This window comes from Ruegeria sp. BB7 (assembly GCF_056539365.1).
In genome coordinates this window covers 54920-110558 of sequence record NZ_JBQFUV010000011.1, presented here as the reverse complement: position 1 = coordinate 110558, position 55639 = coordinate 54920, and the positions used below count along the sequence as shown (strand labels likewise).

Below are 55639 nucleotides of genomic sequence, written 5' to 3'. Positions count from 1 at the left end.
GCTGGCTGACGCGAGCCAAATCGCCAGTGGCATCCTTGACGCCAATGATGCGAGGCAATTGCGCCAGTTCACCCATAGTTTCAGGAGTCATGTCGACAACCGAACGACCAGGAATATTGTAGATGACAATCGGGATATCCGCGCAGTCATGAAGCGCGCGAAAATGCGTGATCAAACCTTTTTGAGTTGGCTTGTTGTAGTAAGGCGTCACCACCAGCGCCGCGTCCGCGCCAATTCGTTCTGCGAATCGCACAAAGCGGATCGCCTCAACCGTGTTGTTCGAACCTGCCCCCGCAATTACCGGAACACGGCCGGCAGCAGCTTTGACCACCTCTTCCACGACAGTTTCATGCTCTTCATGGCTGAGCGTCGGGCTTTCGCCGGTGGTACCGACGGGAACCAGCCCGGTCGAGCCTTCCTGAATCTGCCATTCCACCAAGTGTTTGAGCGTCTTCAGGTCCAACTCGCCGTTGCTGAACGGGGTGACGAGGGCTGGCATTGAGCCTTTGAACATGACACGCTCCTTAGAGTGCAGTTTGTGTTTTTTGTGCCCAAGGATCGTCACAATCATGGCGTTGTGAGTTGATACCGTGGGCGCAAGGTTTATCCTAAATGGATCTATCCTTGGTTGGTTGGGAAATGCAAGGCATGACACGCGTTCTGACGCTTTTGATAGCAATGATTCTTGGGTCAATCGGGCAGGCACGGGCCGACTCGGTCGGTGATCTGCGCGCCGGGATGAACGAGATGCGCAAGGGTGACTGGAATGCAGCCCTGCAGGTGTCGGGCGCACGCGGATCAGTATCCCGCGATATCATCGTCTGGCACTGGTTGCGCGAGGGCTTTGGCAGCTCGGGCGATGTGCTGGTGTTTCTGGATCGCCGCCCGGATTGGCCAGGACTGGCCTGGCTGCGGCGCAAGAGTGAGCCAGCCTTTACCGGGGCCGATCCTGACCGGGTGCTGAAATTCTATGCCGACAACCCGCCGCAAACAGCGGAAGGCGCTCTGAACTATGCCGTTGCGTTAAAGGCAAAAGGTCGTCAGGGCGATGCCGAGGCCGATATTGTAGCCGCTTGGCGCACCATGCCGATGGGGAAGGGCCTGCAAAAGGATTACCTAGAAAATTTCGGCAAGTTGCTGAAGCCGCACCACGCGGCAAGACTGGACCGGATGCTGTGGGACAACCATCTGGTCAGCGCCGGGCAGATGCTGTCACTGGTCAGTGCAGATCAGCGCAAGCTGGCCGAGGCGCGGATCGCCTTGCAAAAACGGCAACCTGGTGTGGATAGTAAAGTCGCTGCGGTTCCGAAATCGGTAGCCGACTCACCGGGGCTGGCCTTTGACCGATTTGTCTGGCGCGACAAGAAAGAACTGGACGACAGCGCAATTGACCTGATGCTGGCGCGCTCGACCGGTCCTGACGCCTTGGGTGAACCTGACAAATGGGCCGAGGGCCGCCGTCGACTGGCGCGTCTTGAGATGCGCAATGGTAGTGCAAACCGGGCTTATAAGATCGCGGCGAACCACTACATGACCCCCGAAATGGGTTATGCCTACGCGGATCTTGAGTGGCTGGCCGGATTTCTCGCCTTACGGAAACTGAATGACCCGACAACGGCGGTTCGGCATTTCCAGAATTTCTCGGACGCAGTGCAATCACCGATCTCGAAAGGTCGCGCAGGATATTGGCTGGGTCGAGCCTACGCGGCGCAGGGGGACGCTGACAAAGCCTATGCGGCTTACGCGATGGGTGCTGATCATCAGACCTCGTTCTATGGTTTGCTGGCGGCCGAACGAATCGGGAGGCCCTTTGACAATGAACTGGCCAACCCCCGTCGAGCGCCGCATTGGAAGCAGGCTGAATTTGCGGATTCCAGCGTGTTGGAGGCCGGTTTGTTGCTGCTGCGCGCAGGAGAAGACAACCTGTCAGAACGCTTTCTGACCCATCTGGTTGAAGAGTTGGATCAGGTTCAGGCCACACAACTGGGCGACTTGGTGATCGAACTGAAAGAGCCGCATCTGGCCGTGATGATCGCCAAACGGGCCGCCAAAACCGGCATCGTTCTGCCCGCTGCCTATTACCCGGTGCATCCAGTGGCCGATATCGGCCTTCCGATGGCGAAGGAAATGACGCTGGCCATCGCCCGTCGCGAAAGTGAGTTTGACCCGGTGGTCATCAGCGGCGCAGGCGCGCGCGGGTTGATGCAGGTAATGCCTGCCACCGCGCAACTGGTGGCGAAAGAGCTTGGCATTCTCAGTGGGCACAAGACAGTCAATCTGACGTCGGATTGGAAGTACAACGCCAAGCTGGGCGCGAATTACCTGTCTGGGCTTTCTGCTGATTTCAACGGCAATGTGGTGATGATGGCAGCGGGCTACAACGCCGGGCCGCGCCGTCCAATCTCATGGATGGAACGCTATGGTGACCCGCGCGCCGGTGAGATCGACGTGGTCGACTGGATCGAGATGATCCCGTTTAGCGAGACCCGCAACTATGTAATGCGGGTCGCTGAAAGCCTGCCAGTCTATCGCGCACGCCTAGGTCAGCCAGCGCTGCCTATCTCATTCTCGCAAGAGCTTGTCGGTTCAACCCTGGCGTCTTTCGCGCCATAGGGTGAACAGCCCGGCAGCCACGACCAAAGCTGCGCCCGAAACGACCTCGGGTCGCAGTGACTCGCCAAAGATCGTGATGCCGAGGATGGCGGCCCAGACCAAGTGGAAATAAGCAAACGGCTGCACAGCACTTGCTTCGGCCATTTCATAGCATTTGATCAGCAGCCAATGGCCGCTCACACCACTGACGCACAGCAGTGCCATCCACAGCCAATCGCCTTGCGCCATAGGTTCCCAAAACCACATACCCACCACCGTCATCGCCACCGCACCGGCGATCCCGGTCCAGAAGAAGCTGGTAGCGGCGCTATCCTCGCGTGCCACATACCGGGTCAGCAACCCGTAGACCGCGAACATCAGCGCAGAAATCAGTGGGATGACCGCCCACGGATTAAACACGCCCACACCCGGTTGCAGGATAATCAGAACCCCGATACAGCCAACGCCAATCGCTGCCCAACGCCGCCACCCGACCTTTTCACCCAGCACTGGCCCGCTGAGCGCAGCGACCAACAAAGGATAGCAGATGAAGACGGCCATACTGTCGATTAGGCCGAGAACCGTAAAGCCGAATACAGCGACACATATCTCACCTGCCAGTAGGACGCCGCGAAACACCTGCAATCCCAGCTGGCTTGTGTGTGTTGCAGCCTTTAATCCACCCGGCGCGCGGGCAGCCAAGGCGATGACAAAGGCCGCAAAGAACCAATAGCGGATCATCACGACCATGTAGGTGTTATAAGTTCCGGCCAGATGGCGCGAAATACCGTCCTGCAAGGCAAACACAACCGTCGCCGCAATCATCAGCGCGATGCCCGCGCGTGAATTGTTCTGCTGCGTCATTTCCGGACCGCCCGGGTCATATGACGCTTGCGACCGTAGCCGGGGGTGCGCGTCACCGTAAAGCCCGCGTCTTCCAGCCCGCGGCGTACGAACCCAGCAGCCGTATAAGTCGCCGCGCTGCCACCGTGGGCCGTATGGTCGGCCACCTGCTGCATCAGATCCGCACCCCACAGCTCGGGGTTCTTGGCGGGAGAAAACCCGTCCAGAAACCACGCATCAGCCTCAGCCTTCCACACAGGCAAAGTCTGGCGTGCATCGCCCTCGACCACCTCAAGATGCAAGGTGCCCAGATCGCAGCGGCCACCCTGCCACTGGTCAAGGAAACGATGACTCCAAGCCGCAAGCTCAGGGAAGGCTGCAAGCGCGCGGGCCATCTCGTCGGGTTCCATCGGGAAAGCCTCGAAACTGGTAAAGGTCAACGGCGTGGTCTGGCCTGCCTTTTCCCATTCGGACCAGGCGGTCAGCATGTTCAGACCGGTGCCAAAGCCCAGTTCGGCGATGCGAAACCCCGGCGCGAATCGTGCGGGCAGATCATTGCCCGCAAGAAATACGTGGCACGTTTCCTCCAACCCGTTTTGCAACGAGTAATAGGGATCGTCGAAACGGTCCGAGACCGGGATCTGATCCTCAGTCCATGTCAATTCGGCGCGCTGGTCTGCCATCGGGGAATCCTGTAGCTAAGCGACGCGACACTGAACAATGCAAAGGGGAATGGCAATGGTCGATGTAACGGTGCGCGGCGCGGGTATCTTTGGCCTGTCCATCGCATGGACCTGCGCCCGTCGCGGCGCAAAAGTGCAGGTCATTGACCCATTTGGCCCCGGCGCCGGGTCCAGCGGAGGGCTGGTCGGGGCGCTGGCCCCGCACGTCCCCGAGAACTGGAACGCAAAGAAGGCCTTTCAGTTTGACAGCCTGATCATGGCCGAGCCGTTCTGGGCACAGGTCGAAGCCACTGGCGGCGTGTCCCCCGGATATGCCCGGTTGGGCCGGTTGCAACCTGTCGCCGATGCCCGCACGCTAGAGCTTGCCCATGCCCGCGCGATCACTGCAGCCGAGCTGTGGCAGGGCCGCGCCGAATGGCGGGTGGTCGAGACTGACGCAATTGGTTCGTGGTGCCCCCCCAGCCCGACCGGCTTCGTGATCCATGATACGCTGAGCGCGCGCATGCATCCCCGTCGCGCCTGCGCCGCGTTGGTCTCGGCCCTTGCGGTGATGGGCGTCGAAGTGGTTTCGGAGGCACCCGACCAAGGGCTGGTCATCCACGCCACGGGGCTTGCAGGTTTACAGGAATTGAGCGCGGCTTTTGGAAAAACAGTGGGCAATGGCGTCAAGGGTCAGGCGGCGCTGCTGCGGTTCGACGCGGGCGAGGTTCCACAGTTGTTTGCCGATGCGATCCATATCGTACCCCATGAGGACGGTACGCTGGCGGTCGGGTCCACTTCGGAACGCGACTATGACGATTCAACCAGCACCGACGCTGCGCTGGACGATGTGCTGGACCGCGCCACAAAGGCGGTACCGCTGCTGCATGGGGCCGAGGTTATCGAGCGTTGGGCCGGTGTACGCCCCCGCAGCAAGAGCCGCGCCCCGATGCTGGGGGGCCATCCTTTGCACAAAGGGCAGTTCATCGCCAACGGAGGCTTCAAGATCGGTTTTGGTATGGCCCCCAAAGTGGCCGAGGTCATGGCTGATCTGGTTCTGGAGGGGCGCGACGCAATCCCCGACGATTTCCGACCCGAAGCGTCACTCTGATCGCAAGACCGCATCTGCCATCATACGCGGCTGTTCCAGCACAGAATGGCCGTTTCGAAATACATCAGAGGCGCGCGGACCCTTTTCATCGGTCTGAATTGCTTCTGCCATGGTGGGCACGACAGCCAGTCCTATAGGAACAAGCGCTAGAAGCCTGCCTCGGATCGCAGTTTCTGCATCAGGGTCCGCAAGCTGCTTTCATAGCGGTCGCTGGTCAGTTTTCCCTGCTCGTCGAACTCATTCGAACTGTTGGCCAAGTGAATTTCCGGCCCCTGCAGAATGCGCGGCTGGAACGGCACCATATAGCTACGCAATACCATCTGCGCGCGTTCTCCCCCCGCACGGCCTGCTGCCGCTGACATCACGGCCACAGGTTTGTCAGCCCATGGGCGCCCTTCAGTCCGGCTGACCCAATCCAGAGCGTTCTTCAAAACACCAGACGGGCCTTTGTTGTATTCGGGCGTCGAGATGATCACCGCATGAGCCTGCGCGATCTGATCGGACAAGGTTTGCACTGATACGGGGATGCCCTCACCATTCTCCAGATCACCATCGTAGAGCGGCAGATTCAGATCGGCTTCAATATGGGTGCCGGGGTCGAACAGCCGCGCTGCCTCTCGCAACAATTTGCGGTTGGTCGCGCTTTGGCGAAGAGAGCCTGAAAGGCTCAGCAGGATCGGTTCGGACATCGGGTAACTCCGCTAAGGTGTTTCCCAATAGCTAGCCCAAGCGGCAGGCTTGCCAAAGGCCAAGTGACGCGCAGTCACTGTGCGAAAAAGGGGCACCTGAAGGCGCCCCCGATAAACTATGTGCGACTGTTGGGGATAACCTCGATATCGACCCGGCGGTTCCGGGCCTTGCCCTCTGGCGTAAGGTTCGAGGCGGCTGGTCGGTTTTCACCCAGACCAATCGTCGACATTCGGGCACCATTTACACCGTTAGCCTGCAGAATATCCGCAACAGACCGGGCACGGCGCTCGGAAAGGGCCTGATTATAAGACGCCTCACCATCGCTATCGGTATGACCAATGACCTGAACGCTAGAGTTGGGGTACCGAGTCAGGTTTTGACCCACGCGCACCAGATCTGCCCGCAGTGCCGGGCGCACGGTCGCGCTGTCGGTGTTAAAAGAGATATCGTTTGGCACAGTAACGATCAGACGATCGCCAGCATTGGTGACGGTAATACCATCATTGGCCAACTGCTGACGCAGCTCTGCCGCCTGCTGGTCCAGCTGGTTGCCAATCAAGCCACCCCCGGCCGCACCGATGGCACCACCGGCCAACGCACCCAGAAGCGGGTCGGAATCATTTGCAATTGCCCCCACACCGGCACCGACCAAACCGCCCAAAAGTGCGCCCTGTTTGGTGTTTTGATTGGGGTCCGCAGGCAGGTTCAGTGTACCCGGATCCGTACAAGCGGCCAGAAGCAGCCCCGAGCACAACCCCGTAGACAAAACAAATTTGGAAATCGTCATGATATTACCTTCTGCTCCGGCACCCGTTCACCGGGCGCATATTGTTTGGTGCAGTATATCACTGCGCCCGCAGAGGGGCTCAAGCAACAATCCGGTGAAATAGGCGAATACCCGCCGCTTAGGAGACCCGCGTCGGCGCATCTAAACTGTTCTGTTCCTGCCAGATCGCGCGCAGCGCTTGCCCCTGCCCGCAAAAGTGATCTTCGGTCAGTTCACAAGCCCAAATACGGTCTGTACGGAAATGACGGAACCCGTTCCGTAATTCGCACCAGCCTGCCAGCATGGTGCATTCTATATGATAGATCAGGGCCACTGGGCGAACGATCCGATCCGTCCGCTCGCCGTTGGCATCCTCATAGGTGATGCGGATTTTGCGTTCGTTACGAATCGCCTCACGATAATTCACCACGGGCACGCACCCTTTTTCCGGATCGTCCAAGGGTGCACCCCAAGGGGCGACGTGCAGCCAGTCAGTTGGAACGCGCAATGCCTCAATCTTGCGACACACCCGCTCGGCTGCCTGTTGCAAAGTGCTGTCACCGGTCCGCGCCAGCATCGACAACCCAACCCACAACGCCTCGACCTCTTCGGCATCGAAATTCAATGGCGGCAGATCATAGCCGCGGCGCATCAGGTAACCGACTCCGGCCTCGCCTTCGATTGGGGTGCGCTGGGCCTGCAATGCGGCAATATCGCGATAGACAGTACGCGCGGACACTTCGAGTTGTTCGGCAAGCGCCTCGGCCGTCACGGGTGCTTTGGCCGCGCGCAGGATCTGAATGATTTCGAACAGGCGGGTTGATCGGCGCATGAAAGTCTCCGGTTGATCTGCTGACACCCTAGCACACCCCCCTGACAACGCGGTGTCAGGAGTGATGGGCGAAACATGGGATCAGACAAAAGGAGAAATCCCATGCCGAGCCTCGACAATCACGTGATGATGACCCTGAAACTGGATCGTTGGGCGCAGGATCACAGTCTGCGTGCCTTTGAGATTGAACGCGAGATCATGGCCGCCTGTCAGCCCTGCGCCCCGCGCAAGCGGACCAAACGGTTTTCTCTGGGCAATCTGAAAATGCTGTGGACCAGCACGGCCTAGAATCAGAAATCCGCCTTGGCGCGGAATTTCATGGAAACCCCACCTTCGGGGTTCTTCAGACGCAGTTCCTCAGAATGCAGCATCAGACGGGGGAACTCGCGCGCCGGACCTTCGGCATAGAAAGGGTCACCCAAAATCGGGTGGCCCAACGTCTGCATGTGCACCCGCAGCTGGTGCGACCGGCCGGTCTTGGGGAAAAGGCGCAGGCGTGTTGTCTCGCCCTCATGCTTGACCACACGCCAGTCGGTGACGGCTTGCTTACCTGTCTCATGACACACCATTTGGCGGGGACGGTTGGGCCAGTCCACGATCAGCGGCAGATCAACAGTGCCCGTCTTTTCCTTAACCCGCCCCCAGACTCGCGCCACATAGGTCTTTCGGGTCTGGCGGCTCTCGAACTGCATGCTCAGATGTCGCTGCGAATGAGCCGTATGGGCAAAGACCATGACACCGGACGTGTCCCGATCCAGCCGATGCACCAACAGCGCCTGCGGAAACGCCGCCTGCACCCGTGTCAGCAGGCAATCGGCCAAATGCTCGCCCCGCCCCGGCACTGATAATAGGCCCGAGGGTTTATTCACCACAATCAGCTGCGCATCTTCGTACAGCACGTCCAGAGGGGTCTTGGGGGGATCATAGGTCTCACTCATGCGCGCCTGCCTATCGCAGCGCGCGACCTCCCGCAACGTCGGGCTTGCCGGAACAGGCGGGTTCGGCAACTCTCACCACAGAAGCAAAGGGAGAGACGATGCACCCCACGATCAAACGCATGCAAGAGATCGTCGCGAAGGGCGATGAAAGCCTGATCCACGAGTTGCTGGCCGAAGATGTGCGGTTTTCCCCTCCGACCTACTACAGCACCTGGACTGGGCGCGCCCCAGTGGCGGCAGTGCTGGGCCATGTGGGTCAGGTATTTTCGGACTTTCGTTATCGCCGTGTAATGGGCGACGGCAAGGATTGGGCGCTGGAATTCCAATGCAAGGTCGGGGATCTGGACGCCGTGGGTGTCGACCTGATCACCTTGAACGACGACGGGCAGATCCAAGATTTCGAGGTTGTCATGCGCCCCCACAAAACCATTGGCGCGTTGCGCGAGGCAATGATGGCTCGCATAATGACCGACGCGCGGTTCCTTGAATTCAAGAAGGCGCTAAGCTGACCATGCCTGTTACCCCGGATCAACTGATACGCGTGCCGTTGCTGCCACTGCTGGCGGCCCAGGGCCTGTCGGTGCGACGCAAAGCCCAACTGCTGCCCGAGCCGATTGGCCCCCGCGAAGGGCGCGAAGGACGAGGACCCCGATTGCGTCTGCTGATTACCGGAGACAGCTCAGCCGCCGGGGTGGGCGCGGGAACACAGGCGCAGGCTCTGTCCGGGTATCTCGTGGCCGCGCTGGCCAAACACTATGCGGTGGAATGGCAGCTGGAAGCCGCGACCGGGTACACCACGCAGGATACGATCGAACGCCTGCAAGGGCTGAGCGGCCAATTCGACATGGCCGTCACAGCGTTGGGTGTAAATGATGTGACCCACGCAACCACCCGCAGGCGCTTTGTCGAACGACAGACCGAGCTTTTCCAATTTTTAACCGATACTTTGGGTGTGCGGCGACTGGTCGTTACAGCCGTACCACAAATGCACCGCTTCCCCGCCTTACCACAACCACTGGCCTGGGTGCTTGGCTGCCAGGCCGCACGACTGGATCAAGGCTTGCAACAGGTTGCAGCCAACTTTCCACAGGCTCGGCATCTGGCATTGGAATTACCCGACGACCCAGCCCTGGCAGCCCCAGACGGCTATCATCCCAGCCCGAAAGCCTATGCCATCTGGGCCGCAGAAGCCGCCCGCCTTCTGCGTCAGGCCTGAGCCCGCATTTGCCGGATTATCGGGATCGAATAGACGATCAATGCCGTCCAGATCAGCGGAAACGCAATCATACGTCCATGGTCAATCTGTTCGCCAAACACGGTGATGGCAGTGATGAAAATCATGGTCGGCGCAATATATTGAAGGATGCCCATCGTAGACAGCCGCACCAGCTTGGCCCCATTGGCATAGACCAGCAGAGGTACAGCCGTTACTACTCCCGCACTGGCAAGCAGAATGGTGTCTGTCACGCCCACGCCAAAATGTCCGGTGCCTTGCACACCTAGCCACGTAACATAGGCCAGCGCCGGGATCAGCAGGATCAGAACCTCAAGCAGAAAGCCCTGATTGGGTCCGATAGGAAGTGACCGCTTGAAAAAGGCATAAAATCCCCAGCTGACCATCAGTCCAAGCGCAGCCCAAGGCAAGCTGCCAGCCTCGACAATAAGAACCAGAACGCCCAGCGCTGCAATCGCCACCGCGACGAGCTGGATTTTCGTTAACGGTTCACGCAGTAAAACCGCACCCAGCGCGATGCTGAACAGCGGATTGATGTAATACCCCAGCGCCGCGTCCAACGCATTCCCGCTGGCAATTGCCCAGACATAGATTGCCCAGTTTACGGATATGAGCGCAGCAGTCAGGCATGCCATCGCCAACATTTTCGGGTTTGCCAGTGCCGCCTTCAGATCCCGCGTCCGCCCTAACATCACCAACAGCAACCCAGCTACGGGAACAGACCAGATGACGCGATGCGCAACAACCTCGAACGCACTCACATGAGCCACGGCCTTCATATACAGCGGCAGAAAACCCCACAGAACATAAGCTGTGACGGCCAGCGCCAGCCCTTTGGACGTATCCATGGTGTTTGGCGGTACGGGGGTGTCTGCCACGGCGGGGTCTCCGACTGATACCGTACTTCTCTACGGCAAATCAGACTTGGTTGGGAACTGTTAAAACTGTGAAGCAGGTCATCAGGAATTCTGATATGTCGCGCTTAGTGGCGCTTCGCGTTCCCGGGGGCATCTTAGGCCAGATGGACCAAGGATCCCCTGTTCATCTGGCTAAAAATATCTCGGGGGAGACGCCCGAACGGGCGGCGGGGGCAGAGCCCCCAACCTTTCGAACCAACTCAGGCTTTAACCCGTTCCGATTTCGGATCGTACATCGGTTTCAGCGACGCCTCTGCCTTGACCTTCACACCGCAAACGTCGATCTCGTAGGTCGAGGCCAGCACATCCGCCGCCTTTTCCCCCTCGCAAGGCACATAGCCCAGACCGATGGCACCACCCAGCGTGTGGCCATAGTTACCCGAGCTCAGATATCCGACATACTCACCGTCGCGAACGATTGGTTCATTGTGGAACAAGAGCGGCTCTGGATCGGTCAGTTTAAACTGCACCAGACGATTTTTCGGCCCACTTTCCCTGCGCGTTATCACTGCCTCGCGCCCGATAAAATCGCTACCCTTGTCGACCTTGACGGCAAAGCCCAGGCCCGCATCAACCACGTGATCTTCACAAGTGATATCGTGGCCGAAATGGCGGAACCCTTTTTCGATCCGACAGCTATCCATCATGTGCATGCCGCACAGTTTCAGACCCATGTCCTGCCCGGCCTCGTGCAAGGCCTCAAAGACATGCCCGGCCATGTCGGACGAGACATACACCTCCCAACCAAGCTCACCTACGTAAGTAACGCGGTGCACACGAGCCAGCCCCAAGCCAAGCTCGACCTCTTGCGCAGTACCAAACGGGTTGGTCGCATTCGAGAAATCAGCAGGCGAGACTTTTTCAAGCAGCACCCGCGCATTCGGGCCCATCACGGCCAGAACGCCTTCGCCAGCGGTCACATCGGTGATCACCACGTTGAAATTACCCGCATGGCGCATCATCCAGGTCTGGTCAGCTAGGCGAGTTGCGGCGGGCGTAACAACCAAATAGGCGGTTTCGGACAGGCGAGTGACAGTCACATCAGCCTCAATCCCGCCGGTGCGGTTGAGGAACTGAGTATAGACGATCTTGCCATTTGGCACCGAGTAATCGCCGCCGCCGACATAATTCATAAATTTCTCGGCATCGGGGCCTTCGACGCGGATTTTTCCGAAGGAGGACATGTCATACATGCCTACATTCTCGCGCACGGCGCGGTGTTCGGCAGCGGAATTTTCGAACCAGTTCTGGCGTTTCCAGCTGTACTGATACTCGCGCTCCTGCCCTTCATTGGCAAACCAGTTGGCGCGTTCCCAGCCGGCAAGCTCACCCATCACAGCGCCCTGTTCCAGCAGGTGGTGGTGGAACGGGGTTCGACGCACGCCGCGCGCCGTGGCCTTCTGTCGATAGGGGAAGTGATCCGCATAAAGCAGACCCAGCGTTTCCTTGGATCGCTCGAACAGGTATTTTTTATTACCCTGAAACGGCTGCATCCGGCTGATGTCGACATCGCCCAGATCAAACGGCTTCTCTCCGCTGTCCATCCATTCGGCCAGTGCCATGCCTGCACCACCGGCGGACTGAATACCGATCGAGTTAAAGCCTGCGGCAACCCAGACATTATCCATCTCGGGCGCCAGGCCCAGATGATAAGCGTCGTCCGGAGTGAAAGACTCCGGGCCGTTGAAGAAAGTATGAATTCCGGCTTCGGCCAGCAGAGGCACACGCTCGACTGCTTTTTCGAGGATCGGCTCGAAATGGTCGAAATCTTCCTGCAGCTGGTCAAACTCAAACGACTCGGGGATACCTTCCATCGCCCAAGGCTTTGATTCCGGCTCAAAGGCACCCAACAGAATCTTACCCGCGTCTTCCTTGTAATAGGCATATTCATCCGGCACACGAAGCACAGGCAGTTGGGTCATACCTTCGATGTTCTCGGTCACGATGTAGAAGTGTTCGCATGCGTGCAGCGGGACGTTCACGCCCGCCATCCGTCCAACTTCGTGGCCCCACATACCGGCGCAGTTTACCACCATGTCGCATTCGATATGACCCGAAGCGCTGCCATCATCGGCAACCCAGTCGACACCCGTGACCTTGCGGCCCTGTTTGACGATATCGGTGACCTTCACCCTCTCCTTGACGATTCCACCGCGTTGCCGCGCGCCCTTGGCAAGCGCAAGGGCGATATTCGCCGGATCGCCCTGCCCGTCCAGCGGCAGGTACACTGCGCCTTTGACACCCTCGAGATTGATATGCGGATACAGCTCCTGCACACGCTCGTTCGAGATCTCTTCAACCTCGACACCAAAAGCCCGAGCCATGGCCGCCTGGCGATAGATCTCTTCCTTGCGCTCTTCGGTCAGCGCCACGGTGATTGATCCGCAACGCTTGAACCCGGTGGCGACACCAGTTTCTTCTTCCAATGAGCCATAAAGCTCCTGACTGTATTTCGCCAGCTTGGTCATATTTGCGGTTGCCCGCAGTTGGGCAATCAGACCGGCAGCATGCCATGTTGTTCCGCTGGTCAGTTGCTTGCGTTCAAGCAGAACCACATCCTTCCAGCCTTTCTTGGTCAGATGATATGCGACCGAGCATCCGATGACGCCGCCGCCGATGATGACCACTCGGGCCTTGCTGGGAAGATCAACCATCCTGAAATCTCCGCTATGTCAGGTTTGGGTCAAATTGCCACGAAAGATCGACATTAAAAGCATGAAAACCGTCACAGCATCGCTGATTTTCACCTTTGTGATGCCGCCCGCTTTTCACGCCTTATGACAAATGGCGTAACGCCGAAGAAGCTCTTGTAAATCGAAGAAAATCCGTTTGGAAAACCGCAAGCCAGGCCGATTTCACGGACGCTCATCGTGGTGTTCAACAGCAGATTATTGGCCTTGGACAGCCGCATTTCACGGTAGAATCCGTTTGGCGTGGTGCCGAAGAACGTTTTGAACTTCCGCTCAAGTGATCGATTCGACAGGTGCAGGGATTCGACGATCTGGTGAATCGGCAGAGGATCCTCGATATTGGCCTGCATCAACTTGATGCACTGGTCCAGTTTGGCATCCCCTGTCGAGGTCAACTTTGCCCCGGAAAACGGCTGCATGGACGAGAAATCGCGGATATTTTCGTGCAGCATGATGTCGGCCACTGTCATTTTGGCCGGGCCAGAGATATGGCGACCAATCACGGCAAGCGCGATGTCAGTTGTCGCCTCCATCCCGGCACAGGTCACCACCGCGCCTTGTTCGGTTGCAATTGACAGTTTGGCCTCAAACCTAGCCCCGCGTTCACGCAGGAATGAGGCATTTTCCCAGTGGGTGGCCATGTCGTCGGTGCCGTGTTCGTCAATATAGCGACTTGCAGCTTCGGCCAGCAGGAACACCTTGGCACCGCGAAAGGTGTAGTCGGACACGGTACGCCCTAGCGACAGGGCAGGATGGTCCGGGTCAGAATTGCCGATTACGAACAGATAATCCGCATTGGGCTGCGCGGGAACTGGTTCGGTCTGAACCACCGCGTCACTGCTGCTGGATATCGGACCTCCTTTCAGAGACCGGTAGGAGTAGGTGAACGGGGGTGTCGGGCATACCCGGTTAGCCAGTCGAAGCACATCGACCAGAGACGCCAATTCCAGCAACACATAACCGGGTGCAACGAGAATATCGAAATGCTGTGGCCTTTGTGTTGAAGTGTCAGGTGGTTTTGGCATCGTTTGGACCTCAGACAATCTGGTGGCCGGCAGCGCGCAAGCGGTCGGCCAGCGTTGCGATATGATCCGGACCAACCTCGCAGCATCCGCCAACGATGGTCGCCCCTAGCCCAACCCACTCCATCGCGTGATCGGCATAGGCGTCAGGCCCCAGATCCTGCCGCTGTTCCAGTGCATCTACCGTGGGTGCGTCTTTCAGAAATCCTTCGGTTATCGCGGTGAAGCCATTGGCATAGGCCCCATAGGGCCGGTCCAATGTCGCAATGACCTTCAACGCGGCGGGAATGGCTTCGGGACGGGAACAGTTTATCAGCACAGCCTCGGGCGCAAAACGATCGACCATTGGAGCGATATCGGACAATGGCTCGCCCGAGCGCAACCGCGTGCCGTCCTCATCCATCACCGACAGCGCAAGCCAGACCGGCTTGCCCGCCTGCGCCGTACCCCGCAGGGCGCCCTCGGCCTCCTGCACCGAGCACACGGTTTCGATCAGGAACAGATCGACACGATCCGCCATTAGAGCACACAGCTCGGCGAACTTAGCCGCCGCATCGGTAGGGTCAGGGTTCAGGTCAGGCCGGTACGAGGCCAAAAGCGGCCCCAGCGCGCCGGCAATGCGCCCATCCGTGCCAGCTCTGGCGCGTTCGGCCTGTGACAACGCGACGTCGATTAAGGTAGGCACCTGTTCCTCCAATCCAACTCTGACAAGACGCGACCGATGCACTGCATAGGTATTCGTTGTGGCAATGGTTGCCCCGCACTGGAAATACGCGGCATGGACATCACCCACCAGATCCGGATGATCCATCATCACCTGCGTCGACCATAGCGGTGTCGCCCTGTCGCCGCTGCGCTTGACGAGTTCCTGCCCAATAGAGCCGTCCAGAAGAGTGATATCCGCCATATCTCAGCCTTTTCAGGGAATTAGAACCAGTTTGCCCGGAAACGCCTTGGATTGAAAATCCGCCTGCGCCTTTGCGATGTCCCTTAACGGGTAAGTCTTTGAGATCAATGGCCTAACCCGCCCGGCATTGATCAATTCGACCAGTCGACCAAAGACATCGAACGCCTGATGGGTGCAGCCGTGAATGGTGAGGTCGCGCAGATAGATATCACGCAGGTCGGCTTGTACGATTGGCCCTGCAATTGCGCCGGACACCGCATAATGCCCGCCCGGCTTCAGCGCCAGGATCAGACCCGCCCATGCCGGACCACCCACCACATCAATCACTACGTCGAACATATCGGCAGGCAGTTCTGCGCCTCGATCAAACGTGCCCACTGCGCCCTGGCTTTTGACCACCTCGGCCTTGGGCGCACTTGTCACGCCCCAAACCGTTGCCCCCCGTAACGCCGCCAGTTGCACGGTCGCCAGCCCCACCCCGCCGGAAGCGCCAGTAACCAACACCTTTTGCCCCGAAGTCACACGCGCACGGGTCAGCAGGTTCTCGGCGGTACCAAAAGCGCAGGGAATGGCAGCGATCTCTTCATCTGACAGTGGAGAAGCGCTGACATCATAGAGGTCTGCCGCCTCAACCAGACAGTATTGCGCAAAGGCCCCATCCATTTCCGAACCCAACGCGATAAACCCCGTCGGGTTGCCCGGTCGGGGACGGGGCAGGTTGATGGGGCACGTCACGCGCTGACCCGGCTGGAATGTCACCCCTGAACCCACCGCTTCGACGACACCGCACAGATCACCGCCCTGAATGCGCGGGAACTGCAGCGCACCACCCCAACCTCCGGCCTCGACGTCCTGATCTACGGCATCGGTTGCACCAGTCACATCCGAGGAATACCAGCCGGCCCTCGTGTTGATATCCGTGTTGTTGACCCCTGCGGCCAACACCCGAACAAGCACCTGCCCCGGACCCGTCTGAGGGACCTGTATGTCATCGCGCCATTCCAACGCCTCGGGTCCGCCGTGTTGGGTCAGGTAAACGCCGGACATGACTTGGGGTATTGCCATCAAATGCTACCTTTATGCCGGATCGTCGGGATGAGGTGGGACCGGCCCCAATGGAATGATGTCATAACGGGCGTTCAGCTCAGCCATCTTTGCCTCATCTGCGAAATCGGCTGCGGTCATTGTCGAAAGCTCCGCAAGGAACCCATCAAACCCCGCGGGCTGAAAAATCATCAGCATTCGCGCCGGCGCAGTGTCGGCCACGCGGCAGGCATGCGGCACCCCCGCCGGAACGTGCATCGTGGTACCCGCCCCGCACCGATGCCAGTCTCCATCGACGTAGAAATCCACCGCACCTTCCAGAAAATAGAAGGTCTCGGCATGGGTGTCGTGGCGATGAAGACCAAGCGCGAAGCTGGCCTTCAAGTTGTCTTCCATGAGCGTATAGGCGCCATCCGTATCTTGGGCCGAGACCTTTACGAACGTATGGTCATTTTCCCAGTCATAGTTGGGGCCCTCACCGGGCGCCAATTTGGAATATCGCTTGCTCATGGCTCCTCCGTCAGGGGTTAGGCACGCAGCCGTTCGTTCTGAGAATCCCAGAGCGGCTGATCCTCTTGTACCACGGCGCGGCGCTTCTCTCCGTAGATTTCCACCTCAAGCTCGGTGCCGGGATTGGCCAGTTCGGTCTTGATCATGCCCAGCGCAATGGACTTGCCGACACGGTATCCCCATGCGCCCGAGGTGGTTTCGCCCACGATCTGATCGCCATACCAGATACAGGACATGTAAGGCGCGTCACAATCGCCGGCATCCACAGTCAACGTTACAAAGGATTTCTTTACGCCCTGCTGTTTTTCATTCTGGATCGCGGCCTTGCCGGGGAAGTCCTGTGGCTTATCCAGCTTGACGAACCGTTCCAAACCGCCTTCCAGCAGCGAATAGTCGGTCGACAGGTCGCCTTTCCAAGCGCGATATCCCTTTTCAATCCGCAGCGAATTCAGGGCATACATCCCGAACGGCTTGGCCCCCGCATCAATGATCGCGTCATAGATTGCGGGCATGTGTTCGTTCAGAGCATGTACTTCCCAGCCCAACTCACCGGCAAAGGAAACGCGGATCAAATATGCGGGCTGACCTGCAACTGTGGCCGCCTGATGGGTCAGCCACCCTGTGGTCAGATCGGCATCTGTCAGACCTGACAGAATTTCCCGCGATTTCGGGCCTGTCACGATCAGGGTGTCACGTGTCGTCGTGACGTCCTCAATCGAAACGCTGGCAGGCATCGCGTTCATCAGGATGTCGCGGTCATGCCACTGCGCTGTTGCCGCGGTGATCATGACAAACTCATCCTCACCCAGGCGGATACAGGACATCTCTGTCAGAATGCGACCACGGTCATCGGAGATATAGATGAGGTTCATCCGGCCGACTTTGGGCAACCCGCCGGTTGCGAGGCCGCGCAGCGCCTCGGCGGCGCCCTCTCCCTTGACCATGAAGCGCGAGAAGCCTGGCAGATCTAGTACGCCACAGTGGTCTCGCACGGCCTCGCATTCTTCTTGGATCCGCTGTTCCCAAGGGCCCGAGCGGCCCCAAGTATGGGTGGCCTCGAGCGACGTGTCATCGCCTGGCTTTGCGAACCAGTTAGCCCGCTCCCATCCGTTATAGGCACCCATCACGCCGCCCAGCGCTTTGACCTTGTCATGCACCGGCGACAGTTTTTTATCACGTGCTGCTGGCCATTCATGATGAGGGAAGTGCATGGCGTATTCATTGCCATAAACCTCCATGCCCTTCTGGTTGCAGTAGTCCTGATCGGTGTAGTCGGTGTAACGGCGCGGATCGACGGCCCACATATCCCACTCGGTCGCGCCATCGACGATCCATTCGGCCAGCACCTTGCCAGCGCCGCCGCCCTGCGCGATGCCGAAGGTAAATGTGTGCGCCTCGAACGCGTTTTTGACGCCCGGCATCGGGCCGATCAGCGGCAGACCATCCGGCGCGTAAGGGATCGGGCCGTTGATCACGCGCCCCACGCCCGAAGTTGCCATCAGCGGCACCCGCTCCATCGCGTCGGTGACGATATCCTCGATCCGGTCCAGATCGTCATTCCACAGCTGGAACGAGAAATCCTCGGGCATCGGGTCATCCTCGGTCATCCAGTGGCCCTTGCAGTTGGGTTCATAGGGACCAAGGTTGAAGCCGTGCTTCTCCTGCCGCAGATAGTACGAGATATCCACGTCGCGCAGCAGCGGCAGTTTCTTGCCGCCGTTGTTCTTGGACCATTCTTCGACCTCAGGGATTTCGTCGGTCAGCAGGTATTGGTGGCTCATGACCATCGCAGGCACGGTGCGACCGCCAAATGGCTTAAACCACTCACCCACGCGCTGCGCGTAATACCCGGCTGCGTTGACCACATAATCGCAAGCGATATCGCCCTTATCAGTGTGTACGGTCCAGGTGCCGTCATCATGCTGTGTTACGCCGGTTGCCGGGCAGAAACGGATGATCTTTTGACCCATGTCGCGGGCACCCTTGGCCAGCGCCTGCGTCAGCTGCGCCGGGTCGATGTCGCCATCGGTCGGGTCATACAGAACACCCTCTAGATCGTGGGTTTCCAGGAACGGATAGCGTTCCTTGGCCTCTTCCGGGGTCCACATCTCCATCGGGATACCCTGATACAGGCCCATCGACATCGCGCGCTCGAACTCCTGCATCCGTTCTTTGCTGTGTGCCAAACGGATCGAGCCGGACTGATGGTAGTTCATCGGATAGTCGACTTCTTCGCCCAGACGCGCATACAGCTCGGTCGAGTAACGCTGCATGTTCATGATTGCCCATGAGGTCGAAAAGGTCGGCACGTTACCCGCGGCGTGCCAGGTCGAACCGGCGGTCAGCTCATTCTTTTCTAGCAGAACGCAATCGGTCCAGCCCTTCTTGGCCAGATGGTACAGCGAGGAAGCCCCCACCACACCGCCACCGATGATAACCACGCGGGCTTTTGTCGGAAAATCACTCATTGATCTTGATCCCTGTTACTGTGCCTCTTGAGGCAGATCGTCTGTGATGTCGTAGTAATCGCCCTTGTCGGCGACAAAGATATGCCGGGCGAGCTTTAGTCCCGTGGGTTCGCTAAGCGCCCCCATGGAAATTGAGATCGTGTCCTCTTGGTTGTGCTGCCAGAAGAGGAATGAGCCGCAAGCATTGCAGAACCCGCGTCGGGCAACTTCCGAGGCGCGGAACCAACTGAGAGTATCGCTTGCAGTGAAACTGAGATTGTTCTGATGAGTAGAAGTCGAGGCCCAGACATGCCCTGATTGCTTGCGGCACTGACCGCAATGGCAGGCCGACGGCGGCGACAGCTCTCCGTCAATTGTGAACGCGACCGCGCCGCACAGGCATGAACCAGTGTGCATGTACCTACCCCCTTGCTGCGGGCGTGGTGCTGGCCCCCAGCAACACGCCGTAAATGATGAAACAGGCTGCCATCACGCGGCGAACCCAAGTGTTGAACACAGCCCCCATCGCCGCCTTGCCCATCAGCGCACCCAGTAGGGTAAATCCAGTATAGCTGAGCGTGGTGATGACCAGAGCGGTGGGCATGATCACCCCCATCTGCTGCCAGATCGGAACATCGGGTTGGACGAACTGCGAAAAGGCAGCAAGGTATCCGGCCACGCTTTTGGGATTGATCGTCGCCACGGCCAGCGCATGCAGATAAATGTGCCGGGCGGGCCTTTCCGACGCAGGGGCGGGCCGCGTGGCGTTTATCCAGCCGCGAATACCAACCCAGATCAAGAAGCCCGCGCCCACCAGCTTGGCCACGAAAAACCCATTCGGAGACGCCGCGATCAATGCCGTAACACCCAGCGCTGACATGATCAGAAACAAGCTGGCCTGCGTCAGAATTGCCAACACCCCCAGCATCGCCTTGGGAAACGGCAAGCTCATCCCGTTTGAGATACAATTGACTGCATTCGGCCCTGGGGTCGTTACGAACACCACCCAAAACAGCGCGAATATGGTCCAGGCCTCAAAACTCATCAATACACCGGCGGAGCGATCACCCAGATGGCCACGGCGGGCTCATCATAGGGGTTTGCCCATTGATAGGGTTCATGCTTGATACGAAAACTGTCCCCCGGCCCGACCGAGAACTGCTGGGAACCAATAGTCAGGTCCAGGCGGCCCGAAATCATATAGCCGACCTCCTGCGTTGGCCGGTCCGCAGGTTTTTGCATCTTAGAGCGGGGCTCGAAGGTGGAATGCACCATCTCGAAATCATCGGTCAGATCGGGCGAGAGCAGTTCTTCGATCAACCCCTCTTCACCGGATCCCATTGGTCGACGCGTCCCTGCGCGCACGATATAGCCTTGCTCATCGACCGGCACCGAGGAATGGGCGAACAGCATGGACATGGGTACGTCCAAACATTCCGCGATCTGGCGCAAATCCGAAATCGAGGGGTCTGACATGTCTCGCTCGACTTGACTGAGCCACCCGACCGAACGGTTAAGACGCACAGAGATCTCGGTCAGCGTTAACCCGCGCGCCTTGCGCAGGGCGCGGATATCCGCACCGAGTGTCGCGCTGTGTGTGGCTTGCGTGTTCACCGATCAATCCTTGATGTTCGTGAAATTTCTCCCTGTAATTTCACGATGCCCCGATTCTATGAAAAAACCAAGATTTTTTTCACGAGCGCTTACAGGCTGTTAGATTGACCGACGATGAGCGGCGCTCAGACAAATAAAAGTACAAACGATGACGCGCGGCTCAATCGACGATCAATCAATCTTCGGCTGATCGAAATGAATACCCGAGCGATTGCTCCAGATCGGCATCAAGCTGTGAGTTTATGAAGTCCACGTCTTTCGAGCTAATCTGGCCGACCTTGCCCTGCCTCATATTAGGCGGCATGACACCCATCGGCTGATCTGGCCATTCAAACGGTATTAGACTGGTGCCAAAATTTTGGGCAACCACGCCTAGAAATGCGTCTGGGTTTTCCTTGAACGCCTCAAACCGCCAGACAACCAGATTGCACAGACCGTTGGCGAGACCTGTCCAGTGCCGCAATTTGGTGGTGCGCATCCTGATCAGGTTATCAAAGCGCAAGCCCGTCAATGGATCACGATCCTGAAGTATCGGAATATTCGAGTACTGATTGGGTGGCAGCTTGAAATAGCCTTTGGGTCGGTCGATTTCTGAATCCCATGGTGCCCGGATAAAGCCTGAGAACCCCAAATTCCTCATCGACGCGGCACAGTGCCAGGGTTTGTCATACATACTGGCGAGCCAATCATAGGGATCACGCACACAGACCACGACCAGAACGTCTTTGGAAATCCCCACCCCTTGGACAAATCCATGCTTCCATCCGAGTTCATTGCTGGGCTTCAAACCAAGAGCCCGCCTGATGATGAATTCGCTGATATTGGTCCCAGAGGACCTCTCACCAACCACGGCAAAACGCTGAATGGGGCGGTCGTATACCCGATTGACAAAAAGTCCGTCCGTATCCAGCAAAACCGTCCCTCAAGTGATCCAACCGCAGGTTAAGCTGCGGCTGGGTAATAAAAACTCACGCACGCGCAAAACAATCGTTCAAAATATTCTGCAAGGCCTCAGCATCCCGTTGGGTGAAGGCATCGGGTTGATTGCTGTCGATATCGAACACGGCAATTACTTCACCGGATGAGCCGCGCACCGGCAAAACCAACTCGGACCGTGTGGACGACGCACAAGCGATGTGGCCCGGAAAGGCATCCACGTCGGGCACCAACTGTACCTCACCCGTGCGCGCCGCAGCCCCGCAGACGCCCCTCTCGAAGGGGATGACCAGACAGCCATGACCACCTTGATAGGGACCGATCTTCATCAGCCCCGGCTCAGTCACGCGATAAAACCCGGTCCAGTCGAATCGATCATCCGCGTGGTGTACCTCGCAAGCGATTGTTGCCATCAGGGCGACCTGATCGGTTTCACCGTCTGTCAGGGCGGCAATGGTTTTGGCTAGCGTGTCATAGTCAGCAGTCATGGTCGTGCTCTTTGATGCAGGTATGCTCTGGAGTATTTGGAAAAAGATGAAGCGTCAAACGCGTTCGATGGCGATGGCCGTTCCTTCTCCGCCGCCGATACAGATGGCCGCGACGCCGCGTTTCAGGTTCCGCTTTTCCAGAGCGTTGAGCAAGGTGACCATGATCCGCGCACCCGATGCACCGATGGGGTGACCCAGCGCGCAGGCACCGCCATTCACGTTAACCACGTCGCGCGGCAGCCCCATCTCATGCATGAAAGCCATTGGAACGACAGCGAAGGCCTCGTTCACTTCCCACAAGTCCACGTCGTCTTTTGACCAGCCGATGTTTGACAGCAATTTTTGGGCTGCTGGAACCGGAGCCGTCGTGAACAGACCCGGCGCCTGCGCATGGCTGGCATGGCCGACGATCCGGGCACGTACTGTCAGACCCTGCGCCTCGGCCGCATCTTCGGACGCGAGCACCAACGCAGCGGCACCATCAGAGATGGACGAGGAATTGGCCGCCGTCACCGTCCCATCCTTGCGAAAGGCCGGTTTCAGCGTCGGGATTTTGTCGGGACGCGCCGATTTCGGCTGCTCGTCTTGGGTAAAGGTAACCTCACCCTTGCGGGTGCGGGTCACGACCGGCGTAATTTCGGTGCCAAAGGCCCCACTTTCCTGCGCAGCCAACGCGTTAGACAGGGATTGCAGCGCGTATTCGTCCTGAGCTTCACGGGTGAATTGGAAGGCTTCGGCGCAATCCTCGGCAAAGGTTCCCATCAGGCGGCCTTTGTCATAGGCGTCTTCGAGGCCGTCCAGAAACATGTGATCTACCACCTGGCCATGCCCGATCCGCGCACCGCCGCGCATTTTGGGCAAAAGATACGGCGCGTTGGTCATGCTTTCCATGCCGCCCGCGATCATCGTATCCGCGTGGCCCAGCGCGATCTGATCAAAGGCCATCATTGCCGCCTTCATCCCCGATCCGCACATCTTATTCAGTGTCGTGGCAGGCACGTCTTCGCCCAAGCCGGCCGCAAACCCAGCCTGTCGGGCCGGGGCCTGACCTTGCCCGGCGGGTAACACACAGCCCATTAAAACCTCGTCCACTGTTTCAGCGCCCGCACCCTGCAACGCTGCGCGAATGGCCGCTCCTCCAAGTTCAGTCGCAGCGGTTCCATCGAACATTCCCTGGAATCCCCCCATGGGCGTGCGCGCCGCCCCTGCGATAACCACCTGCTTCATCGCTATACTCCTCCATTCTCCCTAATCGACGGATACCGAATGGTAAGATTTCCCGTCTAGCGTATTTCTACCAGTGAAACTCAAATAAAGGACCGTCAAGCATGCCTCTGACCAGCATTACGACCGACACAACCCAGGTCATCAAGGTGCAGTCCGACCGAATTGATGCGGCCATGGCCATTCAGTTCAAAGAAGACATGCGGAACGAAGCAGAAGGTGGTACCGCCAGAGTGATCCTGGATTTAACCAGCGTCGAATTCATTGACTCAAGTGGACTTGGCGCGATCGTCGCCTCGATGAAGCAGCTTGGACATGACCGCCGGCTGGATTTGGCCGGCCTGCACCCTTTTGTCGAGAAGGTATTTCGGCTGACCCGCATGGACACTGTATTCAAGCTCTACCCGACGTTGGATGATGCCCTGTCACCGGCTGCAGATTGACCCATTTCATCATCTGAATAGGCGCGATGCCCATGAGTAATGGCAAGTATTTGGACCTGAGCTTTGCCGCAACCGAAACAGAAGCCAGCTTGGGGATTACGCAACTCAGTCAGGGTCTGGCAGCGCAGGGGCTTCCTGCACACAAGGCAGGGGATGTAAAAATCGCACTGGCCGAGGCGATCAATAACGTGGTCGAACATGCCTATGCCGACATCACACCAGCACAGGTTCAGGTGAGGTGCCGCCTGCATCAAAACTGGCTTGAGATTCTGATTTCAGACACAGGCAACCCGCTGCCCGGATTCCGTGTACCAGACGGCATTCCGGCTGCGCTGGGCGCAACCCGTGATGACCTGCCCGAAGGTGGATTTGGCTGGTTTCTGATCCACGAACTTACCAGCGACATCCGCTATGAGCGCGACAACGGAAGCAATCGGCTTTCACTGCGCTTTGACTTTCCCGAAACCACCTAAAGGCAAAAAAAACCACATTAAGGCCTAGATCAAACCATTGTCGCGCCGCAAACGCTGGGCAAAGTCGGCAATGTAGCTCAGATAGCTTCCCTCGGCGTCGCATGTCACAGCCCCCACCCAGTGAACGACGCCGAGGAACTTCCCATTGAATTGACTGGACAACCCACGGTCGCGCGATACCTTCGGCGCGTTCTAATGGGGAAATTGCACCATGCGGGATTTTCACACTCCGGGCCGGTCCGAAGTTTTGGCGACCGAAGGAATGTGCGCCACGTCTCATCCGTTGGCTGCGAAAGTGGCCGTAGATATTCTTGCACAAGGTGGCAACGCAATGGACGCCGCCATCGCCGGAGCGGTATTGCTGGGGATTTGCGAGCCTCAAATGACCGGTTTGGGCGGCGACTGTTTTGTGCTGTTCAACCGGCCGGGCGAAGATCAGGTCCGCGCCCTGAATGGATCGGGCCGCGCTCCAGCCGCCGCAAATGCGGAAATGCTACGAGCGCGGGGACTGACTGCGGTGCCGTTGAACACGGCAGACGCCGTAACCGTTCCGGGCGCGGTCGACGCGTTCTGCCGCCTGGCGGAGACCGAGGGCAAGCTGGGGCTCGACGCCATATTGCAGCCCGCCATTCACTACGCCGACGCCGGCGTGCCTGTGGCATCCAGAGTTGCCTTTGACTGGAAATTCGGAGCCGCCACCCTGCAAGGCGCGGGGCGGGCGCATTATCTGATCAATGATAAGGCACCTGAGGTCGGGCAAATCTTTCGTTCCCCCGGTCAAGCCGACGTTCTGCGCCAAATCGCCCGGAACGGACGCGACGCGTTTTATTCAGGTGACATCGCCGACGACATGATCGCAGCACTTACCGGCTTGGGCGGCGTCCACACCGCCCAGGACTTTGAGGCCACACGATGCACGCAAACACAGCCCGTCAGCGGAGATTACAAAGGGTTGGAACTGATCGAGCATCCGCCGAACGGCCAGGGCGCCACGGCCATTTTACTACTGAACATCCTCAAGAATTTTGACCTCGCAAACATGGACCCGTTTGGGGTCGAGCGCATTCATATTGAGGCAGAAGCCTCCAAGCTCGCCTATGACGCCCGCAACCGGTTCATCGCCGATCCAGATCACACAACACATGCCGAGCGGTTTACGGATCAGGTTGTAGCCGACAAGCTGGCCGCCCTAATCGACCCGCAACGCGCGATGCCCGCCGCCGCCCCGCTGACCGAAGCCATTCACAAAGATACCGTCTATATCACCGTCGTAGATCGGGATCGAATGGCCGTTTCGCTCATCTATTCGATCTTCCATAGCTTCGGGTCGGGGATCGCATCCGAAAAATATGGCATTCTGCTGCAAAACCGTGGTGCGGGCTTTACCTTGCAAGCTGGTCATCCGAATGAGTTGGGTGGCCGCAAACGGCCCATGCACACAATTATCCCCGGAATGTTAAAGCAGAATGGCCGCATTCAGATGCCATTCGGGGTGATGGGCGGCGCATATCAACCCACTGGTCACGCCCGGTTCGTATCAAACCAGATTGATCACGGGCTGGATTTGCAGGCCAGCATCGATGCGCCACGCGCATTTGCGGACAAGGGTGTTTTGAAGCTGGAACGTGGCTTTTCGCCTAAGGTAGCGCAACAATTACAGGATTTAGGACATAATGTTGAGACCCCGGAAACTCCCCTAGGCGGTGCGCAAGCGATCCGAATCTCTGATAATGGCGTTTTGATCGGTGCAAGCGACCCGCGAAAAGACGGCTGCGCCATTGGATACTAACAGTAAGAACTGGTCTTTTTCACTTAGTTTAGATGGAAATGAAGCGGGTATGAGCCGTTCTCAAACGGTCCGAACATATCTGGGATATCAGGGTGCTCAACTGGCTCACCCGATTGGTCTTCAATCAGATTTTGTTCTGAAACATAAGCAACATAGAAGGATTGGTCGTTCTCGGCCAGCAGATGGTAAAACGGCTGATCTTTTATTGGACGGCTATCTTCGGGGATGGCCTGATACCACTCTTCCGTGTTTGAAAATTCGGGGTCTACATCGAAAATCACCCCCCGGAAGGGATGTTTTTTATGCCGGACCACTTGGCCCAGACCGTACTTTGCGCGTGTCTTTAGCATTGTCTCAGCCCCCAATGCTTTTACTACCTCTTTCCGCGTCAAATTGCCAATCATTGATCTGAAATTAAGGGAAACAGTCTGTGAACCTATTGCTAACAGTGTTCGAAATCGTGGCTCCAGTATTCATTTTGGCGGGGATCGGTTTTGCCTGGGTCAAGCTTGGATTCGAGTACCGGTTGGAGTTCGTAACCCGCCTTGGCGTAACCCTCGCAGTGCCCAGTCTGATCTTTGTGGCATTGATGCAAACTGATATCCCCGCCGGAGATTTGACCCGTTTTACACTGGCGGCGATCACCGGGCATGTCGGGCTTGCCATTGTCTTTGAAGTCTTTGTGCGCCTGCGGGGTTTGGATCGCAGAACCTATCTGTCACCCTTGATTTTTGGGAATGCCGGCAATCTGGGATTACCTTTGTGTATCTTTGCTTTTGGTCAGGCCGGTTTGGGTTATGCAGTCATCTTTCTGGCTGTCACTGCCCTGCTGTCTTTCACCTACGGCATTTATTTGGTCGCAGGGAAAGGCGGGTTTGGCAAAGCGGCCCGAGAACCCATGGTCTGGGCCACGCTTTTGGGCGCGTTGTTCCTGTGGCGAGGCTGGCAGACCCCGCTTTTTTTGACCAATACGCTGGAACTTTTGGGCCAGATGGCCGTGCCGATGATGCTGATCACAGTCGGTGTCGCCATCGCCCGCCTGACAACGCAGAAAATTGGGCAGGCCATCTGGTTGTCCCTAATCAAGCTCGTCGTGTGCTTTGTCCTTGGGCGGGGTCTGGCTGTTTTGTTTGGCCTGGATTCTGTCGGTTTTGGCATCATGGTCCTGCAGATGTGCACACCGGTCGCCGTTACATCTTATTTATTGGCCGAACGTTTTAGGGCAGATTCTGACGCGGTGGCTGGAATGGTCATGATCTCAACTATTCTGTCGGTCGGTGCTTTGCCTCTAATTCTAGCTATTGTTCTGTAGCGATTGTGATTTCCTCAAAGCTCAATCTGCGCTAGAATAAAGAAAAAAGGCACGAGGCACATGAGCAGAATTCTTTTCGTACTCCTTGGGGTGCTGCTTTTGGCATCCTGTGGGGGTGGTTCGAAACAGCCACCCAGCAAACTTAATGATGCGTGCAGCATTGCGCGCGAAAGGCCTGACTATATCAAGGCCTTCAAAAGTACTGAGCGTAAATGGGGCGTCCCGGTTCATGTACAAATGGCGACGATCTATCAGGAAAGCCGTTATCGCCATGACGCGCGAACACCGCATAAATATGTTCTGGGCGTAATCCCGATGGGTCGACAAAGCAGCGCCTATGGGTTCAGCCAGGCGCTGGATGGCACCTGGGATCAATACCAGCGCGAGACCGGCAAGCGCCGGGCCAAGCGCGACCGTATCCGCGATGCGTCGGATTTCATCGGCTGGTACATGAACAAAAGTTATGAGCGGAACGGCATTCACCCCGGCGACACCCGAAACCAGTACCTCGCCTATCACGAGGGCCACACCGGCTATGCCCGTGGCAGCCATTACGGCAAACCCTGGCTATTGAACGTCGCCAATGACGTGGACGCCCGCGCCAGATTGTATCAGGCACAGCTGGATGGTTGCCGACACTGACGTGTCTACGGGTCAGCGATTGGCTGACCCGCTTCTTTTCGAGTTCGAGAACAGATCACGGCTCAGACTAGCACCCGTGTCCAGTTGCCCCAACAAAACAGTTGTCTGACTGCCCGCATTGTCGTGAATCACCCATTTACGCAGCTCGATCGGGTTGTCTGTGAACATCAGCTCAATACGCCCGGTATCCGGGTTTTTCGGGTCTTGCGCAGTAACTACGGTTGCGGTGCCGTCGAAATCATGGCCCACGACCATATTCGCCTGCCCCAGATTCACATTACGCGCTAGGACCAGTGACAATGGTGTCCGCTTCAACGGGTATTGCTCGGGCGGCTGGTTCGACTTGGGGTCAAAGATTTGCACTGTGCCCGCATTGGCCAGAACTACGGCACTATTGGGCGGGTCATATTCAAAACGCATCTTACCCGGTCGCTGCATCCACAGCTTTCCGGTGCTTAACGAGCCATCATCGTTCACCTGCGTAAACGTTGTCTCGACGGCTTTAAGACCATTCAGGTAATTGGAGATCTGCGACAGCGGCAGCTTGTCCGCCGCCCAAGCAGAAGGCGCGGCAAGTATCAAGGCAAGGGCAAAGGCAATCTGTTTCATGGCTCACAGATATGCGCTCTGCCCTTGTTATTAAATATCCTATTGCTCGGGGACGAGGATTTCCCGCTTACCGACGTGATTTGCCGACGAAACAACGCCTTCATCTTCCATTTGCTCAACAAGCCGCGCAGCTTTGTTATAGCCAATGGCAAGTTTCCGCTGGATGTACGAGGTCGAACATTTGCGATCCTTGATCACAATCGCCACCGCCTGATCGTAGAGGGCATCTTCTCCGTTCGTGTTGCCACCGGTGCTGAGGCCCAGAACAGCGTCGATGTTGTCAGCCTTCTCCTCTGCCGGTCCATCGACAACACCGCTCATGTAATCCGGAGGACCGAACTGTTTCAGGTGGTTGACGATTTCCTCAACCTCCTCGTCCGAAACAAAAGGACCATGGCAGCGCGTGATTTTGGCGCCACCCGCCATATACAACATGTCGCCCTGCCCCAGCAGTTGCTCGGCACCCATTTCTCCCAGAATGGTGCGGCTGTCGACTTTCGAGGTCACTTGGAACGAAATTCGTGTCGGGAAGTTCGCCTTGATCGTACCGGTGATCACATCGACCGAGGGGCGCTGCGTGGCCATGATCAGGTGAATACCCGAGGCACGCGCCATTTGAGCCAGACGCTGAATGCAGGCTTCGATCTCTTTACCTGCCACCATCATCAGGTCAGCCATCTCGTCGACGATGACAACAATATAGGGCATCGCTTCGGGGGCGAATTCTTCGGTCTCGAACACGGGTTCACCGGTTTCATCGTCAAACCCGGTCTGAACCGTACGGCTGAACAATTCGCCCTTGGCCAGAGCGTCCTTCACGCGGCCGTTGTAGCCGGCGATGTTGCGGACGCCCATCTTGGACATCTTCCGATAGCGATCTTCCATCTCGCCCACGACCCATTTCAGGGCCACAACCGCCTTTTTAGGGTCGGTCACAACAGGTGAGAGCAGATGCGGGATGCCGTCATAAACAGACAGTTCCAGCATCTTGGGGTCAATCATGATCAGACGGCATTCATCCGGCGTCAGCTTATATAGCAGTGACAGGATCATGGTGTTGATTGCCACCGACTTACCGGACCCGGTGGTCCCCGCGATCAGCAGGTGAGGCATCTTGGCTAGGTTCGCCACTACAGACTCACCGCCGATATCCTTGCCCAGCGCCAGTGGCAGCGCGTGGTTGCCATCGCCAAAGTCGCGGCTGGCAAGGATTTCACGCAGTACCACCATCTCACGGTTTTCATTGGGCAGTTCGATCCCGATCACCGAACGGCCCGGCAGAGTCGATACACGCGCCGACAGCGCCGACATCGACCGCGCGATATCGTCGGCCAGACCGATCACACGGCTGGCCTTCAGACCCGGCGCGGGTTCCAGTTCGTACATTGTGACGACCGGGCCGGGGCGCACACTGACGATCTCACCCTTTACACCATAATCATCCAGTACGTTTTCCAGCATCCGCGCGTTTTCTTCCAGCGCCTCATCGCTCAGGTGATGACGCTGAATGCTGGCCGGGTTGGACAACAGGTTAAGCGGCGGCAGCTCAAAATCCGAATGCTTTTCTTCGAATGACAGGGTTGGCTGCGCCTCGGCCTGAGCGCGACGCGAAGGCGGCGGAGTACGGCGTACGGGTTGTGCCACAACCGGCTTGCGCGGTTCGGCCACCGGGATCTTCATTGCGGGACGCTGCTGCGGTGCAGGCTCAGGTGCGTCCTCGAACACGGCCTCGTCTTCAAATCCTGGCTCGGGCGCAAAGTCCTGATGCAGCGATTCCTGCTGCCACTCCGGTGCCGGGTCCACCGTCAGCATCGGTTCCGGCGGCAATCCAGCCGAGGTCATCGGCGGTTCAGGAGGCAAATCTGTGCCCGGTCCAGAATTCAGGATAAGCGGGTCAGGCCCACGGCCTCGACCCTTGGTCAAAGGCAGGTTTGGGTCGTGTTCAGGTGCCATCTCTCCTGCTGCCACCTTGCGGTTGCGCACCGCAGCGGAAATCTTGGATCGGATGCGGTCCTCACCGGGCATCTCATCGAAATCTGCAACCGGCTCGTAATCAATCAATTCGGGTTCCGGCATGGGTTCGGGGCGCCGGATCAGGCTGGGCATGCGGGCCAGCAGGCCGGGCTTGGCGGGCTCGGGCTCTTCAAAATCCGGCTCTTCGAATACTGGATCGGCATAAGCCAGATCATCATCAAGCACGGCCTCGGCGGCTTCGCTGCGCGTGGCCTTACGCTCTTCCCACTGCGCCCGGCGGTCGCGAGCAGCCTGCGCTGTCGCAGCTGCGCCCCGGCCCAACAGGGTCATCATCATGTCGTAAGACATTACAAGACCCAGCAAGAAGGCGCGGAAACCTTTGCGTACATCTTCTTTGGTGAAACCAAGCACGAAAACACCCAAGGCCAACATCCCTGCGGCCATAGCCAGCGACATCAGTTTGACCATGAAATGCGAAGAAATCGGCAGCAGCGTCAGCAAGGCACCCATCACGGTGTCACCAAACAACCCGCCCAAACCAAAGCTGTGAGTCGCGCGCCACGCCTCTCCCGGCACCAGTGTCGCAGCGTAGACCGAGACAATGGCAATCCAGATCGGCCCAAAGATAAGACGGGCAACCGCGCGTTCCTCGCCGAAATGGCCAGCAAAGCGAACGCCCCAGCCAATCAGCACCAGCGCGATGCTCCAGCTGCCCCAGCCCACGATCATGAACAACGGTGCCGCGATCGAGGCACCAATCCGCCCCATCCAGTTCTGCACCGGCGCGTCGGTCGAGACCATCCAGTTCGGATCATCCGGCGTGTAGGACCAGATCATCGCAGCAGCGGCCAAACCCAGCAGGATCAGAACGATTCCGATCAGTTCCTTGCTGCGCCGTTCAATCGCGGCCTGAGTCGTGCTGTCCAGCAATGGATCGCGGTTGCGCGCGTTGTAAGATGCCATTTTGCCCTCGTACCTCACGAATAGATGCAGTCGCGGAGCGTGATCAGCCCTTGCTGCAACTCTGTTTTTGGGGCCACCATGGCGACCCGAATAAATTGCTCGCCCGGGTTTTGCCCCGGATCACCTTGAGAAAGATATGCGCCCGGCAGCACCCGGACACCGGTCTGCTGCCACAGCTTCAATGCGGTTTCTTCGCCGTTTTCGACCGGCAGCCACAGGAAAAATCCGGCTTCGGGCGGCATATAGCCCTGCAAGCCCGCGAACACCTTATCCGCAATCGCATATTTTTCCTGATAGAGCGCGCGGTTCTCGGCGACATGTTCTTCGTCCGCCCAGACCTTGGCAGCGGCGGCTTGCAACGGCAACGGCAGCGGTGCACCCGCATAGTTGCGCAACTGCTTGACCCGCTTGATGGTTTCAGGACCGCCCGCAATCAGGCCAGACCGCAACCCGGCCAGATTCGACCTTTTCGACAAAGAGTTGAACAAGGTGATCCGCTCGGGGTCTGCGCCCAGTTCCTGCGCAACGGTCAAAACGCCGGTCGGGGCTTCGTGGCGGTAAATTTCGGAATAACATTCATCCGCAAAAATGCGGAAATCGTATTTTTCGGCCAGACGGATCAACTCGGCCCAGTAATCCCGCGAGGCAACGGCCCCCTGCGGGTTCGCGGGCGAACAGATATAGGCCACGGCGGTGCGGTTCAGCACGTCCTCGGTCAGACCCGCGTAATCGGGCAGATGGCCCGTTGCAGCAATTGCAGGCACAAAGATCGGCTCAGCCCCAACCGAGATCGAGGCGACCATATAGACCTGATAAAACGGGTTCGGACACAGGACGACCGGTCTCTGACCGTTCTTCTGCTCGGGGCACAGGGCCATGGCAGCATTATACAACCCTTCACGAGTGCCATTCAGAGCCATCACGTTGGTCTCAGGGTCCATCGTTACGCCATAGCGGCGACTGATCCAGTCAGTGATCGCGCTGCGCAGTTCGGGCGAACCTTCATTCGGCGGATAACCTTGAAACCCTGCGGCGTTTTCCATGATCACATCCGTCACCCACGACGGGAAATCATGCATAGGCGCGCCGATGGTCATGTGAATCACATCTCCACCCGGCTGGTGATGATCCAACAGGGTGCGCAGACGCGGGAATGCGTATTCCGGTAGGTTCGAAAACCGCTCGGGGAAATTCATAACTACTGCCTCAATATCGGGATCATTAACGCCCCGCTTTTTTGGCAGATTACAGATCGCTCCCCGTTTCGTCCAGACAAAGAGGTGGCGAATCAGGGGATTGTGGCATTCAGGCCAATACCGCCTCGGCCGCTGAACCAAACCGCAAAAGCGCCTCTTCCGAACCCGGATACCCCATCATCATCAGCCCACAGCCTTGGGTCCCTGTGGGCAATGTCAGCGCCGCCAGCCCCATCAGGTTGCCAATTCGCGTATTGCGCAGCGCCAACAGGTTTTCAGTGACATAGTAGTCATGATCGCTCATCAACCGCTCCAGTTTCGGCGGTAGAATGGGCGCAGAGGGTGCCAGAACGGCATCAAACCCGGCGGCGGCCGCATCCCAGGCGGCCCGACATGCTTTCAACTTGGACCAGGCCGCAACATAATCGGCACCGGACACGTTTTTACCGGTGCGAAAGCGCTCAAGAATCTCAGGATACATCGCATCCGGGTTGGCCTCGATCACATCGCGCCACAGGCCATAAGCTTCGGTAGTATAGAGAAGACCGGAAAGCCCCATCGCCTCGTTTAATTCGGGCACCTCAAGCGGCACGATTTCCGCCCCTGCATCGCGCAACCGCTCCACAGCGTCGTCATAAGCTTTGCGAGGCGCATCGCGCAGGTCGTCTTTGGCCACGTTTTGCAGATCGGCAAAACGACGGCCTTTCAGGCTGGTCCCGCGCAGATCAGCCGGGTTGCTGCCCTCAAGCATGGCCAGCAAATGCGCCGCATCCTCAACCGAACGGGCCAACGGGCCAGCGGTGTCAAAGCGCAGGCACAAAGGTACGACCCCCTCAAGACTGACCCGTCCGGCAGTGGTTTTCAGCCCCACAAGATTGTTCCAGGCCGCAGGGATACGCACTGATCCACCGGTGTCTGACCCCATTCCACCTGCGGCCAAACCCCACGCGACCGACGCCGCCGCGCCAGAAGAGGAGCCACCGGAAACCGCATCTTCATCATCGACACAGGGCGGGGTTCCGGTGGTCGGATTCAATCCAAGGCCCGAAAAGGCCAATTCGCTCATATGGGTTTTACCCAGACACACAGCTCCCATCGCAGTGGCATTGCGCACGACGACTGCGTCGGTGTCTGGCACCCGGCCCGTCAACAACGCCGATCCGGCCTCGGTGGCAATCCCGGCCGTGTCGAACAAGTCTTTCCAACTGATTGGCACGCCATCCAACAATGACAGACGCTGCCCCAGCTTGGCGCGCGATTGCGCTGCCTGGGCTTCAGCCCGCGCGCGGTCATGAGTCACGCGAGCATAGATCCGGTCACGGTGAGGATGGGCATCGATGGCGGACAGATAGGCCTCGGTCAGTTCAACCGGGTCGATCCGGCCCATGCCGATGCCCCGACCCAAATCACACGCCGTCATGGTCAGCCAGTCCTGCATCCCTGCCCCCTTGAAAAATTCTGTTGCAAGGGACGGTAGCGACAGGACTGCACATGGACAATCCCGAATGGGCGCGCATATTGCACAGCATGGAACAGAACTCCGATATCCTGATTGTGGGCGGCGGCCTGAATGGCCCGGCCTTGGCATTGGCGCTGGCGCAAACGGGGCATTCCGTCACCGTGATCGACGCTCTGGCTGAAAAGGTCCGCAAGAACGCCGCATTTGACGGCCGCGCCTATGCTTTGGCGCTGGCCTCGCAACGCCTTCTGGATGCAATTGGGGTCTGGGAAAGGGTGGCGGACCATGCCCAGCCGATGCTTGAGATCAAAGTCACCGATGGCCATGCGGGCACGGGGCCATCACCGTTTTTCATGCATTTCGACCATGCCGAGATCGAAGAAGGCCCGATGGGTTACATGGTCGAAGACCGTCATCTACGCCGCGCCTTTATGGACGCGATGGCCGAAGATAAGCGCATCACCCAGATCAACGGCAAAACCGTCATCGCTCAGGATGTCACAGCAAATGGTGTAACGCTGACGTTGAACGACGGGAAAACCGTGACAGGTAGCCTGCTGGTCGGTTGCGATGGTCGCCGCAGCGGCACCGCAACGCGTGCAGGCATCAAGCGCACCGGTTGGGATTACGGCCAGACCGCACTGGTCTGCGCCATCGAACACGACTTGCCCCATCACGGCATTGCACATCAGTTCTTCATGCCACCCGGCCCCCTTGCGATCCTGCCCCTGACCGGGAATCGCAGCTCGATCGTCTGGAGTGAGCAGACTGAAACGGCAAAGCACATCAATTCCCTACCCGAGGCGGACTATCTGCAGGCTCTGCGTCCCCGGTTCGGCGACTTTCTGGGCGAAATTCGCCTGCAGGGCGACCGCTTTACCTATCCCCTGAATCTGACCATCGCCAACTCTTTTATTGGAGAGCGCATGGCGTTGGTCGGAGACGCCGCGCACGGCATGCACCCCATCGCCGGACAGGGCCTGAACGCTGGCCTGCGTGATGTCGGGGCTCTGGCCGAAGTACTCACATTGGCCGGACGGCGGGGTGAAGATATTGGTTCGGTTCTGGTACTGGAGCGCTATCAGGAGTGGCGTCGTTTCGACACCGCCTCGCTGGCAATGGCGACCGATGCGTTCAACAAGCTGTTTTCCAACGACAACCCGTTGCTGCGGATCGGGCGCGATATCGGGATGGGGATCGTCGGATCAATGCCTGGCCTGCGCCGTGGCTTCGTACGCGAAGCTGCCGGATTGACCGGAGACCTACCCAAACTGCTGCAAGGCCGCCCGATTTAATCGAGCACGCGCGCCTCATCTATCAACATCACTGGAATGCCGTTCCGGATCGGAAAGGCCAGGCCAGCCGACTTTGACACCAGCTCTTGCTTTTCGGCGTCATAATGCAGAGTGGTATGACTCTGCGGGCAGATCAGTGCCTCAAGCATACGGCGATCGAACGGGTGCTCGGGGTCGGTCATTGTAGTTTTTCCTCATTCGTTCCGCCACGCATGGCGAATTCTATCAGCGTCACCAATGTCTCACGTCGGGTACGCAGGCTGGGGGCTTCTAGCAGTGCCTGCTTCTCTTCGGGCTCGAAATCCAGCAACATGGACAATGAGTTCACCAGTAACTCATCATCGGCGTCTTTCAAGGTATCCCAGTCGGTTGAAAGCTGACGCGAAGCAAAAAACCTTTCGAGCAGACCCAGAAATTTTGGACGGTTGAACGCATCGTCCTTCTCGACCTTGCCAAGATCGCGGTCAAATCCATCCCAAGATACGGAACAGCGTCGATAAGGTGTAAAGGCATCCAGTTCAGACCGGACGCGAAAACGCGAAATACCCGTCAGAGTGATCAGGTAGCGGCCATCTTCAGTCTCGGAGAATTGCGTCACGCGTCCAGCGCACCCGATCTGGTGCAGTTTGCTGTCGTCGCTCTGGCATGGGTTAGGTTGTACCATACCAATAAGCCGCTCTTGCGTTTTCAAAGCGTCATCCAGCATCTGGAGGTAACGCGGCTCAAAAATATGCAGCGGCAGGCGTGAACGGGGCAGCAACAGCGCCCCGGGCAATGGAAAGACGGATACCGTTTCAGGCAGGTCAGCGGGATGCATCATGTACCCGAGTGTAGCTCTGATCCCGAATTAGGCAAATATCATCGAGCTAAGTTTGCGCCGCCCGTTCAGAACAATCGGGTCATTGGGTTTGAGCGCATCGAAAATGGTGAACAGCTGGGTCTTGGCGGCCCCGTCATTCCACTCACGGTCCCGGCGGAACAGCTCCAACAGTTGCGCCACGGCCTCTTCAACCTCACCATTTGCATGCAGGGCCTGCGCCAGATCGAAACGGGCCTGATGGTTGTCGGGTTCGACCTCTACCGCTGCGCTCAGTTCGGCCACTGGACCCGCGTCTGCGGCCTGCTTGGCCAATTCCAACTGCGCATGCGCGGCTTCCACTTCGGCGGATGTAGAGATCTCAGCGGGAGCGCCATTCAGGATCGCCTCGGCCTGCTCCAAATCACCCGAAGCGATATGGGCACGAACCAGACCGCCATAGGCACCGGCGTGGTTCGGGTCTTCGCCAAGAATGGCGGCAAAGGTTTGGGCCGCATCCACAGCGGCCCCATCGGCCAGCATCTCTTCGGCGGCTTCTACGGCATCATCCAGTTGACCACCGGGGCTTTCGCCGCCCGCGGCTTCGATCACACGGTCGATAAAGGCCTTAATTTCGGACCCCGGCAGCGCGCCCTGAAATCCATCCACGGGCTGACCTTTGAAAAAGGCATAAACGGTCGGCACTGATTGAACACGCATTTGCGAGGCGATCATCTGCGCCTCATCCACGTTGATCTTGACCATCTTCACCGCGCCCTTGGCGGCGTTCACGGCCTCTTCCAACAGAGGTATGAGGGTCTTGCACGGACCGCACCAGGGCGCCCAGAAATCCACGATGATAGGCGTTTCCTGAGACGCCTCGACCACGTCGGCCATAAAGGTCGCCTCGGACCCGTCCTTGATCAGGTCGGTGGCCTCGGGGCCGGCTGTCGCGTTCAGAAGGTCCATGATTTTCACTCTCCGGTTCGAACTTGTGCCCTATATGCAACCGCTTGCTGCGGAAACCAAGGGTAGAGTTACGAAATCACAGGTCGAAACTGGCAAAAACGGGTGCGTGATCGCTGGGCTTTTCCCATCCGCGCGCGTCGCGCAAGATCCGGCTGGAATGACCCGCGTTCGAGATATCGGGCGTGGACCAGACGTGATCCAGCCGCCGCCCCTTGTCTGCCGCATCCCAATCGCGTGCGCGGTAAGACCACCAGCTAAACAGCTGCCCTTCGGGAATGTCCTGCCGGGTGATATCGACCCAGCCCCCCGCATCCTGCGTTTCAGCCAGCGCCTCAACCTCGATCGGTGTGTGTGAGACGACCTTGAGCAGTTGTTTATGCGACCAGACGTCATCCTCACGCGGGGCGATGTTCAGATCGCCGACCAGAATGGATTTTTCCGGCCTTTCCGCATGGAACCAGTCACGCATGTCAGCGAGATAGTCGAGCTTTTGCCCGAATTTCTCATTCTTTTCGCGATCCGGGATGTCACCGCCCGCAGGGACATAAAAATTGTGGATGGTCACACCATTCTCCAACCGTCCGGCGATGTGACGGGCATGGCCGAGATCGGCAAAATCCTTATCTCCCACCTCTTCCATCGGCAGCCGTGAAAGGATGGCAACGCCGTTGTAACCTTTCTGACCGCGCGCGACCATGTGGGTATACCCCAACTCGGCGAACCCTTCGGTCGGGATCTTTTCGACCGGAGACTTACACTCCTGCAAACACAACACATCAGGGGCTTCCTCTTGCAGCAATTTCAGCACGATAGGCTCGCGCAAGCGGACCGAGTTGATGTTCCAGGTGGCAAGGGTAAAGGGCATGGGGGATTCCTCTGTCGCGGTTGGGCGGAGGTTAGCGTGGAGGGGGAAGGGGTGCCACGGAAAAAGATTGTCGAAAGGCAGTTAAGCGGACAAAGCGGCCTCCAATCCCTGCTGCGGCAGTAGCACGCGACTATGCTACGCTTGGACCAATCGGAAGACTAATTGGAGGTTTGGCTTATGAAAATTCTTGAAGTCCGATCGCAGAAAGAAACCGACGACGCCGCAAGCCTCATGCGAGGTTTGTACGAAGCAGTCAGGTCCATTAACAGTGATGATACTCAGCGCATTGAAGAGTATTACCAAGGCTCGTGGTTTTTCGATGGTTTACCAAAAATCCCGACCGAGTACCGACCACCGCGTGGTGACATTCTTATTGCCTACCAGAGCGACAGGCCTGTCGGAACCGTCGCAATTTGCCGAATGGATCGTGACTATTGCGAATTAAAGTCGATGTTCGTCACAAGTGAATGCCGAAGCAGCGGGCTCGCTCGGGCCCTGTGCAAACGCGCCATTGGGCTGGCTAAAGAGCAAGGGTATCACACCATCAGGCTAATGACGGGCAAACGTCAGGTTCCTGCCAGGCGGCTGTATGAAAGGCTTGGCTTCAAAATGGTCAAGCCGTGGGAAACCAATCCCCACGACGCCCACGATTATTTCGAGCTAAGTATCGCGTGAAGTCACAGTGGCGAGCCGTCCGTGCTATTGCTACTTGAAAAATTCAACCGCGACATTGGGCTCTGAGCCGACCTCTATCCCAACACCCCACAAAAAAAGCCGGGCCAAAGGCCCGGCAGTCCAACAGGGAGGTGCATGTCATGACCCGGACATGCGCGGGTTGAAAGTAACCTAATTACACATCCAGAGTATCACTTTGATCCACGTCAATCCACAGCAAGTTAAGAGACCAAACGATATCCGCCAGATTCTGTGACCAAAAGGCGCGCATTCGACGGATCGGGCTCAATCTTCTGACGCAGGCGGTAGATATGGGTTTCCAACGTGTGGGTGGTGACGCCCGCGTTATAACCCCAGACCTCATGCAGCAGAACATCGCGGGCAACCACGCCGTCGGTCGAACGGTACAGGAACTTTAGGATGTTGGTCTCTTTCTCGGTCAGCCGGATTTTTCGATCTTCTTCGGTGATCAGCATCTTCATCGCGGGTTTGAAGGTATACGGGCCAAGCACAAAAACAGCATCTTCGGATTGTTCATGCTGGCGCAGCTGCGCGCGAATGCGGGCCAGAAGAACCGGGAATTTGAAAGGCTTCGAGACATAATCGTTGGCACCGGCATCCAGACCCAGAATCGTGTCTGCGTCACTATCATGACCGGTCAGCATCAGAATCGGGCTTTTAACGCCTTGCTTGCGCATCAGGCGACACAGCTCGCGCCCATCGGTGTCGGGCAGGCCCACGTCCAGAATGACCAGATCGTAGATCGCCTCACGCGCCCGTTCCATCGCGGATTGGCCATCATGGGCTTCGAACACATCGAAATCCTCGGTCATCACAAGTTGCTCACTGAGCGCCTCGCGCAGGTCTTCATCGTCATCCACCAGCAGGATTTTCTTGAGCTGAGCCATGTGCGGTCCTCCTAAGCCTTTTCCACCACTTGCGCGCGAAAGATGCAATCAACAAGGTTTACTGCAACAGTCTCACGCCCTCGTGTCTGACGCGGAGGAAATGTTTCACATTTCTGTCGTATCAGGCTAGAGGAAAGCCAGAACGTTACAGGGTAACATAGATGAGTCTGATCCCGGATATATCAGAATTGCTGGCGCGCGCCCGCGCAGACCTGCGTATGGGGGTTCCCGTCGCTCTGACCGATGACAGCGGTTTCAGTGTGCTGGCTGTTGCGACCGAAACGCTGAGCGCCCAGCGGCTTGCAGACTTACGCGGCGTTGGGGGCGAGCCGGTCGTCGCCGTCACCGTGCGCCGGGCCGAAACGCTAAAGGCGCGGGCCTATGACGGTGATCTTGCTCGCGTCATTATTCCTGCGGATACCGATATTGCCTGGGTTCAGGCTGTGGCCGACCCCTCGGACGACCTGAACGCGCCGATGAAAGGCCCCCTGATGACTGAACGTCAGGGCAATGCCAACCTGCACCGCATTGCAATCGCGCTTACCAAATCCGCGCGCCTGCTGCCTGCAGCGGTAGTCGTACCCATCGAGGGCGGGCGTACCTTTGCTGCTCAGCACGGCCTGACATGCATTGACCACACACGCGCCGCACCGCATCTGGCCGACCGAAGCGAGCTGCACGCGGTGGTTGCCGCGCGCCTGCCCATGGAGGTTTCCGAAGCTGGGCGCCTGCACGTCTTTCGCCCCGAAGATGGTGGCGAGGAACACTATGCCGTGGAAATTGGCCGCCCGGACCGGGACAAACCGGTTCTAGCGCGTCTACATTCCGCCTGCTTCACCGGCGACCTGATGGGCAGCTTGAAATGCGACTGTGGCCCTCAACTGCGCGGCGCGCTGGCGCAGATGGGGTCCGAAGGAGCCGGTGTGCTGCTCTACCTCAATCAGGAGGGCCGAGGCATCGGGCTTGCAAACAAGATGCGGGCCTATTTCCTGCAGGATCAGGGCTTTGACACGGTCGAAGCCAATCATCGTCTGGGGTTCGAGGATGATGAGCGCGATTTCCGGTTGGGATCTGACATTCTGAAATCCCTTGGTTTCAGCTCGGTAAGGTTGCTGACCAACAACCCGGCAAAAATTGCAATGATGGAAAAGACCGGCATCGCCGTGACCGAACGGGTGCCGTTGAAAGTCGGTGAAACGGCCCATAACCGCGGGTATCTGGCCACCAAGGCGGCCAAGTCAGGGCATCTGCTGTGACCCCTGACGATCTGGTGTTGACCCCAGGCGGAGTGCGATTTGCCGGGCGGGTGTTTCCCTGCACGATCGGTAAAGGTGGGCTGAGCAGCACCAAGCGCGAAGGGGATGGGGCCACTCCGACCGGGGTACATCATATCGTTGGGATGCTGTATCGACCGGACCGAATCTTAAAACCAACCGAGTGGGCTATTCCCATCGGTCCACGCGATCTGTGGTCGGATGATGGCCGGGACAGCCACTATAACACCCTTGTCAGCGCGCCTTACGGGTTCAGCCACGAAAAACTGCGCCGCGCTGATCCTCTGTATGATCTGGTGCTAATAACCGATTGGAACTGGCCCAATGCAGTACCCGGCTGCGGCTCAGCAATATTCATCCACCAGTGGCGGCGGCCCGGGTACCCGACCGAAGGCTGCATCGCCTTCCGCCGCGATCACCTGCGATGGATCGCCGAAAGGGTATTTTTGGGTACGCGTCTTATTATTCCGCAGGCTTGACCCGCTCACCAAATATGGCCGAACCCACGCGCACATGGGTTGCCCCTAGCGCGATGGCTTGTTCGAAGTCGCTGCTCATGCCCATGGAAAGGCCGGTCAGACCGTTGCGCTCTGCAATTTTGGCGAGCAGAGCAAAATGCAGTGATGGCTCTTCCTCGACCGGCGGGATACACATGAGACCCTGAATTGGCAGGTCTAGGTTCCGGCACTCTGCGATGAAGGCATCAGCATCAGCGGGCAGGATACCGGCCTTCTGCTCTTCTTCCCCGGTGTTGACCTGAATGAACAGATCCGGGCAGTTGCCAACCTCCTGTGCCAGCCGCGCCAGCGTTTTGGCCAGTTTGGGCCGATCAACCGAGTGGATGGTACTGAACAGCTCGATCGCCTGCCGGGCCTTGTTGGTTTGCAGCGGACCGATCAGATGAAGGTCTATGTCCGAGATTTGCTCCATAAAGCCCGGCCATTTGCCAGAAGCCTCCTGAACGCGGTTTTCCCCAAAGCACCGGTGCCCCTGATCCAGAACGGCCAGAACACGCTCATTCGGCTGCACCTTGGAAACGGCGATCAGTTTAACAGACCCTGCATCCCGCCCAGCGGCGGTTTCGGCTTTGACGATGCGGGCGGTGATGTCTTGCAGCGACATAGGAATCCTCAATCTGCTTTCCGCGCAGAAAAACACCATGTCGGCGTAAAAGAAAAGGGCAGGCCCGAAGACCTGCCCTAAAACCTTGCGGTTTCAGATCAACTTAGAAGTTGAACTGTGCACCGAAGTCAGCAACCGTCTGCGAGTCGCAAACGTCACAGTCGTTGACACCGATACCACCGCGCAGCGATGCACCGCCGCCCAGGTCGTAGATGGCACCAACTGCAACCTGCTGCAGGTCTTCATCAGCGTTACCGTCGCCGTAGGTGAACAGCAGGGTAGTTGCTGCGCCCAGGTTGTAGGAAGCCGACAGACCCCATGCGGTGCCATCAGTTGCATCATCTTCGGTCGCGTCGTCCGCAACAAACAGAGTACCACCGAAGTCGCCCCATTCGCCACCCAGGGTCAGAACGGTCAGGCTTGGGTCAGAACCAGCGTCTGCGTCAGTTTGACCATAGGCCAGAGCTGCGGTGATGTTGTTGAAGGTGTAGGTACCGCTGATGTCCCAACGGTCAGCGTCCGCGAGGTCATTGGTGTCGTACGATGCACCAAATGCGAAGTCACCAACTGCGTACTGGAAGAACACAGCGTTCGAACCCGCACCGGTCGAGGTGTACGACAGGAAGCTGTAGTCAACGCCCGAGTACTGACCTGCGAACAGTTCCAGACCAACTTCGTTGCCGTAGTAGTTGGCAAGGTTGTCGAACGAACCGGCAACGTTGCCGGCGTCAACACGCAGACCACCGTAGATGACCGAGAAGCGTGCGCCGTTCAGGCCAGCTTCGTTGGCTTCACCTGTGGACGAGTCTTCGTCAGCTTGCAGACGAACACGGGCTTCAAAGCGGACGCCGCCATCGGTTTCAGCGAAACCGTCGATGCTCAGACGGAAGCGCGAAACCAGGATGGTATCGGATACGTCAGAATCGGTGGTGCCAGCTGCAACGGTGCCAGTCTGGACAAAAGCGTTGGTGTTCGTGGTCGTGGTCGTGGTCGTGACACCACCAGGAGTAACGAATGTGAAGGTGGAGGTGGTGGTGGTGAAGGTACCCTGCGGAAGAGTGGCGGTTCCAACGCCACGGTCTTCTTGGTAGCCAATACCAAAACGGCCATAACCGCTGAAGTTAACGCCGGAGTCGGCCGCTGCAACACCTGCGGTTGCGATAAGAGCGGTCGATGCGAAGAGAACTTTTTTCATCTTGTTTCCCTCGGTTTCAAAAAGTTTTTCTACTCGACACATGTCAAGCACGTGTCTCAGCACGGGAACCGTTTCGCTCTTTTTGCCCCCAACACGCAAGCTTGGCGTCATTGAATTGGGCGCATTGGCCACAAATTGGTGCAAGGATGCCACAGTCTGTTTTCGTGACCTCACCAACCCCGCACCCACCCTTATGTGACAATAAGAGGGTTGTTGCTAAACTGGTCCTTGTCTAGGAGTAGTCCTGACAACGTAGACCAAAGTGAACAGGACCCGTCGATAATGCGCCTGCTGACGATTTTCGGTTTGATCATAATAACTGCGGCCGTGTCGGCCTGCGGACAGAATCGGGGTGCCGCGCCGAATCCGAATTCTCTCGCTACCGGCGGCGATTCTGACGACCAGGAATTAGACGATCCGAACCGCTCGACAATTTGGGATTTGTTCTCCGGCGCGGATGCCGAACAGATCACGAGTGTGAACCGCTATCTGTGGACCGCGTCGCTGGATGTTCTGAACTTCCTCCCTATTCAAGAGGTTGATCCGTTCACCGGTGTGATTGTGACGGGATATGGAACGCCCCCGGGCGGCGGACGGCAGTATCGCGCGACGGTACATATCAGCGATCCGGCCCTGGCAGCGCGGTCTTTATCGGTCTCTCTGCAGACCAGCGGCGGTGCTCCGGTCAACGCAGCCACCACACGCGCGGTCGAGGATGCAATTCTGTCGCGCGCCCGTCAGTTGCGCATTGCGGACAACAAGCTCTAGCAACTCGCCGAAAATCACACTAATACCACGCCGGGTTCCTACCCGGCGTTTTCATTCACGAAGGACCGCACGATGTCTCGCTACTCGGCCAATGAAATCGAAGCAAAATGGCAAGAGGCCTGGGACAAGGCCGGAATTTTCACTGCCGACCGCACCGCGGACAAGCCAAAGTATTACGTGCTTGAGATGTTTCCCTACCCGTCTGGCCGAATCCACATGGGACATGTGCGCAACTACACGATGGGCGACGTGATCGCGCGACACAAGCTGGCGACCGGGCATAACGTGCTGCACCCAATGGGCTGGGATGCCTTCGGGATGCCCGCAGAAAACGCCGCAATGGCCATTGGCGGCCACCCCAAGGATTGGACCTATGGCAACATCGCCGACATGCGCGGGCAGATGAAACCGCTGGGCTTATCGATCGACTGGTCGCGTGAGTTCGCCACCTGTGACCCGGAATATTACGGCCAGCAACAGGCACTGTTCCTGGATATGCTTGAGGCTGGGCTGGTCTACCGCAAGAACGCCGTGGTGAACTGGGATCCGGTCGATATGACCGTTCTGGCCAACGAACAGGTTGAAAACGGCCGCGGCTGGCGCTCGGGCGCGCTGGTGGAACGTCGCGAACTGACGCAATGGTTCTTCAAGATCTCGGACTATTCCGAGGAACTGCTCGACGCGCTGGATACTCTGGAAAACTGGCCTGCCAAGGTGCGCCTGATGCAGGAGAACTGGATCGGCAAGTCGCGCGGCCTGCAATTCTCGTTCGAGCGCACGGATAACGCAGAGCCGATCACCGTCTATACGACTCGCCCCGATACGCTGCTGGGCGCGTCTTTCGTGGGCATTTCGCCCGACCACCCGATTGCCAAGCAGCTTGAGGCCGAAAGCCCCGAAGTCGCTGAGTTTGTTGCCGAATGCCGCAAGGGCGGCACCACCGAAGAGGCCATCGAAACCGCCGAGAAGCTGGGCTATGACACCGGCATCCGGGTCAAACACCCACTGGACCCGAACTGGGAACTGCCGGTCTGGATCGCGAACTTCATCCTGATGGACTATGGCACCGGTGCGATCTTTGCTTGCCCGGCGCATGACCAACGCGACTTGGATTTCTGCCGCAAATACGGCCTGCCTGTTGTAGACACCTTCTTTGCACTGGACGATGACACGCCGGTCGACAAGATCGCATATGTTCCGCCAAAGACCGAGAAAGTCCGCTGGGTGAAGCATTTCGCAGGCCTGACCGAGGCGACGGGCGACGAGGCGATCAATGCCACGGTCGATTTCGCCGAAAAGGCCGGTTGGGGCGAAGGTGTTACCAAATACCGCCTGCGTGACTGGGGCCTGTCACGCCAACGCTATTGGGGTTGCCCGATTCCCGTTGTCCATTGCGACAGCTGCGGCGTGGTGCCCGAGAAGAAAGAGAACCTGCCGGTCCGTCTGCCCGACGATGTCACATTCGACAAACCGGGCAACCCGCTGGACCGCCACCCGACCTGGCGTGATTGTTCCTGCCCGAACTGCGGCGCGCCTGCCAAGCGTGAAACCGACACGATGGACACGTTCGTCGATTCGTCCTGGTATTTCGCCCGTTTCACCGCCCCTCGCGCCAAAACGCCGACCGATCTGGCTGAGGCCGAATACTGGATGAATGTCGACCAGTATATCGGCGGCATCGAGCACGCAATTCTGCACCTGCTCTATTCCCGCTTCTTTGCACGGGCGATGCAGATCACCGGCCACCTGCCGAAAAAGGCCATCGAGCCTTTTGACGCGCTGTTCACGCAGGGCATGGTCACGCATGAGATCTACCAGACTCGCGACGCCAACGGTCGCCCTGTCTATCACCTGCCAGAGGATGTGACCGACGGCAAACTGGCTGACGGAACCGAGGTTGAGATCATCCCCTCGGCCAAGATGTCGAAATCCAAGAAGAACGTGGTCGACCCGGTCAGCATCATCTCGGCCTTTGGCGCCGATACCGCGCGCTGGTTCGTACTGTCTGATTCACCGCCTGAACGAGATGTGGAATGGACAGCATCCGGGGCCGAGGCCGCCTACAAGCACCTCAGCCGCGTTCATCGGATCGCGTCGGAAATTGCCGAATCGGACAATCCCGTCAATTCCGAAGACGAAACCTTGTTGCGTGAGATGCACAAAGCCATCCATGACGTAACAGGCGGCGTCGAATCCTTTGGCTTCAACGCCTCGATCGCCAAGCTCTATGCCTTCACCAACACACTCGCGAAATCCAAGGCGGGCGCTGCTGCCAAGCACAAAGCCGCCAAGACGCTGGCACAACTGATGTCGCCCATGACTCCACACCTGTCCGAGGAGCTGTGGCAGTTGCTGGGCGGTGAAGGTCTGGTTGCCACCGCGCCGTGGCCCGTTGCGGATGAGGCGATGCTGATCGACGACACAGTCACTCTGCCGATCCAGATCAACGGCAAGCGCCGCGCGGAAATCAGCGTGCCAAAGGATATGGACAAAGCAGAGGTTGAAAATATCGCGCTCAGCACCGAAGCTGTGCAAAAGGCGCTGGATGGCAATGCGCCGAAGAAGGTGATTGTTGTCCCGGGCCGGATCGTGAATGTCGTTGTTTGATCGCAGAACCCTGTTGTTTATGCCGCTGGCGCTGGCCGCCTGCAGTTTTGAACCTGTTTACGCGCCCGGAGGGTCGGGCGCGGCATTGAACGGCCAGGTCCAGGTGTCGGCTCCAAACACCACCGACAGCTATCAGCTGGTCCAGAACCTTGAACAACGGCTGGGACGCAGCGCAAGCTCGGGTGGTGCCTACGCGTTGGATGTGGGTGTTTCGACCGTTACACGCGCCGCAGCCATCACGACGACAAACGAAACCAACCGCTATTCCATTGATGGCAAGGCAAACTATACGCTCAAATCTAACGAAACCGGACAGATCGTCGCCTCGGGCTCGGTCGAGAATTTTGTTGGATATTCCGCTGCCGGATCAACGGTTTCGACACTGGCAGATGAACGGGATGCCAAGCAACGGCTGATGGTGATTCTGTCGGATCAGATCATAAGCGAGCTGTACGCCGCGCCGGGTCTTGGCACATGAAGCTCAGCCCGCGCGAGGCTGAAGGGTATTTCGCCCGTCCAGACGCCGACAAGGTCGGGCTGCTGATCTACGGTGCAGATACGATGCGCGTGGCGCTGAAACGCCAACAGGTTCTTGCCGCACTTTTGGGGGCCAATGCCGAAGAGGAAATGCGGCTGACCCGTATCCCCGGAGCCGATCTGCGCAGCGATCCCGCCCTGTTGCTGGATGCAATCAAGGCGGTTGGCTTCTTTCCAGGACCACGTGCTGTTTTTGTCGAAGATACAACAGATGTCGCCGCACCAGCTATCATTGCCGCATTCGAGGAATGGGCCCCGGGCGATGCGCAGATCATCATCACTGCCGGACAACTGAAACCCAGCTCAAAAGTCCGCAAAGCCTTCGAAGCCCACCCATCGGCCTACGCAGTTGGCATCTATGACGATCCGCCATCACGTGGTGAGATCGAGCGGCTTCTGTCTGAAGCCGGGGTGCAGAACATCCCGCGCGACTCGATGTCGGCGATTACCGAACTCGCCATGGGAATCAGCCCCGGAGACCTCAAGCAAACCATTGAAAAAATTTCCCTTTATAAACGCGGAGACAGCTCAGAGCTTTCTATAGAGGATATTGAAGCCTGCGCCCCTCGCTCAACCGAGGCCGCGTTGGATGATGTTCTGAATGTCGTCGCCGAAGGCCGCGCCGGAGAGATCGGCCCGTTGATCCGGCGATTGCAATCGCAGGGTACCAATGCGGTCAGCCTTTGCATCGGTGCGACACGACATTTCCGGACGCTGTACGCCTGCGCGTCAGATCCCGGCGGGGCTGCGCAAGGGATCGGCAAGCTACGGCCACCGGTCTACGGAAAAAGGCGCGATCGGATTCTGCGGCAGGCGCAGGGCTGGGGCGCACCAAAGCTGCAAACGGCTTTGACCGTTCTCACCGATACGGACTTGTCCTTGCGGTCAGCCGGGCAGACCGCACCCGCGATGGCTTTGGTCGAACGTGCAATGATACGTCTGGCGATGCTGGCCCGGTCACGTTAACCGTCGCGCAACCAATCTACGGCTGATCGCCCAGCCCATCGCCCCGTCGCCAGACAAGCGGTTAACAGGTAGCCACCGGTCGGAGCCTCCCAATCCAGCATCTCTCCGGCACAGAAAACGCCTGGCATCGCTGTCAGCATCAGCCCCTCAGTCAGCGCAACACGTTTGACCCCGCCCGCCGTGGAAATGGCCTCGTCCATCGGGCGCAGACCCGCGTGGCGGATCGGCAGGTTCTTGAGCGCGCCGGTCCACTGATTTTGTGGCAATGCGCTGCTTTTGACCATCTCATGAAACAACGCAACTTTCTGAGGCGGCAGGCGAAGGGATTTTTTCAACCATTGGGACAACGTGGTTTTGGATTTCTTAGCGGTCAACCGGAATTGCAGCGCCGCTTGGTCAAGGTCGGGTACCAGATCAACATAAAGCGGCGCCCCCGCACGCAGGGCCGGGGTCAGAGAGTACAGCCCACCACCCTCAAGCCCGGTTGCTGATATCGTGGCCTCGCCCCGGCTGTCTGTGTCTCCAGCCATCCAGCGCACAGATTTCAACGCCGCACCGAAATGCGGCTGCATGTGGAGGCTCCAATCAACGGACAATGCCGAATTCGCCGGGGCAAAAGGGGCAAGCGCAACGCCATTCTGTTGCAAAGTGCCCGCCCATTTGCCATCTGACCCCAATCGCGCCCAACTGGCTCCGCCCAGCGCCAAAACGGTCACATCAGGTGTCAACGGACACTTCCCATCCGGCGTATCAAACAACAGAGCCCCACAGTCCCACCCCAGCCAGCGCCAGCGGGTTTTGATTTGCACCTTCGCCGTCTCGAGCCGCCCCAACCAGGCCCGTACCAGCGGCGAGGCTTTCATTACGGTTGGGAAAACTCGACCAGTCGATCCGGTAAACAGCTCTTGCCCCAACTCCCGCGCCCAGCCCTGCACCCCGTCAGCGTCAAATTCGGAAATCATCGGACGCAGCCAGTCAGACGCCTCGCCATAGGCAAGCATCAATGTCTCAAGCGGTTCATCCTTGGTCAGGTTCAGACCCGATTTGCCCGCCATTAGAAACTTGCGCGCAACTGACGGCTTGGCCTCAGCCACCAGGACATCATGACCTTCAGCAGCCAGTTCCTCGGCCGCCATCAGCCCTGCGGGTCCGGCCCCGATTACCACTGCCTGCGCCATTTCCGTCCTCTTGCCTTTCGCACCATCCGGCGCAAATTTGTGAATGTCATGCCAAACAGCGACCCGATCTGCCCGCTATGTGACCGCCCCATCCCGGATGGCGGCGGCAGCCTGCACCATCTGATCCCAAAACTCAAAGGAGGCAAGGGCGGCCCCACGGTATTGTTGCACATCATCTGCCACAAAGAGGTGCACGCCACTCTGTCCGAGGCCGAACTGGCCCGTGAGTTCAACACGGTCGAGACATTGCGCGCCCATCCACGGCTGGAGAAATTCCTGACCTGGGTGAGCAAACGCCCACCCGGCTTCCGTTCGAAAGTGCCGGGCAAGCGACGGAGCCGATGATCACCCCGGCCGGAGCGGATCGCCAAAAGCGTCGCGGAGCGACTCTGTCAGTCCCTGAATCTCCAATCCCTGATAATCCGGTGCCGGAGCAAACTGAGCCCCCGCAAGATGTTGGAATTCCAAAGTGGTATAGGGACGCTTCCACAACCATTCGCGGTTTTCAACCGACCAGAGATCTGCATTCGGCGGCTTATCATCGGTGAATGCATAGAAATGCAGGTCGAATCCGTATTGGGCTACATCCTGCACCGATAACAGCCGCATTCCTTGTGCACGCCAGAAGGCATCCTCGGCAGCAATGTCACCTGTACGTAACGTGATCTGGCCAATACAGGCCCCAGCGAAAGGCATAGCAGGATCGGCAGCATTTTCGGGCCGGTTTCCCTGAAAATCACGTTGCAGCAGCTCGATCACGAAACCTGCGGGGTCTTTCAGATGACACATATAACCGATGTCGAGAAACTGTTTAGGAGTCGAAACATCGACCCCCTTCCGGCGCAGATACGCCGCAGCAAGATCAACATCTGGTATGGTGATCCCGATTTTCCAGTATCGTTGCCCGCCGTCATGCGTGTATCCGCCTCCACCCGGCATCAGCAGCAGGTCGGCATCCTGCCCCTCATAACCAAGGCGGCGGTTCGGGCCCTGCACATGCAGGGTCATGTCCAGAATATCCGCATAAAATGCCGCCAATCTTTCTGGGTCAGCGACCCGCAATAGCACGGCCGACAATCTCATCGGCACATCCTTGCAATTCCGGCAGCAATTTGGGGATCGGCAGCCAAGCTGTCAGCTACAAGCTCATGCGCCGTCTGCATCAGTTGGTCGGGCTCAACCACGCGGTCGACCAGGCCAAAACCATATGCTTCTTGAGCGGTGATCTTTTGCCCGGCCATAAGAATCATCTTGGTGCGCGACGGTCCGATCAGGGCGGCCATGCGCACCGGGTCAGACGGTTGCGGCAGAAAACCCAGCTTCATGACAGGGTAAAAGATCTTGGCCTGCGGCACTGCAATGCGAATGTCACAGGCCAGAACCATTCCGTTGGCCCCTCCCGCAAGCGTTCCGTTCAGAGCGGCAACTGTCAGGCACGGCAGAGCGGCGACAGCGCCCGACAACCGCTCCCACAGGTCCGAGGTTGCAAGTCCGGCCCGCGCCTCGTCCAGATCGGCACCGGCGCTGAACACCTTGCCAGCGCCGGTCAGGATCAAGGCCCTCGCCTCGGTTGCCGCTTCGGCAATCTCGCAGAGTTCGGTCAGCATCGCCCCAGTCAGCGCATTTGCCTTTTGCGGGTTGTTAAGCGTGACCGTCCATAACCCATCTGCCTTGGTAAATTCGATCACGTCAAACCAACCCTTTGGCGGATATCATCGCGCCGCAACGATATTTCTGTACCCAAAAACTCATCTGCGTCAGCGCTGCACATCCACAGCAGCGCGCGCGCAGGCCAGTCGGCGGGGATATGATCCCTCCAATCCAGCTGGCTGACGGCATTGATGCCGCTGTCCTTGATGACGCGCTGCATGTCCGTGGCCACGGTACCCGGTGACAAGCCCATGGCGCGGATGCCGTGAATGGATTCCTCAAGATGCAGGCATTCGGTCAGCATCTTTGCGCCTGCCTTTGACGCGCAATAATGGCTCCATGCCTCAATCGGGTTGGATGCCGCGCCCGACGACACCGTGATCACCGTGCCCCCGCCCGCAGCGCGCATGACGGGCAGCGCCGCACGCATGCCGTAGAACACGCCCTTGAGGTTGATGTCTATCGCCGCGCCCCAAGCCGTGACGTCCGCGTTCGACAAGTGAAAGATCGGATCAATGACGCCTGCGTTGCCGATCAGAACATCCAGCCCACCAAAGCGGTCAACACAATCTGCAACTGCCTGTTCCACCTGCGCGAAATCGCTGACGTCGCATTGCAGCGCGATGGCATTGCCGCCCAGCGCATCCGCCAGAGCCTCAATCTGATCACGGTTGCGGGCCACCAGCGCGACATTTGCCCCGGCTGCGGCAAATACGCGCCCCGCCTCGGCTCCGATGCCACGGCTGGCCCCTGTTATCAGTACGGTTTTTCCCTGCATACGGACCGTGTACCTCCGTTGTTTTGAGATTGTGTAAATCTCTACCGCGCAAACGGGGAAAGCGTCCAGCCCTTGCCCCTTGACGCCCGCCGCTGCAGGCACGACGATGCGGCAAAATTGATCAAGAAGGGTTCTATAATGTCCGTTTTCCTTCGCCGCAGCAGTGGCGCAGTTCTGGCCTACGCCATTATCACACAAGGTGCGTTTGCAGATGTCACCGCACAGCAGGTCTGGGACGACTGGCAGTCCTATTTGTCTCAGATGGGCTACACGATTTCGGCAAACCAGGCCACTTCGGGCAATGTGACGACAATCACCGACATGACTGCGGTCGCATCCGTGCCGGACACGGACGGGTCGTTCACGATGACCATGCCGCAAATGACCCTGACAGAAAACGGTGACGGGACTGTCAGCATCGACCTGCCCGAAAGTTTCCCGATGGCTCTGTCCGGCGAGGCCGAGGGCGAGGCGTTCTCTGTCGACATCGAATACTACCATTCCGGGTTGGAGATGATTGTCTCGGGCGACCCCGACGACATGATCTATAACTATTCCGCGCCCACGCTTGGCATGAAACTGGGCGGGCTACAGGTCGACAACGAGACCGTGCCGGATGACATTATGGCCATGGATCTGGCGATGACTGACCTGACAGGCAGCTCGCGGATGAAAATCGGCGAGACCCGCTCGATCGATCAGGACATGACCGCCGCCGGGCTGACCTATGATCTGGCATTCAACGATCCCGAGGGGGCGGATGACGGCAAGATCAACGGAAAACTGAACCAACTGGCATTCGAAGGCACCAGCGTGATCCCGGCGGATTTCGACAGCACCGATCCGCAAACGTTCTTCAAAGGTGGCTTCTCATTCTCGGGCCTGTTCACCTATGCCTCTGGCCAAACTGCGATTGCGGGATCTAGCGAAGGGCAGGCGTTCTCGATGGGCAGTGAATCCGAAGGCGGACGGTTCGGCGTCAGCATCGACGAACAGCGCCTGGCCTATGACATTGAGCAAAACGACGCGAAACTGGCAGTGACTACGGCTGACCTACCCTTCCCGATTGAGATTGCCATGGCCAATGCCGGGCTGAAATTCGAATTCCCCGTACAACAGTCCGAAGAAGTCCAGCCCTTTGGCTTTGCGATCAATCTGACGAACTTCACCATGTCAGACGTTCTTTGGAGCATCTTTGACCCCGCGGGCGCCCTGCCGCGTGACCCTGCAACCATCGCGCTGGACACCACCGGCACCGCCAAGATTCTAACGGATTTCTTCGACCCGGCTTCTGTCGAGGCGCTGGAGACGTCGGGCGAAGCTCCGGGAGAGCTGCACTCGCTGAAAATCAACGAACTTCTGGTATCGCTGGTGGGTGCCAAGCTGACCGGTGACGGCGATTTCACCTTCGATAACTCAGGCGCAACCGAGCTTGGCAGCCTGCCGACTCCAGCAGGCGTTGCGAACCTGCAGCTGGTGGGTGCCAATGCATTGATCGACACTCTGATCAGCATGGGCCTGGTGCAAGAGAATCAAGCCATCGGCGCGCGCATGATGATGGGCATGATGGCGGTCCCCGGCGAAGAGCCCGACACGCTGAACTCAAAAATCGAGTTTACCGAGGACGGACAAATTCTGGCCAATGGTCAGCGCATCAAGTGATGAGGACCGGGCGAAGTTCATATAAACCAGAGCTTCGCCCGCGGCCCGCTTCAGGTCTGCGGGTCTAGCTCTCAGACTATGGAAGTTTAAAAACCTTTTGCCCATGCGGCATGAAAATTGCCAAAATTACAGGGCCTGACGTTTGATCTATCTGCCCTGAGGTCTTGCGGGGTGGGCGGCCCAAGGTTAGGTCAATTGCAATACAACCGGAGGCCGCATGACCCGTACACCTGAAGAAATCAGCCAATCCCTGCTGGACGCGGCCCGCAAGTCAGGGGCCGACGCGGCGGACGCTATTGTCATCGACGGCTCTTCGGTTTCGGTCGAAGTGCGTGGGGCGGCGCTGGAACATGCCGAGCGATCCGAGGGCACAGACCTTGGCCTGCGGGTATTTTTGGGAAAACGGCAGGCCATCGTATCCAGTTCGGACAGCCGCCCGGAAACCCTGACGGCGATGGCCGAACGCGCCGTTGCAATGGCCCGCGAAGCACCCGAGGATCCCTTCACCGGCCTAGCCGACGCGGATCAATTGACCAAGGACTGGGATCTGCCTGCACTGGAGCTGTTCGACCCATCCCCGGAACCTGCGGCAGAGGATTTGTTAAAGGACGCGCTGGCCGCCGAGGCTGCTGCACTGGCGGTTCGGGGCGTTTCGCAAGTGTCTGACGCGGCGGCAGCTTACGGTACTCACCGGGTACATCTGTCAGCGACCAACGGCTTTTCCGGCGGCTATGCCCGCAGCAGCCGCTCGATATCCTGCGTGGCGATCTCGGGCGAAGGCACGGGCATGGAACGTGACTATGACGGCGACAGCCGCACCTTCCAAAGCGATCTGCGCAACCCCGAAGAGATCGGCCGTACCGCTGGCGAACGCGCTGTGGCACTGGTTGGCGCAAAAAAGCCGGCTACGGGAACGTTTCCAGTGCTCTTTGACGAACGCATCTCATCCTCGTTGATCGGTCATCTTTTGGCGGCCAGCAACGGCGCCGCGATTGCGCGCGGAGCATCCTGGCTGAAGGACTGTCTGGGCGAGCAGGTGCTGCCGGAACACTTGTCGCTGATCGAAGACCCGCATCGACCCCGCATTGCGGGTTCGCGCCCATTTGATGCCGAAGGACTGGCCACACAGCGCCGCGCGATTGTCGAAAACGGCATTCTGACGGGCTGGACACTGGACCTGTCAAACGCGCGCAAGCTGGGCATGAGTTCGACCGGTAACGCGGCGCGCGGCGTATCAGGGCCACCGTCGCCCAGCAACTGGAACCTGAGCCTTACACAGGGTGATCAAAGCCGTGACGACCTGCTGCGCGACATGGGTACCGGGTTACTGGTGACGTCGATGATTGGCTCGACCATAAACCCCAATACCGGCGATTACTCGCGCGGGGCCTCGGGCTTCTGGGTCGAAAACGGGGAAATAACCCGCCCGGTCAACGAATGTACCGTCGCGGGTAACCTGCGTGATATGCTGAAGCGGATCATCCCTGCCAACGACGCGCGCCTTTACTTGTCGCGAGTGGTCCCGTCGGTGCTGATCGAAGGAATGACACTTGCCGGCAGCTGACCTGCACCTTTTGATCGACGCCGCACTCGAGGCCGGAAAGATCGCCACCCGCTATTCGGGTGAAACGGCGCAGCGCTGGGATAAACCCGACGGCGCGGGCCCCGTGACCGAAGCCGATCTGGCCGTCAACGAAATGCTGGAGCAACGCCTGCCAGCTGCCCGCCCGAGCTATGGCTGGCTAAGCGAGGAAACCGAGGATTCCGATGACCGCCTGACACGGGACCGGGTATTCATCATCGACCCGATCGACGGCACGCGCAGCTTTGCCGAAGGTTCTCGGACATGGGCGCATTCTCTGGCCATCGCCGAGCAAGGCGAAGTCACAGCCGCTGTGATTTACCTGCCGCTGCGCGATCTGCTTTACGCAGCTGCGAAAGGACAAGGCGCAACGCTGAACGGTACCGCAATTCAGGTATCCGATCCCCTTGATTTGGGATCAGCCGAGATATTGGCCGCAAAACCTAATTTGAACCCGCACCATTGGCAGCAAAACCAAGCGCCCG

58 protein-coding genes (2 of these 58 cut by a window edge) are annotated in these 55639 nt (G+C 58.4%); 22 read left to right on the top strand and 36 right to left on the bottom strand.

Going from position 1 to position 55639, the window contains the following annotated elements; all coding sequences use genetic code 11:
• On the bottom strand, nucleotides 1-514 hold the 5' portion of the coding sequence (gene dapA, locus ACR0D7_RS15620) for a 4-hydroxy-tetrahydrodipicolinate synthase (protein WP_480679838.1). The gene continues 359 nt to the left of window position 1, outside the view; only the first 514 of its 873 coding nucleotides appear in the window; its start codon is at nucleotides 512-514; the stop codon falls past the left edge of the window.
• 134 nt (nucleotides 515-648) lie between these two features.
• Here dapA and ACR0D7_RS15615 point away from each other — a divergent pair, with 134 nt between their 5' ends.
• The gene (locus tag ACR0D7_RS15615; RefSeq protein ID WP_480679837.1) at nucleotides 649-2613 is read left to right on the top strand and encodes a lytic transglycosylase domain-containing protein; all 1965 of its coding nucleotides are present in this window, start codon (nucleotides 649-651) and stop codon (nucleotides 2611-2613) included.
• On the opposite strand, the gene ACR0D7_RS15610 is transcribed toward ACR0D7_RS15615, so the two are convergent.
• Entirely contained in the window at nucleotides 2587-3456 is an 870-nt protein-coding gene (locus ACR0D7_RS15610; protein WP_480679835.1) for a DMT family transporter, read from the bottom strand. The two genes, ACR0D7_RS15615 and ACR0D7_RS15610, sit on opposite strands and share 27 nt — an antisense overlap.
• Nucleotides 3453-4118 carry a tRNA (5-methylaminomethyl-2-thiouridine)(34)-methyltransferase MnmC2 gene (mnmC2, locus tag ACR0D7_RS15605; protein WP_480679834.1) on the bottom strand — a complete coding sequence of 222 codons (666 nt, stop codon included), beginning with the start codon at nucleotides 4116-4118 and terminating at the stop codon, nucleotides 3453-3455. Before mnmC2 ends, ACR0D7_RS15610 begins: the two co-directional genes overlap by 4 nt.
• Before the next feature lie 49 nt (nucleotides 4119-4167).
• On the opposite strand from mnmC2, the gene ACR0D7_RS15600 reads away from it, so the two are divergent.
• Nucleotides 4168-5208: an NAD(P)/FAD-dependent oxidoreductase gene (locus tag ACR0D7_RS15600; RefSeq protein ID WP_480679832.1), complete on the top strand. Its 1041-nt coding sequence runs from the start codon at nucleotides 4168-4170 to the stop codon at nucleotides 5206-5208.
• 146 nt (nucleotides 5209-5354) lie between these two features.
• Here ACR0D7_RS15600 and ACR0D7_RS15595 read toward each other — a convergent pair whose 3' ends face one another.
• The 3 genes from ACR0D7_RS15595 to ACR0D7_RS15585 form a co-directional block, all read right to left on the bottom strand.
• A complete protein-coding gene (locus ACR0D7_RS15595; protein ID WP_480679830.1) occupies nucleotides 5355-5897 on the bottom strand; it encodes an NADPH-dependent FMN reductase in 543 nt (180 codons plus the stop codon).
• 116 nt (nucleotides 5898-6013) lie between these two features.
• Complete coding sequence (locus tag ACR0D7_RS15590) at nucleotides 6014-6685, bottom strand: YiaD family glycine zipper/OmpA-like lipoprotein (RefSeq protein ID WP_480679828.1); 672 nt, start codon at nucleotides 6683-6685, stop codon at nucleotides 6014-6016.
• A 118-nt stretch (nucleotides 6686-6803) separates the two neighbouring features.
• A complete protein-coding gene (locus tag ACR0D7_RS15585; RefSeq protein ID WP_480679827.1) occupies nucleotides 6804-7496 on the bottom strand; it encodes a helix-turn-helix transcriptional regulator in 693 nt (230 codons plus the stop codon).
• A 102-nt stretch (nucleotides 7497-7598) separates the two neighbouring features.
• On the opposite strand from ACR0D7_RS15585, the gene ACR0D7_RS15580 reads away from it, so the two are divergent.
• On the top strand, nucleotides 7599-7784 hold the full coding sequence (locus ACR0D7_RS15580) for a hypothetical protein (protein ID WP_480679826.1): 186 nt from the start codon (nucleotides 7599-7601) through the stop codon (nucleotides 7782-7784).
• A gap of 2 nt (nucleotides 7785-7786) precedes the next feature.
• Here ACR0D7_RS15580 and ACR0D7_RS15575 read toward each other — a convergent pair whose 3' ends face one another.
• Entirely contained in the window at nucleotides 7787-8434 is a 648-nt protein-coding gene (locus ACR0D7_RS15575; protein ID WP_480679825.1) for an RluA family pseudouridine synthase, read from the bottom strand.
• A 98-nt stretch (nucleotides 8435-8532) separates the two neighbouring features.
• Here ACR0D7_RS15575 and ACR0D7_RS15570 point away from each other — a divergent pair, with 98 nt between their 5' ends.
• Both ACR0D7_RS15570 and ACR0D7_RS15565 read left to right on the top strand, forming a co-directional pair.
• On the top strand, nucleotides 8533-8943 hold the full coding sequence (locus ACR0D7_RS15570) for a nuclear transport factor 2 family protein (RefSeq protein ID WP_480679824.1): 411 nt from the start codon (nucleotides 8533-8535) through the stop codon (nucleotides 8941-8943).
• A gap of 2 nt (nucleotides 8944-8945) precedes the next feature.
• Nucleotides 8946-9650, top strand: coding sequence for an SGNH/GDSL hydrolase family protein (locus ACR0D7_RS15565; RefSeq protein ID WP_480679823.1), 705 nt, complete (start codon nucleotides 8946-8948; stop codon nucleotides 9648-9650).
• Here the strand turns inward: ACR0D7_RS15565 and rarD are convergent.
• From rarD to ACR0D7_RS15500, 13 genes are all read right to left on the bottom strand, one after another.
• Nucleotides 9641-10516, bottom strand: coding sequence for an EamA family transporter RarD (rarD, locus tag ACR0D7_RS15560; RefSeq protein ID WP_480679846.1), 876 nt, complete (start codon nucleotides 10514-10516; stop codon nucleotides 9641-9643). The two genes, ACR0D7_RS15565 and rarD, sit on opposite strands and share 10 nt — an antisense overlap.
• 269 nt (nucleotides 10517-10785) lie before the next feature.
• Nucleotides 10786-13239, bottom strand: a complete 2454-nt coding sequence (locus tag ACR0D7_RS15555; RefSeq protein WP_480679822.1) for a GcvT family protein — start codon at nucleotides 13237-13239, stop codon at nucleotides 10786-10788.
• Nucleotides 13240-13328: 89 nt separating this feature from the next.
• Complete coding sequence (locus ACR0D7_RS15550; protein ID WP_480679821.1) at nucleotides 13329-14300, bottom strand: GlxA family transcriptional regulator; 972 nt, start codon at nucleotides 14298-14300, stop codon at nucleotides 13329-13331.
• A gap of 10 nt (nucleotides 14301-14310) precedes the next feature.
• A complete protein-coding gene (locus ACR0D7_RS15545) occupies nucleotides 14311-15204 on the bottom strand; it encodes a homocysteine S-methyltransferase family protein (protein ID WP_480679819.1) in 894 nt (297 codons plus the stop codon).
• A gap of 12 nt (nucleotides 15205-15216) precedes the next feature.
• On the bottom strand, nucleotides 15217-16269 hold the full coding sequence (locus ACR0D7_RS15540) for an alcohol dehydrogenase catalytic domain-containing protein (RefSeq protein ID WP_480679818.1): 1053 nt from the start codon (nucleotides 16267-16269) through the stop codon (nucleotides 15217-15219).
• Nucleotides 16270-16281: 12 nt separating this feature from the next.
• On the bottom strand, nucleotides 16282-16758 hold the full coding sequence (locus ACR0D7_RS15535) for a cupin domain-containing protein (RefSeq protein ID WP_480679816.1): 477 nt from the start codon (nucleotides 16756-16758) through the stop codon (nucleotides 16282-16284).
• A 17-nt stretch (nucleotides 16759-16775) separates the two neighbouring features.
• Nucleotides 16776-19226, bottom strand: coding sequence for a GcvT family protein (locus ACR0D7_RS15530; RefSeq protein ID WP_480679815.1), 2451 nt, complete (start codon nucleotides 19224-19226; stop codon nucleotides 16776-16778).
• A gap of 15 nt (nucleotides 19227-19241) precedes the next feature.
• Nucleotides 19242-19622, bottom strand: a complete 381-nt coding sequence (locus tag ACR0D7_RS15525) for a GFA family protein (RefSeq protein ID WP_480679814.1) — start codon at nucleotides 19620-19622, stop codon at nucleotides 19242-19244.
• Between the two features lie 4 nt (nucleotides 19623-19626).
• Nucleotides 19627-20250, bottom strand: coding sequence for a LysE family translocator (locus tag ACR0D7_RS15520; protein WP_480679813.1), 624 nt, complete (start codon nucleotides 20248-20250; stop codon nucleotides 19627-19629).
• The gene (locus ACR0D7_RS15515) at nucleotides 20250-20819 is read right to left on the bottom strand and encodes a helix-turn-helix domain-containing protein (RefSeq protein ID WP_480679812.1); all 570 of its coding nucleotides are present in this window, start codon (nucleotides 20817-20819) and stop codon (nucleotides 20250-20252) included. The genes ACR0D7_RS15520 and ACR0D7_RS15515 overlap by 1 nt, the downstream gene beginning before the upstream one ends.
• 175 nt (nucleotides 20820-20994) lie before the next feature.
• Complete coding sequence (locus tag ACR0D7_RS15510; protein ID WP_480679811.1) at nucleotides 20995-21732, bottom strand: hypothetical protein; 738 nt, start codon at nucleotides 21730-21732, stop codon at nucleotides 20995-20997.
• Between the two features lie 55 nt (nucleotides 21733-21787).
• Nucleotides 21788-22243, bottom strand: a complete 456-nt coding sequence (locus tag ACR0D7_RS15505) for a GAF domain-containing protein (protein ID WP_480679810.1) — start codon at nucleotides 22241-22243, stop codon at nucleotides 21788-21790.
• Nucleotides 22244-22297: 54 nt separating this feature from the next.
• Nucleotides 22298-23470: a thiolase family protein gene (locus tag ACR0D7_RS15500; RefSeq protein WP_480679808.1), complete on the bottom strand. Its 1173-nt coding sequence runs from the start codon at nucleotides 23468-23470 to the stop codon at nucleotides 22298-22300.
• A gap of 101 nt (nucleotides 23471-23571) precedes the next feature.
• Here ACR0D7_RS15500 and ACR0D7_RS15495 point away from each other — a divergent pair, with 101 nt between their 5' ends.
• The 3 genes from ACR0D7_RS15495 to ggt all read left to right on the top strand — a co-directional run bounded on the left by ACR0D7_RS15495 (nucleotide 23572) and on the right by ggt (nucleotide 26172).
• The gene (locus ACR0D7_RS15495; protein ID WP_480679807.1) at nucleotides 23572-23910 is read left to right on the top strand and encodes an STAS domain-containing protein; all 339 of its coding nucleotides are present in this window, start codon (nucleotides 23572-23574) and stop codon (nucleotides 23908-23910) included.
• 32 nt (nucleotides 23911-23942) lie between these two features.
• Nucleotides 23943-24383 carry an ATP-binding protein gene (locus tag ACR0D7_RS15490; RefSeq protein ID WP_480679805.1) on the top strand — a complete coding sequence of 147 codons (441 nt, stop codon included), beginning with the start codon at nucleotides 23943-23945 and terminating at the stop codon, nucleotides 24381-24383.
• A 211-nt stretch (nucleotides 24384-24594) separates the two neighbouring features.
• The gene (gene ggt, locus ACR0D7_RS15485) at nucleotides 24595-26172 is read left to right on the top strand and encodes a gamma-glutamyltransferase (RefSeq protein ID WP_480679803.1); all 1578 of its coding nucleotides are present in this window, start codon (nucleotides 24595-24597) and stop codon (nucleotides 26170-26172) included.
• Nucleotides 26173-26195: 23 nt separating this feature from the next.
• On the opposite strand, the gene hspQ is transcribed toward ggt, so the two are convergent.
• Complete coding sequence (gene hspQ / locus ACR0D7_RS15480) at nucleotides 26196-26522, bottom strand: heat shock protein HspQ (RefSeq protein ID WP_170383971.1); 327 nt, start codon at nucleotides 26520-26522, stop codon at nucleotides 26196-26198.
• Nucleotides 26523-26602: 80 nt separating this feature from the next.
• Between hspQ and ACR0D7_RS15475 the strand changes: the two genes are divergently transcribed.
• Complete coding sequence (locus ACR0D7_RS15475) at nucleotides 26603-27484, top strand: AEC family transporter (protein WP_480679802.1); 882 nt, start codon at nucleotides 26603-26605, stop codon at nucleotides 27482-27484.
• Between the two features lie 60 nt (nucleotides 27485-27544).
• A complete protein-coding gene (locus ACR0D7_RS15470; protein ID WP_170571771.1) occupies nucleotides 27545-28126 on the top strand; it encodes a transglycosylase SLT domain-containing protein in 582 nt (193 codons plus the stop codon).
• A gap of 12 nt (nucleotides 28127-28138) precedes the next feature.
• Here ACR0D7_RS15470 and ACR0D7_RS15465 read toward each other — a convergent pair whose 3' ends face one another.
• The 4 genes from ACR0D7_RS15465 to ACR0D7_RS15450 all read right to left on the bottom strand — a co-directional run bounded on the left by ACR0D7_RS15465 (nucleotide 28139) and on the right by ACR0D7_RS15450 (nucleotide 34306).
• Entirely contained in the window at nucleotides 28139-28735 is a 597-nt protein-coding gene (locus ACR0D7_RS15465; protein ID WP_170383965.1) for a LolA family protein, read from the bottom strand.
• Nucleotides 28736-28774: 39 nt separating this feature from the next.
• Nucleotides 28775-31672 carry a DNA translocase FtsK gene (locus ACR0D7_RS15460; RefSeq protein WP_480679801.1) on the bottom strand — a complete coding sequence of 966 codons (2898 nt, stop codon included), beginning with the start codon at nucleotides 31670-31672 and terminating at the stop codon, nucleotides 28775-28777.
• 14 nt (nucleotides 31673-31686) lie between these two features.
• Complete coding sequence (locus ACR0D7_RS15455; RefSeq protein WP_480679800.1) at nucleotides 31687-32868, bottom strand: aminotransferase class I/II-fold pyridoxal phosphate-dependent enzyme; 1182 nt, start codon at nucleotides 32866-32868, stop codon at nucleotides 31687-31689.
• A 109-nt stretch (nucleotides 32869-32977) separates the two neighbouring features.
• Entirely contained in the window at nucleotides 32978-34306 is a 1329-nt protein-coding gene (locus ACR0D7_RS15450; RefSeq protein WP_480679799.1) for an amidase, read from the bottom strand.
• A 53-nt stretch (nucleotides 34307-34359) separates the two neighbouring features.
• On the opposite strand from ACR0D7_RS15450, the gene ACR0D7_RS15445 reads away from it, so the two are divergent.
• A complete protein-coding gene (locus ACR0D7_RS15445; RefSeq protein ID WP_480679798.1) occupies nucleotides 34360-35622 on the top strand; it encodes an FAD-dependent monooxygenase in 1263 nt (420 codons plus the stop codon).
• On the opposite strand, the gene ACR0D7_RS15440 is transcribed toward ACR0D7_RS15445, so the two are convergent.
• From ACR0D7_RS15440 to ACR0D7_RS15425, 4 genes are all read right to left on the bottom strand, one after another.
• Nucleotides 35619-35804, bottom strand: coding sequence for a Trm112 family protein (locus ACR0D7_RS15440; protein WP_480679797.1), 186 nt, complete (start codon nucleotides 35802-35804; stop codon nucleotides 35619-35621). The genes ACR0D7_RS15445 and ACR0D7_RS15440 overlap by 4 nt on opposite strands.
• Nucleotides 35801-36442, bottom strand: a complete 642-nt coding sequence (locus ACR0D7_RS15435) for an LON peptidase substrate-binding domain-containing protein (protein ID WP_480679796.1) — start codon at nucleotides 36440-36442, stop codon at nucleotides 35801-35803. Before ACR0D7_RS15435 ends, ACR0D7_RS15440 begins: the two co-directional genes overlap by 4 nt.
• Before the next feature lie 27 nt (nucleotides 36443-36469).
• Nucleotides 36470-37387: a tetratricopeptide repeat protein gene (locus tag ACR0D7_RS15430; protein WP_480679795.1), complete on the bottom strand. Its 918-nt coding sequence runs from the start codon at nucleotides 37385-37387 to the stop codon at nucleotides 36470-36472.
• Between the two features lie 76 nt (nucleotides 37388-37463).
• A complete protein-coding gene (locus tag ACR0D7_RS15425) occupies nucleotides 37464-38252 on the bottom strand; it encodes an exodeoxyribonuclease III (protein ID WP_480679794.1) in 789 nt (262 codons plus the stop codon).
• Between the two features lie 177 nt (nucleotides 38253-38429).
• Here ACR0D7_RS15425 and ACR0D7_RS15420 point away from each other — a divergent pair, with 177 nt between their 5' ends.
• The gene (locus tag ACR0D7_RS15420) at nucleotides 38430-38927 is read left to right on the top strand and encodes a GNAT family N-acetyltransferase (protein ID WP_480679793.1); all 498 of its coding nucleotides are present in this window, start codon (nucleotides 38430-38432) and stop codon (nucleotides 38925-38927) included.
• A gap of 221 nt (nucleotides 38928-39148) precedes the next feature.
• Here ACR0D7_RS15420 and ACR0D7_RS15415 read toward each other — a convergent pair whose 3' ends face one another.
• Complete coding sequence (locus ACR0D7_RS15415; protein WP_058283107.1) at nucleotides 39149-39835, bottom strand: response regulator transcription factor; 687 nt, start codon at nucleotides 39833-39835, stop codon at nucleotides 39149-39151.
• A 161-nt stretch (nucleotides 39836-39996) separates the two neighbouring features.
• Between ACR0D7_RS15415 and ribA the strand changes: the two genes are divergently transcribed.
• Entirely contained in the window at nucleotides 39997-41091 is a 1095-nt protein-coding gene (gene ribA / locus ACR0D7_RS15410; protein WP_480679792.1) for a GTP cyclohydrolase II, read from the top strand.
• Nucleotides 41088-41588, top strand: a complete 501-nt coding sequence (locus ACR0D7_RS15405; protein ID WP_480679791.1) for a L,D-transpeptidase family protein — start codon at nucleotides 41088-41090, stop codon at nucleotides 41586-41588. The genes ribA and ACR0D7_RS15405 overlap by 4 nt, the downstream gene beginning before the upstream one ends.
• On the opposite strand, the gene ACR0D7_RS15400 is transcribed toward ACR0D7_RS15405, so the two are convergent.
• Entirely contained in the window at nucleotides 41572-42231 is a 660-nt protein-coding gene (locus ACR0D7_RS15400) for a YggS family pyridoxal phosphate-dependent enzyme (RefSeq protein WP_480679790.1), read from the bottom strand. The two genes, ACR0D7_RS15405 and ACR0D7_RS15400, sit on opposite strands and share 17 nt — an antisense overlap.
• Nucleotides 42232-42334: 103 nt before the next feature.
• Nucleotides 42335-43426 carry a porin gene (locus ACR0D7_RS15395; protein ID WP_480679789.1) on the bottom strand — a complete coding sequence of 364 codons (1092 nt, stop codon included), beginning with the start codon at nucleotides 43424-43426 and terminating at the stop codon, nucleotides 42335-42337.
• Between the two features lie 282 nt (nucleotides 43427-43708).
• Between ACR0D7_RS15395 and ACR0D7_RS15390 the strand changes: the two genes are divergently transcribed.
• The 4 genes from ACR0D7_RS15390 (at nucleotide 43709) to holA (ending at nucleotide 48304) form a co-directional block, all read left to right on the top strand.
• On the top strand, nucleotides 43709-44194 hold the full coding sequence (locus tag ACR0D7_RS15390; RefSeq protein WP_480679788.1) for a DUF3576 domain-containing protein: 486 nt from the start codon (nucleotides 43709-43711) through the stop codon (nucleotides 44192-44194).
• A gap of 72 nt (nucleotides 44195-44266) precedes the next feature.
• Nucleotides 44267-46801, top strand: coding sequence for a leucine--tRNA ligase (gene leuS, locus ACR0D7_RS15385; protein ID WP_480679787.1), 2535 nt, complete (start codon nucleotides 44267-44269; stop codon nucleotides 46799-46801).
• The gene (gene lptE / locus ACR0D7_RS15380) at nucleotides 46788-47279 is read left to right on the top strand and encodes an LPS assembly lipoprotein LptE (RefSeq protein ID WP_480679786.1); all 492 of its coding nucleotides are present in this window, start codon (nucleotides 46788-46790) and stop codon (nucleotides 47277-47279) included. The genes leuS and lptE overlap by 14 nt, the downstream gene beginning before the upstream one ends.
• The gene (holA, locus tag ACR0D7_RS15375; RefSeq protein ID WP_480679784.1) at nucleotides 47276-48304 is read left to right on the top strand and encodes a DNA polymerase III subunit delta; all 1029 of its coding nucleotides are present in this window, start codon (nucleotides 47276-47278) and stop codon (nucleotides 48302-48304) included. The genes lptE and holA overlap by 4 nt, the downstream gene beginning before the upstream one ends.
• Here holA and ACR0D7_RS15370 read toward each other — a convergent pair.
• Nucleotides 48301-49482, bottom strand: coding sequence for a TIGR03862 family flavoprotein (locus tag ACR0D7_RS15370; protein WP_480679783.1), 1182 nt, complete (start codon nucleotides 49480-49482; stop codon nucleotides 48301-48303). The two genes, holA and ACR0D7_RS15370, sit on opposite strands and share 4 nt — an antisense overlap.
• A 48-nt stretch (nucleotides 49483-49530) precedes the next feature.
• On the opposite strand from ACR0D7_RS15370, the gene ACR0D7_RS15365 reads away from it, so the two are divergent.
• Nucleotides 49531-49827: an HNH endonuclease gene (locus ACR0D7_RS15365; protein ID WP_480679781.1), complete on the top strand. Its 297-nt coding sequence runs from the start codon at nucleotides 49531-49533 to the stop codon at nucleotides 49825-49827.
• Here the strand turns inward: ACR0D7_RS15365 and ACR0D7_RS15360 are convergent, their stop codons facing one another.
• Genes ACR0D7_RS15360 through ACR0D7_RS15350 form a run of 3 tightly spaced genes read right to left on the bottom strand, consistent with a single transcriptional unit; the run spans nucleotide 49828 to nucleotide 51910 of the window.
• Nucleotides 49828-50565: a VOC family protein gene (locus ACR0D7_RS15360; protein ID WP_480679780.1), complete on the bottom strand. Its 738-nt coding sequence runs from the start codon at nucleotides 50563-50565 to the stop codon at nucleotides 49828-49830.
• Complete coding sequence (locus ACR0D7_RS15355) at nucleotides 50562-51170, bottom strand: enoyl-CoA hydratase/isomerase family protein (protein WP_480679779.1); 609 nt, start codon at nucleotides 51168-51170, stop codon at nucleotides 50562-50564. The genes ACR0D7_RS15360 and ACR0D7_RS15355 overlap by 4 nt, the downstream gene beginning before the upstream one ends.
• Complete coding sequence (locus ACR0D7_RS15350) at nucleotides 51167-51910, bottom strand: SDR family oxidoreductase (protein ID WP_480679778.1); 744 nt, start codon at nucleotides 51908-51910, stop codon at nucleotides 51167-51169. The genes ACR0D7_RS15355 and ACR0D7_RS15350 overlap by 4 nt, the downstream gene beginning before the upstream one ends.
• Before the next feature lie 138 nt (nucleotides 51911-52048).
• On the opposite strand from ACR0D7_RS15350, the gene ACR0D7_RS15345 reads away from it, so the two are divergent.
• The 3 genes from ACR0D7_RS15345 to ACR0D7_RS15335 all read left to right on the top strand — a co-directional run.
• Nucleotides 52049-53572 (top strand): DUF2125 domain-containing protein, encoded by a 1524-nt coding sequence (locus ACR0D7_RS15345; RefSeq protein ID WP_480679777.1) that lies wholly within the window; start codon nucleotides 52049-52051, stop codon nucleotides 53570-53572.
• Between the two features lie 217 nt (nucleotides 53573-53789).
• Nucleotides 53790-55136, top strand: a complete 1347-nt coding sequence (locus tag ACR0D7_RS15340; RefSeq protein ID WP_480679776.1) for a TldD/PmbA family protein — start codon at nucleotides 53790-53792, stop codon at nucleotides 55134-55136.
• On the top strand, nucleotides 55123-55639 hold the 5' portion of the coding sequence (locus ACR0D7_RS15335; RefSeq protein ID WP_480679775.1) for an inositol monophosphatase family protein. 284 nt of this gene lie beyond the right edge of the window; the window shows 517 of its 801 coding nt (coding positions 1-517); the start codon lies at nucleotides 55123-55125; its stop codon lies beyond the right edge, outside the window. The genes ACR0D7_RS15340 and ACR0D7_RS15335 overlap by 14 nt, the downstream gene beginning before the upstream one ends.

Excerpts from the sequence above, each read along its gene's own strand:
- ACR0D7_RS15615 (WP_480679837.1), top strand. The coding sequence starts at position 649 with ATGACACGCGTTCTGACGCTTTTGATAGCAATGATTCTTGGGTCAATC.
- ACR0D7_RS15610 (WP_480679835.1), bottom strand. The coding sequence starts at position 3,456 with ATGACGCAGCAGAACAATTCACGCGCGGGCATCGCGCTGATGATTGCG.
- mnmC2 (WP_480679834.1), bottom strand. The coding sequence starts at position 4,118 with ATGGCAGACCAGCGCGCCGAATTGACATGGACTGAGGATCAGATCCCG.
- ACR0D7_RS15600 (WP_480679832.1), top strand. The coding sequence starts at position 4,168 with ATGGCAATGGTCGATGTAACGGTGCGCGGCGCGGGTATCTTTGGCCTG.
- ACR0D7_RS15595 (WP_480679830.1), bottom strand. The coding sequence starts at position 5,897 with ATGTCCGAACCGATCCTGCTGAGCCTTTCAGGCTCTCTTCGCCAAAGC.
- ACR0D7_RS15590 (WP_480679828.1), bottom strand. The coding sequence starts at position 6,685 with ATGACGATTTCCAAATTTGTTTTGTCTACGGGGTTGTGCTCGGGGCTG.
- ACR0D7_RS15585 (WP_480679827.1), bottom strand. The coding sequence starts at position 7,496 with ATGCGCCGATCAACCCGCCTGTTCGAAATCATTCAGATCCTGCGCGCG.
- ACR0D7_RS15580 (WP_480679826.1), top strand. The coding sequence starts at position 7,599 with ATGCCGAGCCTCGACAATCACGTGATGATGACCCTGAAACTGGATCGT.
- ACR0D7_RS15575 (WP_480679825.1), bottom strand. The coding sequence starts at position 8,434 with ATGAGTGAGACCTATGATCCCCCCAAGACCCCTCTGGACGTGCTGTAC.
- ACR0D7_RS15570 (WP_480679824.1), top strand. The coding sequence starts at position 8,533 with ATGCACCCCACGATCAAACGCATGCAAGAGATCGTCGCGAAGGGCGAT.
- ACR0D7_RS15565 (WP_480679823.1), top strand. The coding sequence starts at position 8,946 with ATGCCTGTTACCCCGGATCAACTGATACGCGTGCCGTTGCTGCCACTG.
- rarD (WP_480679846.1), bottom strand. The coding sequence starts at position 10,516 with ATGGATACGTCCAAAGGGCTGGCGCTGGCCGTCACAGCTTATGTTCTG.
- ACR0D7_RS15555 (WP_480679822.1), bottom strand. The coding sequence starts at position 13,239 with ATGGTTGATCTTCCCAGCAAGGCCCGAGTGGTCATCATCGGCGGCGGC.
- ACR0D7_RS15550 (WP_480679821.1), bottom strand. The coding sequence starts at position 14,300 with ATGCCAAAACCACCTGACACTTCAACACAAAGGCCACAGCATTTCGAT.
- ACR0D7_RS15545 (WP_480679819.1), bottom strand. The coding sequence starts at position 15,204 with ATGGCGGATATCACTCTTCTGGACGGCTCTATTGGGCAGGAACTCGTC.
- ACR0D7_RS15540 (WP_480679818.1), bottom strand. The coding sequence starts at position 16,269 with ATGGCAATACCCCAAGTCATGTCCGGCGTTTACCTGACCCAACACGGC.
- ACR0D7_RS15535 (WP_480679816.1), bottom strand. The coding sequence starts at position 16,758 with ATGAGCAAGCGATATTCCAAATTGGCGCCCGGTGAGGGCCCCAACTAT.
- ACR0D7_RS15530 (WP_480679815.1), bottom strand. The coding sequence starts at position 19,226 with ATGAGTGATTTTCCGACAAAAGCCCGCGTGGTTATCATCGGTGGCGGT.
- ACR0D7_RS15525 (WP_480679814.1), bottom strand. The coding sequence starts at position 19,622 with ATGCACACTGGTTCATGCCTGTGCGGCGCGGTCGCGTTCACAATTGAC.
- ACR0D7_RS15520 (WP_480679813.1), bottom strand. The coding sequence starts at position 20,250 with ATGAGTTTTGAGGCCTGGACCATATTCGCGCTGTTTTGGGTGGTGTTC.
- ACR0D7_RS15505 (WP_480679810.1), bottom strand. The coding sequence starts at position 22,243 with ATGACTGCTGACTATGACACGCTAGCCAAAACCATTGCCGCCCTGACA.
- ACR0D7_RS15500 (WP_480679808.1), bottom strand. The coding sequence starts at position 23,470 with ATGAAGCAGGTGGTTATCGCAGGGGCGGCGCGCACGCCCATGGGGGGA.
- ACR0D7_RS15495 (WP_480679807.1), top strand. The coding sequence starts at position 23,572 with ATGCCTCTGACCAGCATTACGACCGACACAACCCAGGTCATCAAGGTG.
- ACR0D7_RS15490 (WP_480679805.1), top strand. The coding sequence starts at position 23,943 with ATGAGTAATGGCAAGTATTTGGACCTGAGCTTTGCCGCAACCGAAACA.
- ggt (WP_480679803.1), top strand. The coding sequence starts at position 24,595 with ATGCGGGATTTTCACACTCCGGGCCGGTCCGAAGTTTTGGCGACCGAA.
- hspQ (WP_170383971.1), bottom strand. The coding sequence starts at position 26,522 with ATGCTAAAGACACGCGCAAAGTACGGTCTGGGCCAAGTGGTCCGGCAT.
- ACR0D7_RS15470 (WP_170571771.1), top strand. The coding sequence starts at position 27,545 with ATGAGCAGAATTCTTTTCGTACTCCTTGGGGTGCTGCTTTTGGCATCC.
- ACR0D7_RS15465 (WP_170383965.1), bottom strand. The coding sequence starts at position 28,735 with ATGAAACAGATTGCCTTTGCCCTTGCCTTGATACTTGCCGCGCCTTCT.
- ACR0D7_RS15460 (WP_480679801.1), bottom strand. The coding sequence starts at position 31,672 with ATGGCATCTTACAACGCGCGCAACCGCGATCCATTGCTGGACAGCACG.
- ACR0D7_RS15455 (WP_480679800.1), bottom strand. The coding sequence starts at position 32,868 with ATGAATTTCCCCGAGCGGTTTTCGAACCTACCGGAATACGCATTCCCG.
- ACR0D7_RS15450 (WP_480679799.1), bottom strand. The coding sequence starts at position 34,306 with ATGCAGGACTGGCTGACCATGACGGCGTGTGATTTGGGTCGGGGCATC.
- ACR0D7_RS15445 (WP_480679798.1), top strand. The coding sequence starts at position 34,360 with ATGGACAATCCCGAATGGGCGCGCATATTGCACAGCATGGAACAGAAC.
- ACR0D7_RS15440 (WP_480679797.1), bottom strand. The coding sequence starts at position 35,804 with ATGACCGACCCCGAGCACCCGTTCGATCGCCGTATGCTTGAGGCACTG.
- ACR0D7_RS15435 (WP_480679796.1), bottom strand. The coding sequence starts at position 36,442 with ATGATGCATCCCGCTGACCTGCCTGAAACGGTATCCGTCTTTCCATTG.
- ACR0D7_RS15430 (WP_480679795.1), bottom strand. The coding sequence starts at position 37,387 with ATGGACCTTCTGAACGCGACAGCCGGCCCCGAGGCCACCGACCTGATC.
- ACR0D7_RS15425 (WP_480679794.1), bottom strand. The coding sequence starts at position 38,252 with ATGCCCTTTACCCTTGCCACCTGGAACATCAACTCGGTCCGCTTGCGC.
- ACR0D7_RS15420 (WP_480679793.1), top strand. The coding sequence starts at position 38,430 with ATGAAAATTCTTGAAGTCCGATCGCAGAAAGAAACCGACGACGCCGCA.
- ACR0D7_RS15415 (WP_058283107.1), bottom strand. The coding sequence starts at position 39,835 with ATGGCTCAGCTCAAGAAAATCCTGCTGGTGGATGACGATGAAGACCTG.
- ribA (WP_480679792.1), top strand. The coding sequence starts at position 39,997 with ATGAGTCTGATCCCGGATATATCAGAATTGCTGGCGCGCGCCCGCGCA.
- ACR0D7_RS15400 (WP_480679790.1), bottom strand. The coding sequence starts at position 42,231 with ATGTCGCTGCAAGACATCACCGCCCGCATCGTCAAAGCCGAAACCGCC.
- ACR0D7_RS15395 (WP_480679789.1), bottom strand. The coding sequence starts at position 43,426 with ATGAAAAAAGTTCTCTTCGCATCGACCGCTCTTATCGCAACCGCAGGT.
- ACR0D7_RS15390 (WP_480679788.1), top strand. The coding sequence starts at position 43,709 with ATGCGCCTGCTGACGATTTTCGGTTTGATCATAATAACTGCGGCCGTG.
- leuS (WP_480679787.1), top strand. The coding sequence starts at position 44,267 with ATGTCTCGCTACTCGGCCAATGAAATCGAAGCAAAATGGCAAGAGGCC.
- lptE (WP_480679786.1), top strand. The coding sequence starts at position 46,788 with ATGTCGTTGTTTGATCGCAGAACCCTGTTGTTTATGCCGCTGGCGCTG.
- holA (WP_480679784.1), top strand. The coding sequence starts at position 47,276 with ATGAAGCTCAGCCCGCGCGAGGCTGAAGGGTATTTCGCCCGTCCAGAC.
- ACR0D7_RS15370 (WP_480679783.1), bottom strand. The coding sequence starts at position 49,482 with ATGGCGCAGGCAGTGGTAATCGGGGCCGGACCCGCAGGGCTGATGGCG.
- ACR0D7_RS15365 (WP_480679781.1), top strand. The coding sequence starts at position 49,531 with ATGCCAAACAGCGACCCGATCTGCCCGCTATGTGACCGCCCCATCCCG.
- ACR0D7_RS15360 (WP_480679780.1), bottom strand. The coding sequence starts at position 50,565 with ATGAGATTGTCGGCCGTGCTATTGCGGGTCGCTGACCCAGAAAGATTG.
- ACR0D7_RS15350 (WP_480679778.1), bottom strand. The coding sequence starts at position 51,910 with ATGCAGGGAAAAACCGTACTGATAACAGGGGCCAGCCGTGGCATCGGA.
- ACR0D7_RS15345 (WP_480679777.1), top strand. The coding sequence starts at position 52,049 with ATGTCCGTTTTCCTTCGCCGCAGCAGTGGCGCAGTTCTGGCCTACGCC.
- ACR0D7_RS15340 (WP_480679776.1), top strand. The coding sequence starts at position 53,790 with ATGACCCGTACACCTGAAGAAATCAGCCAATCCCTGCTGGACGCGGCC.